This window comes from Bradyrhizobium sp. HKCCYLRH1030 (assembly GCF_051168395.1).
Taxonomy (GTDB): Bacteria; Pseudomonadota; Alphaproteobacteria; order Rhizobiales; family Xanthobacteraceae; genus Bradyrhizobium.
Map to the genome: position 1 here is coordinate 508714 of NZ_JBNPUY010000005.1, position 53338 is coordinate 562051.

The window sequence follows — 53338 nt, forward strand, 5'->3', positions numbered from 1 at the left end:
CTTCTGCGACAAGGTCGCCGGACTGCCCGGCGATCTGCTGGAGGTCGCGCGCTTCAAGGACGACAAGGCGGTCGCCATCGGCCTCGTCGCCACCGGCCTGATGTACAACAAGAAGGTGTTTGCGGAGAAAGGCTGGGCCGCGCCGACCTCGTGGAACGATCTCAAGGATCCGAAATACAAGCAGCTGCTCGTCATTCCGCCGATCAACAACACCTACGGCCTCAACGTGCTCCTGATGCTGGCGAAGATGAACGGCGGCAGCGAGAGCAATGTCGATGCCGGTTTCAAGATCTTCAAGAATGACATCAATCCCAACGTGCTGGCCTACGAGCCGTCGCCCGGCAAGATGACCGAGCTGTTCCAATCGGGGCAGGCGGTCATCGCGGTGTGGGGCAGCGGTCGCGTGCAGAGCTTTGCCAACACCGGCTTCCCGGTCGATTTCGTCTATCCGAAAGAAGGGGCCGTGAGCCTGCTGACGACGGCGTGTCCGATCGCCAAGCCGTCGGTCTCGCCGCTGGCCTCGAGCTTCATCAAGCTGCTGCTCGATCCGAAGATCCAGCTCACGATGCTGAAGGAATATGGCTACGGCCCGGTCGTGAAGTCCGTGGTGGTCCCCGAGGGCGTGGGCGCGATGGCGCCGATCGGCGAACGCACCGCCAAGGTCTATGCGCCCGATTGGACCGTGGTCAACGAAAAGCGCGAGGAATGGACCAAGCGCTGGAATCGCGAAGTCGAGCGCTGACTGGTTGTTTGTTGCGAGCCTCTCGTTGACGACGGTGTTCTCCCTTCCCCGCAAGGGGGAAGGGAAGTGCATCTTGCGCGGGGCGCCAGTATTCCTCGCCCATCTGGATCCAAAGCATGTCCTTCCTCGAGATCGATCGCGTCGGCAAATCCTTCGGCCCCAACGCGGCCGTCGAAGAGTTCAGCCTCGGCGTCGCCAAGGGCGAGTTCATCTCGTTCCTCGGCCCCTCGGGCTGCGGCAAGACCACCACGTTGCAGATGATCGCGGGCTTCCTCGATCCCTCACACGGCGCGATCCGCCTCGAGGGCAGGGATCTCGTCGCAGTGCCACCGGCGAAGCGCGGCCTCGGCATCGTGTTCCAGAGCTACGCGCTGTTTCCTCACATGACCGCCGCCGAGAACGTCGCGTTCGGCCTGGAGATGCGCAAAGTCGCGCGCAAGGAACGCGAGGAGCGCGTGCGATCGGCGCTCGCGCTGGTCGGCCTTGCCGGCTATGAGGACCGTCATCCCCGCCGCATGTCCGGCGGCCAGCAGCAGCGCGTTGCGCTCGCGCGCGCGCTGGTGATCCGGCCGAGCCTGCTGCTGCTCGATGAGCCCCTGTCCAACCTCGATGCGCGCCTGCGCGAGGACATGCAGATCGAGCTGCGCCAGATCCAGCGCGATCTCGGCACCACGACCATCCTCGTCACCCATGACCAGATCGAGGCGATGTCGCTGTCCGACCGCATCGTCGTGATGAGCAAAGGCAGGATCGAGCAGATCGGCACGCCGCAGCAGGTCTACGAGCAGCCGGCTTCCGCCTTCGTCGCGCAGTTTCTCGGCAAGACCAACGAGTTTGCTGCGACCGTGGACCACACCGGGGGGCAGGCCAGACTGGTCGCGGGATCGTGGAGTGCGCCGGCGCCGGCCGGCGTGGCCGGCTCCGTCGCCGTCAGCGTCCGGCCCGAGCGCATCAACTTCGGCGACGCCGGGCTTGCAGGGCGCATCACGAGCCGCATCTTCCAGGGCAATCACTGGCTGTTCCAATGCGACACCGAATGCGGGCCCGCCATCGTAATCCGGCAGAATGACGGCCAGCCGCAGCCGGAGCAGGGCGCAGCGGTGCATCTCGTCTGGCAGGTCTCGGACATGAGCCTGCGCGCTGCGAAGGCTGCAGCATGAGCGCGACCGTCGCGTCCAACTCGTCGGAGACGCGCGCCGGCCTTTCGCTGGCGCTGCCGGCCTTGATGCTGTTCCTGGGCGTCGTCGTGATCCCGTTGGCGATGACCGTGATGCTGTCGTTCCACGATTGGGGCCAGTACAAGGGCATCGAGCCGGTCTTCATCCTGAAGAACTGGCGCGAGATCGTGGACGATCCCTACTACGCGGAGATGTTCTGGCGCACCTTCCGCGTCGCGGTGCTGGCGACCTTGATCACGGCGGTGTTCGGCGTACCGGAGGCCTATATCCTCAACCGCATGCAGGGGCCGTGGAAGGGTCTCTTCCTGCTGGTGATCATCGGCCCGCTGCTGATCTCGGTCGTTGCGCGCACCCTCGGCTGGGCGCTCCTGTTCGGCGGTAACAACGGGCTCGCCAACAAGCTCCTGATGACATCAGGCCTGATCGAGTCACCAATCAGGTTCATGTTCACCGAGACCGGCATGGTGATCGCGCTGGCGCATGCGATGATGCCGTTCATGGTGCTCGCGGTGTGGACCGCGCTGCAGCGGCTCGATCCGCAGGTCGAGAATGCGGCGCTGTCGCTGGGGGCAAGCTCGCTGACGGTGGTCCGCCGCATCGTGCTGCCGCAGATCATGCCGGGCGTGCTGTCGGGCGCCATCATCGTATTCTCGCTGTCCGCCAGCGCGTTCGCGACGCCGGCGATCATCGGCGGCCGCAGGCTCAAGGTCGCGGCGACGCTCGCCTATGACGAATTCCTCAATACGTTGAACTGGCCGCTCGGCGCCGCGGTCGCCGTGCTGCTGCTGATCGCGCTCGTCCTGATCGTCGTCGGCTCCAACGCGCTGATCGAGCGCCGCTATCAGGAGGTGTTCCGATGAACCGGAACGGCCCTCTGGCGCTGATCTTCCATGCCGTGTTCGTCGTCTTCATGGTGGCGCCGATCGTCGTCGTGTGCTGGGTTGCGTTCACGCCCGAAGGTTTTCTGTCGATCCCGATCACCAGCTTCTCGCTGCGCTGGTTCAGGGCGCTCGCCGACTATCCGGAATTCGTCCACGCCTTCGGCGTGAGCCTGTGGCTCGGCGCGCTGTCGTCGTGCGTGGCACTCTTGTTCGCGGTGCCGGCGGCGCTCGCGATCAGCCGCTATCGCTTCCGCGGCCGTGACGCGCTGTCGGCGCTGTTCCTATCGCCCTTGATGATCCCGCACGTCGTGCTCGGCATCGCCTTCCTGCGCTTCTTCACGTCGGTCGGCGTCGGCGGCACCTTCGTGGCGCTGGTGATCGCCCATGTCGTCGTGGTGTTTCCGTTCGCGCTGCGGCTGACGCTTGCGGCCGTGACCGGCATGGACCGGTCGATCGAGATGGCCGCGGTCTCGCTCGGTGCCGACGGCTGGACCATGTTTCGCCGCGTCACCTTGCCCGCGATCCTGCCGGGCATCGTGAGCGGCTGGATGCTCGCCTTCATCCAGTCGTTCGACGATCTGACCATGACCGTGTTCCTGGCGACGCCCGGCACCGAGACCTTGCCGGTGCGCATGTTCCTCTACATCCAGGACAACATCGATCCGCTGGTGACGTCGGTGTCGGCCAGCGTCATCGCCATCACCATGACCGTTCTGATCGTGCTCGATCGCGTCTATGGCCTCGACCGCGTGCTCACCGCCAAAGGCGGCGACGCAGGACGATAGGAGATACTACGATGAGAGACTATGACGTCGCCGTCGTCGGCGGCGGCCTGCTCGGCTCTGCGATTGCCTGGGGGCTCGGCCGGCTCGGCCAGCGCGTCGCCGTGCTCGACGAGGGCGACATCGCCAAGCGTGCCTCGCGCGCCAACTTCGCGCTGGTGTGGGTGCAGAGCAAGGGCCTGGGCATGCCGGCCTACACCGGCTGGACGGTGCGCGGCTCCAAGGCGTGGCCGAAGCTCGCCGAGGAGCTGAAGGCGCAGACCGGTCTCGACGTGGTGCTGCAGCAGAACGGCGGCTTTCATCTCACCCTCGGCGAGGCCGAGTACGAGCAGCGCACCCAGCTCGTCGCGCGCATGCACAACCAGGTCGGCGCCGCCGACTATCAAATGGAGATGCTGCCGGCGTCCGAGGTGAAGAAGATGCTGCCGCTGATCGGCCCGGAGGTCTCGGGCGGCAGCTTCTGCCCCTATGACGGTCACGTGAATTCGCTGCGCACCTTCCGCGCCCTGCACGTCGGCATGAAGCAGTTCGGCGTCGACTATCTGCCGGAGCGTGCGGTCGGTGCGATCGCGCTGGACGGCAGTGAGTTCAGGCTGACGACGGCGCAAGGCGAGATCCGCGCGGCGAAGGTCGTGCTCGCGGCAGGAAATGCCAACCAGACCCTGGCGCCGATGGTCGGGCTGTCGGCGCCGATGGGGCCGACGCGCGGCCAGATCGTCGTGACCGAGCGCACGATGCCGTTCTTGCCGCATCCGTTGACCACGATCCGCCAGACAGACGAGGGCACGGTGATGATCGGCGACAGCAAGGAGGACGAGCTCGACGACCGCGTGCAGAACTTTTCCGTCAACGCGGTCATGGCCGATCGCGCCCAGCGCACCTTCCCGCATCTGGCGCGGCTCAACGTCGTCAGAAGCTGGACCGGCATCCGCGTGATGCCGAAGGACGGCTTTCCGATCTACGAGCAGTCGGAGAGCCACCCGGGCGCCTTCGTCGCCTGCTGCCATTCCGGCGTGACGCTCGCGGCGAACCACGCTTTCGACATCGCGCGCATGGTCAAGGACGGCGCGCTCGAGCCGGAGCTGGTCGGTGCATTCACAGCCAGCCGCTTCGACAGCGAAGCGGGAGCGGGCGGCAGTGGCTACTACTGAGGGATGACGGCGCAAGGCGCCATGGAGACGATGATGTTCAAACGAACTGAGGGTGATGCGAGGGGATCGGTGACGATCCATGTCGAGGGCCAGCCGGTTGCCGCGCGCGAGGGTGACTCCGTGTCGGCGGCGCTGCTCGCCTCCGGCCTCGACGTCCGGCGCGCCACCGCGGTCAGCGGCGCGAGGCGCCTGCCTTATTGCATGATGGGCGTGTGCTTCGACTGCCTCGTCACCATCGATGGAGTCGGTAACCGGCAAGGCTGTCTCGTGCCTGTCGCCGAGGGCATGCAGATCGAAGTCCAGAAGGGCAAGCGGGAGATCGGCAAATGAGCGCCGCGCCGAAGCATGATGAATATGACGCCGTGGTGATCGGCGCCGGTCCTGCGGGCCTCGCTGCTGCAGAGATGACGGCTGGCGCCGCTCTGTCGACGCTGCTGCTCGACGAGAACGCCGGCCCCGGCGGCCAGGTCTGGCGTGCGATCGATGCGACGCCTCTGAAGAGCGAAGCGCTGCTCGGCGCGGACTATTGGTCCGGCAAGCAGCTCGTGAAAGCCGCGCGCGACAGCGGTGCGGAGATCATTCATCGCGCCACGGTGTGGAGCCTCGACCGCAATCTCGAGATCGGCGTCTCGGTGGCCGGCGGCTCGGCCTTCATCAAGGCCAAGCGGGTCATCATCGCGACCGGAGCGCAGGAGCGTCCGTTCCCGATTCCCGGCTGGACCCTGCCCGGCGTGATGACCGCGGGCGCGGCGCAGACGATGTTGAAATCCTCCGGCCTCGTGCCTGACTGCCCGACGATTTTGGCCGGGCAGGGGCCGCTGCTGTGGCTGCTCGCGGCGCAGATCCTGCGCCTCGGCGGCCGCATCGATCGCATTCTCGACACCACCCAGCGCGCCAACTACATCGCGGCGCTGCCTCATGCCCTCGCGTTCCTGACCTCGCCCTATTTCGGCAAGGGGCTCGCGATGATGCGCGAGGTGCGCGCGAAGGTGCGCGTCACCAGCGGCGTGACCGAACTCGTGGCAGAGGGCGAGGGCAAGCTCTCGGCGGTCAGCTACGCCACAGCGGGCGGCAAGCGCGAGACGCTGGCGGCCGAGTTGCTGCTGCTGCATCAGGGCGTGGTCCCCAATGTGAATCTCGCGATGGCCGCCGGTGTCGAGCATCGCTGGAACGAGCTGCAGCTGTGCTGGACTCCGGTGCTGGATGCCCTTGGTAACAGCTCCATTCCCGGCATCGCCATTGCCGGCGATGGCGCCGGCATTGGCGGTGCGCAGGCGGCCGTGGTGCGCGGCCGGCGGGCGGCCGGGGATGCGATCAAGGCGCTTCGCCCGCACGCAAAGGTCACCGATAGGTCTGCGGAGCTGGCCCGCGCCGAGCGCGGCAGGACCTTCCTCGACGTTCTGTTCCAACCGGCAAAGCAGTTCCGTATCCCGCAAGGCGACACCATCGTATGCCGCTGCGAGGAGATCACCGCCAAGGACGTGCTCGACTCCGTCGCGATCGGCGCCACCGGGCCGAACCAGCTCAAGGCCTATCGCCGCACCGGCATGGGGCCGTGCCAGGGGCGGCTGTGTGGCCTCACCGTCACCGAGCTGATGGCCGAGGCGCGCGGCAAGACCCCGCAGGAGATCGGCTACTACCGGCTGCGCGCGCCGGTGAAGCCGATCATGCTGTCGGAGCTCGCAGGCCTGCCGAAGACCGAAGAGGCCACCAAGGCCGTGGTGCGCGGATGACGGTGAAGACGGATGCCATCATCGTGGGTGGTGGCATCCACGGCTGCTCCACCGCTCTGCATCTGTGCTTGGCAGGGCTCAAGCCGGTGCTGATCGAGAAGGACTATGCCGGCCGTCACGCCTCCGGTGTCAATGCCGGCGGCGTGCGCCAGCTCGCGCGCGACGTCGCGGAGATTCCGCTGTCGATCCGCTCGATGGGCATCTGGGAGAACATCAGCGACCTGGTCGATGATGATTGCGGCTTCGAAAGCTTCGGCCAGGTGCTGGTCGCCGAGAACGACGCGGAGCTCGACGCCTGTCGCGCCCGCGTCGCCGATCTCAACGCACGCGGCTTCAGCCATGAGGAGCTGATCGACGGTACGGAATTGCGTCGCCTCGTGCCGGCGGTGGCGGAGAGCTGTCCGGGCGGCGTGGTGTCGCGGCGCGACGGCGCGGCGCAGCCTGCGCGCACCACGACGGCGTTCCGCCGCAAGGCGGAGCAGCTCGGCGCGCTCATTCGCGAGGGCGTGGCCGCGACGAACATCCGCAAGGACGGCAAGCTCTGGCATGTCGACGTCGGCTCCGAGAGCTTTGCCGCGCCGGTGCTGGTCAATGCCGCCGGCGCCTGGGCCGGTCGCATTGCGGAACAGTGCGGCGAGCCGGTGCCGGTCGAGACCATCGCGCCGATGCTGATGATCACGTCGCCCGTCGCGCACTTCATCGATCCCGTCGTCATCCTGCGCGGCCGCAAACTGTCGTTCAAGCAGTTCCCGAACGGCACAGTGTTGATCGGCGGCGGACACCTCGCCATCCCCTATCAGGACCGCAACGAGACCGTGCTCGACTGGCGCAAGCTGTCGGAGAGTGCGCGCACCGTCGCGGAGCTGTTCGCGGTGATGCGCAGCGCGACCATCGTGCGCGCCTGGGCCGGCATCGAGGCGCGCATGCGCGACGACATTCCGGTGTTCGGGCCGAGCGCCGTTCACGACGGGCTGTACCACCAGTTCGGCTTCTCGGCGCACGGCTTCCAGCTCGGCCCCGGCGCCGGCGCGGTGATGGCTGAGCTCATCGCGCACGGCGGCACCCAGACGCGCATCGGCGATCTCAGCATCGCGCGCTTTCAGAACTCCATCCCTTCACCATCCACATGAGGACATGATGACGATCACCCGCAAGATCCGCTCCGCCATCCACCACCGCATCGTCGAGGCCAACGGCTTCGTCTTCATCGGCGGCACCATCGCCGACGATACCTCGGTGTCGATGGGCGACCAGACCCGCAACATCCTCGACAAGATCGACGGCTTCCTGAAGGAAGCTGGCACCGACAGGTCGCGCGTCGTCTCCGGCCAGATCTTCGTCACCGACCTGTCGAAGAAGAAGGAGATGGATGCGGCCTGGACTGCGTTCTTCGGCGACGACCTGCCGGTTCGCGCCACGGTCGGCGTCTCCGATCTCGGCGGCGGCGCGCTGATCGAGATCGTGGTCACGGCCGTCAAGGGTTGAGCATCGCGCCGCATCGAGCGGTCAATCGATCACGTGCGGGGCTCGCTCCGCGCGTGATTTGCTTTTCGGTCCAATTCGATCGAACATGAGCCTGTCCTTCCACCGCACGCGCCGAAAGCCGACATCATGAATGAAGAGCGTAGCCTGCCGCGTCCATCTGCTGGCCTGAAGGCAGTGTTCGCTCACATCGAGAATCAAAAGCAGGATTTCCTGGCCCGCGTGATGGACTATGTCCGGCATCCCTCGATCAGCGCTCATAATATCGGCATCACCGAGGTCGCCGCGCTGCTGGTCGCCATGCTGCAGGAGATGGGCCTCGACGCCGAGACGATCGCGACCGCCGGGCATCCGATGGTGCTCGGACGCTGGCAGAAGAAGCCGGGCGCACCTACCGTGCTGCTCTACGGGCACTACGACGTGCAGCCGCCGGATCCGTTGGAGCTGTGGCTGAGTCCGCCGTTCGAGCCGACCATCCGCGATGGCCGCATCTATGCCCGCGGCATCGGCGACAACAAGGGGCAGCATTTCGCGCAGCTCATGGCGATCGAATCCCATCTCCGAGTGCATGGCGAGCTGCCCTGCAATGTGATCTTTCTGCTCGAAGGCGAGGAGGAGATCGGCAGCCCGCGCATCGCCGATTTCGTCGCTGAGCATCGCGATGAACTGAAAGCCGATTTCGTCGTCACCGCGGACGGGCCGATGCACCCCTCGGGGCGGCCGACCATGACCTATGGCGTGCGCGGCATGTGCTCGTTCGAGCTGCGCGCGAAGCACGCCAGCCGCGACGTGCATTCTGGCAACCTCGGCGGCATCGTGCCGAATCCGATCTGGACGTTGGTCCACCTGCTCGGGACGATGAAGAATGCCGCGGGCGAGATCACCATCGAGGGGCTGCATGATGCGATCGTGCCGCCGAGCGAGCTGGACATTGCTGCCGTGAAGCGCCTGCCGCTGGACCTCGATGCCGCCAAGGCGAGCCTCGGTCTCAGCCATCTCGATGCGCCGCCCGATCGCGGCTACTACGAACGTCTGATGTTCCATCCGACGCTGACCATCAACGGCTTGCACGGCGGTTATGGCGGACCGGGCAGCAAGACCGTGCTGCCCTGCGAGGCCTTCGCCAAATGCGACATCCGCCTGGTCGAGGCGATGACGCCGGACGACGTGTTGGCGAAGGTGGAGGCGCATGTGAAGCGCCATGCGCCGGAGGTGGAGTTCATCCGGCGCGGCGGCATGCTGCCGTCGCGCGTGCCGCTCGATTCGCCCTTTGGCGCGATCGTGCGCGATGCCATCGCGCTCGCGCATGGCCTTACACCGCTCGAATTCCCGTGCACCGGCGGCAGTCTGCCGGACTACGTCTTCACCAAGCTCCTCGGCATTCCCGCCTTCGTCGTTCCCTATGCGAATGCCGACGAGGCCAATCACGCGCCCAACGAGAACATGACGATCGACTGCTTCTACAATGGCATCCGCACCGGTGCGGCACTGCTCGACCGCGTCGGCGCGCGCGTGCGCTGATGCCGGCGGAACGGCCATCACGATTCCGCGTGCAGTGCGGGAGACGTCATCGAGCAGCCACGAACGGATGGCAAGCACACGGTCGTCCGCCGCCTTGCGGGTGAATCGGCCGCACGCGGCGAGATCGCGCATGGATTAACGCAGTTGATATCGCCTAGTCTCGGAAGGGATTAGTAATCGCCGCTTCAGGGCTCGGAGCTGCCACATGCACGACCCCGTTGACCAGCCGAGTGATTCGGCAAGTTCCGCTTTCCCTTGCGCGCGCGATCAGCGCAGCGCTCCGGAACACCCCGCCGCGGTTCCTGTGATCCAGCTCGATCACGCGCCAGCAATCGAGCCTGCGCCCAATGTCGATGAGGCTGCACAAAGCCCTGGCGCTCTCGGTCGGAAACGGTCCGATGGCGCGCATCTTGTCATACCGACCATGTGGCGCTGAGAAGGTCCCGCTCTTGGCGGCGATCGAACATGCGATGTTCGGCGACGAGTTCCTGAAGAACACCTTCGCCAATAACATTCGAGACTTTTGAGATCGCCACCTACAAGTCGCGGCTCGCATTGTGCCGTGCCGCCGGTGTCGAGGAGGGTTGGCGCGCCCCGCGAGCAGTCGTTGCAGGAGGAGGACCGATGGCAGGGTGGGTCGACTCCAATGCCGAGAAGGTCACGGAATTTGTTGGGTATGAGGAGCGTCAGGCGGCGTAACCTGGCGGTATCTCGGTCGGGATATGGAACCCGTCAGCGCGATGACAACCTCCGGTATCATCCGGATACCCACGACTCTCCTGATCTAGTAAGTAAAAACTAGCCCTTCTTGGGGCGTTTCCTCCCTGGACTTGGGCCGCCTGCACTTCGTGTGTCGGCGGCCTCTTTCTTTCAGGGGGGGTGGTGCTCTGGCCCCGCAATCGGCCTCATGGGCGTTCGGTCCAGTCGCGCTCCTCCAAGCCGGTGATATCCCCGCGACAGTGTGAGGTCGAGATCGCCCCAGGCCGTCGCCGACCGGGCGCGTGCGACCGGAGCCTCAGCGCCGCGCGTGCTGCCAGCGCAGCAGCCGGCTCTCGGCCGCGGCCATCGCGAGCGCGGTCGTGTAGCCGATGATTCCGAGCAGTATCACGCCGGCAAACAGATCCGCCGAGCGGAACGAGCGCGCCGACAGCAGCACCCATTGGCCAAGGCCGTCGAGGCCGGCGAGCATCTCGCAGACGACGGCGAGGATCAGCGCGACCGTGAGGCTCAGCCGCATGCCGGCGAGGATGTCGGGTGCCGCCGATGGCAGCGCGATCTTGAAGATCACGGCGAGCCGCGACATGTGCAGCACCCGCGCCACTTCATAGAGTCGCGGCTCGACCGCGGCGAAGCCGTGGATCGTCCCGAGCAGCAGCGGCCACAGCGAGCCGAACGCGATCACGAACAGCGCCATGCCCTGGCTCAGTCCAAGAACGGCGATGGCGACAGGAATGATCGCTGAGACCGGCAGCGGCCGCAGCAGCTCCAGGGTCGGTGCGACGTAGATGCGCATCGCCTTCGAGGAGCCGATCATGGCGCCGAGCGCGATGCCGGCGGCGGAGGCGAGCAGCCAGCCATAGGCCATATGCGTGAGGGTGCCCGTGAGCTTGGTCAGGAGATCGCCGCTGGTGAAGCCGCGCAGCAGCGCCGCCCAGGCGCGGTCGGGGCTGGGAAGAAACACCGGTGATATCAGCCGCTGATCGGCGGCGAACTGCCACAGCACGATGATGCCGGCGGCGACGGCGAAGCTGGCGAGGCGCCAGGCGGCGACCGACCACTTCATGCGGGGTCTCCCATCGCGGCCGCGCGCTCGAACAAGCTTTGTTGTGCAGCCATCAGCGCGGTATTGAGCGCAAACCCGGTCACGCCGATCCATACCAGATAGGCCAGCATCAGATCGGGCCGCAACGCCTGCTGCGCGGTCATGATGGCGGCGCCGAGGCCGAGCGGGTTGATCGCGATCTCCACCGTGACCGCGACGATCAGCGCGATGCCGGCGGCGAGCCGGAACGCCAGGAAGATGCGGGGCAGGGCGGCGGGGATGACGATCTTCCTGATGCGATCGCGCGGCGTCAGCCGCAGCACGCGCGCCACCTCGATCAGCCGCGGCTCGATGCCGCCCACCGCGGCACGCGTCACGATCAGCACCGGCCAGACGCAGGCAAAGGCGACGATCGCGATCTCCATGCGATAGCCGAAGCCGAGCGCGATCAGCGCGATCGGCAGCAGCGCCACTGAAGGAATGGGCCTGATCGCCTCGATCGTGACCTCCATCAGCCGGTTGACGATAGGCGACAGGCCGAGCGCGATGCCCAGCACGAGGCCGATGGTGCCGCCGAGCGCGAGGCCGGCGAACACCGAGGCGAGCGTGTCGCGCGTCGCCGCCAGCAGCGAGCCGTCGGTCAGCGCGCCCAGCAAGGCGAGCGCGATCGCGCTCGGCGGCGCCAGCGAGTCGCTCTGCACGCCGGCGAGCCGCATCCAGGCTTCGAACACGAGCAGTGCCGCGAACGGCAGCAGGACGGGCTTGATGCGATCCGGCATCGTCATTCGCTCGCCTTGATGAAGTCGAACAACTCGCGCCGCAGCCGCAGGAACTCCGGATGCTCGCGCGTCGCCAACTGGTCGCGCGGCCGCGGCAGGTCGATCTTCAATTCCAAGCCGACGCGGCCGGGATGCGGCAGCAGGCCGACCACGCGGTCGCCGAGATAGATGGCCTCCTCGAGATCATGCGTGACGAACACGACGGTGGCGCCGGTCGCCGCCACCAGCGCCAGCGTCTCGTCCTGCAGTCCCTGGCGCGTCATCGCGTCCAGCGCGCCGAACGGCTCATCCATCAGCAGCGCCTTCGGATCCTGCGCGAGACAGCGCGCGATCTGCAGCCGCTGCTGCATGCCGCCCGACATCTCGGTCGGATATTTGGCCGCATGGCCGGCGAGCCCGACCTTGGCGAGCAACTCGGCGATGCGCGCCTCGCGCTGTGCGGAGGGCATTCCGATCGTCTCCAAGGCCAGCGAGATGTTGCCGGCGGCGGTGCGCCACGGCAGCAGCGCCTTGCCATAGTCCTGGAACACGACCGCGATCTCGCGCCGCGGCGCGCGCATCGCCTCGCCCTCGAAGCGCACGCTGCCGCCGGTCGGCTGGTACAGCCCGGCCGCCAGCCGCAGCGCCGTGGTCTTGCCGCAGCCGGAGGCGCCGACCACGCACAGGATCTCGCCAGCTCCGACCTCCAGGCTGATCGTGTCGATGATCGCCTTGCCGCCGAGCACCAGCGCGACATCGTCGAAGGCGATCTGCGCGCGCGCAGGCGAGGGAGATGATTGCACCAATGCAAGGGCAGGCTCTGCCATCTCAGGCTCCCTTCGGATGCGGATAGACGATATCGACGGTCGAGCACAGATGTGCCTCAAGCCGCGCTTGGGCCGCGGCGGCATTGCGCGCGAGCACGAGGTCGGCGAGCGTCTCGTGCTCCTTGATGAATCCGCTGCCATCCTCGAAGCTGCGCATCATGACGCGGCGGTAGCGATAGGCCTGGTCGTAGAGATCCGAATGAGCGGCGAGTAGGCGCCGTGATCCGCAGGCCGCCAGCAGCGCGGTGTGAAACGCCTTGTGCAAGCGATCGAACTCCGGCGCGCCTTCGCGGAACTCGCTCTGCATGCGCTGGATGTAGCGGCGCATCTGATGGAGCGCGGCGATGATGCCGGCCTCCCATTGGTCGTCGCCGCTCTGCATCGCCAGCCGCAGCGCCTCTTTTTCCACGACAGTGCGCATGCGCGTGATGTCGACGAGATCGTCGCGGCTGACCTCGGCGACGCGAAAACCGCGCTGGCCGATGCCGACGATCAGGCCGCGCGACACCAGCCGCGACAGCCCCTCGCGCAGCGGCGTCGGCCCGATCTCGTAGCGCTTGGCAAGCTCGACGATCCCCAGACGCGAGCCGGGGGCCAGAATGCCGGCGACGATGTCGCGCTCGATCAGCGCGGCGGCGCGCTCGCTGAGCGTGTCGCCGCTCGTCGGCTCGGTCTGCAGGATCGGGTTCGTTGCCGTCATCAGTTGAGGATCAATGTCTTGAGGTCGAGCTTGGTCTGCAGCATCTTCTGCGCCGACATCACGTCGATCCACCACGCCAGCTGCTCGGGCTTCAGCACCGGCTCGGCGTAGTTCGGCGCCGTCAGCTTGACCAGCTCCAGCGGTTGCTTGGTGAATTTGGCGATGGCGGCCGAGGCCTTCTCACGATCATTGTTCACGATTGGGGCGGCCTCCGCGATGGCGGCGCGGAATTTCTTCACCGTCTCCGGGTTCTTCTCGGCCCATTCGCGCGAGGCCGCATAGAAGATGATCGGCTCGGTGCGGGCGAGTTCGGCGGCGTAGCGCGCGCCGACCGTGCCGAGGCTGGCATTGGTCATGCGCGTCACGAACGGTTCGGCCGTCAGCACCGCATCGACGCCGCCCGACTTGATGGTGTCGGCCATGGTCGGAAACGTCACCTCGACGAAGTTGACGCTTCGTGGATCGACGCCCTTCTCGACCAGCCATTTCACGAACAGCACGTGCAGGAAGGCGCCGATGCCGGGGGCGCCGACCTTCTTGCCCTTGAAGTCCTGCGGCCCAGTGATGGTGATGCCGTTGCGCACGAAGGCGGCGACCGCATCGTTCGAGGTCTTGTTCATGATCGAGGCGCCGGAGACCGCGACGAGGTCGAGCCCACCGTCGGCGGCCTGGAGGAACACGGTCGAGGTCGGCCCGCCGATCTGGATCGAGTTGGAGAGGATGGCGGCGGGGATGTTCGAGTTGATCCCGATCAGCACCATCTCTGCGTCGAGCCCGTGCTTCTTGAAGAGACCCTCATCGACCGCGACCATCGCCGAGGCGCAGTCCGAGGTGGCGGTGCAGCCGATCTGGATCTTCTCCGCGCGTGTCGCAGATGTGAGCACAAGCGTGGCCAGCACCGATCCGAGCGCAGCACTGATGATCCGATGAGGCATCCTTGACTCCTCCCCGGGCGCCCGTCTCTCGGACGCCTCTTGTTTATCGATATTTTATATGTTTGTATATTTTTAGACAGAACACAAGGGGAGGCCAGCGTGAAACTTGCGACATTTCGGGCGGAAGGCGGGGAGCGGATCGGCGTCGTCCATGGCGGCGATTCCAAGCTTTTCGACCTCGCCGCGGCCGCCGATCGCGCTGGCAAGAGCAATCCGGCGTTCGGCTCGATGCTGTCGTTGATCGATGCCGGCGAAGCCGCGCTCGACGCAGCACGCGCGCTGGTCGAGCGCCATGGCAGCGACGAAAGCCTCTCGCGCGACGTCGGCGGCACCGAGCTGCTGGCCCCGGTGCCGGAGCCGCGGCAGATGCGCGACGGCATGTCGTTTCCGCTGCACATCCTGCAGGCGCCGCGCGGCCAGCGAAAGCTCGCGGCGCGGCAGCGCGGCGACGCGCAGGAGCTCGCGCGCATCGATGCCGAGCCGCTCGGCGAATTGCCCGAGGTCTATCGCAAGGTCCCGATCTTCTACATCACCAACCGCTTCAGCGTGCGTGGCCCCAACACGACGGTGAAATGGCCGCGCTACAGCAAGGTGATGGACTATGAGCTGGAGTTCGGCATCATCACCAGGGGCAAGGGCAAGGATATTCCGGCCGCGAAGGCGCGCGATCACATCTTCGGCTTCACGATCTTCAACGACTTCTCCGCGCGCGACACGCAGCGCATCGAGATGGACGGCCGGCTCGGCCCCTCCAAAGGCAAGAGCTTTGACGGCGGCAACGTGATGGGGCCGTGGATCGTGACTCCGGACGAGATCGGCGATCCCTATCGCCTGAAGATGGAGGCGCGGGTCAACGGCGAGGTCCGCTCGCGTGGCGTCAGCGAGGGCATGCTGTTTTCGTTCGAGGAGCTGATCGCCTATATCAGCAAGGACGAGACCCTGATGCCCGGCGAGTTCATCGGCTCGGGCACCGTCGGCAACGGCTGCGGTCTCGAGCTCGGCTGGTATCTCGAGCATGGCGACGTGATCGAGCTCGAGGTCGAGAAGATCGGCATCCTGAAGAACAAGGTCGAGCGGCAGGACGTCTGATCCTGCTGCCGACGACAACAACCAATAACGACAAAGCGAGAGGACCGCCCATGGCCCGCAGACTGATCGACATCTCCGTGCCCTTGCAGAACGACGTGCCCGCCGATCCGCCCGGCAATCATCCGACCATCACCTATATCGACCATCAGCAGGGCCTGCCGCGCATGCTGCAGTTCTTCGACGGGCTGAAAGCCGAGGATCTGCCGGACGGGCAGGGCTGGGCGGTCGAGCAGGTGAATCTTTCGACCCACAACGGCACGCATCTCGATGCGCCCTGGCATTTTCATCCGACGATGAATCGTGGCGAGCGCGCCTGGACCATCGACGAGGTGCCGCTGGAGTGGTGTCTGCAGCCGGGCGTGAAGCTCGACTTCCGTCGTTTCCCGGACGGCTATGTGGTGACCGCGAGGGATGTCGAGGATGAGCTCAAGCGCATCGGCCACACGCTGTCGCCGCTCGAGATCGTCGTGGTCAATACCTCGGCCGGCGCGCGCTTCGGCCAGGCCAACTACGTCAATTCCGGCTGCGGCATGGGCTATGAGGCGACGATGTATCTGCTCGAACGCGGCGTGCGCCTGACCGGCACCGACGGCTGGAGCTGGGACGCGCCGTTCGTGTTCACCGCGCAGAGATACGCCGAGACCCACGATGCCGCGCTGATCTGGGAAGGCCACAAGGCCGGACGCCACATCGGCTATTGCCACCTGGAGAAGCTGCACAATCTGGAGCAACTGCCGTCGACGGGGTTCATGGTGTCGTGTTTCCCGGTCAAGATCGAGCGCGCCTCGGCCGGATGGACGCGGGCGGTGGCGATCATCGAGGGGTGAGGCGGCTAATCTCCGATTGAAGTCACGACATGGGTTTTGGCGCGTTTGATCTCGCGTCATTCCGGGGCGGCGCGCGCCAGCGCGACGAGCCCGGAATCCATCGAGCCGCGCGACGTGCTGAAGGATGGATTCCGGGTTCGCGCTGCGCGCGCCCCGGAATGACCGAGGAGAGCACTCGGCAAAGCCAAAGAGGGAGCTCGTCGCGCGCCGTGGTGACAGTTGCGAGCCGACCTTGACTGCAAAATCAGGCCGCTCTCTCTCAGCTCGCTTTAGCAACTACACGCCAGCATGACCTCGTTCCGCCGCAGCACCGGCAGGGTCCAGGGCGGATTGTAGAACGCGAGCAGCGGCGATCCGGCGACGGTCAGCCCCTTGCGCTGCGCGTAGTCGCGCAGTGCGCGGGTCTTTTCGGCGACGATGCCGTCGGAGGTGGAGCCTGAGAAGGTGAGTGCGACCATGCGCTGAGCCGGGACGGCCGTCAGCTTGATCCGCGCGTCTTCCGGTGGAGGCAGCTTCTGCAGCGTCCAGCTCGACGGCATCACGAAGCTGACGCTCCAGCGATCGCTGGCGGTCTCGTCGCCCGCCGTCGGCAGCGCGGTCGCCTGCTGCTGCACCGGTGCCGTCATCGCAATCTTGGCTTTCGCACGGTTGGCGCCGAAAATGTAGCCGGCGATGATGCGAAAGCCTTCCTCGATCGCCGGCTTGCGCGCGCCCTGCACCTCGGCCTGCGCGATGATCATCGGTGCATAGGCGCGGATTTCGAAGTCGCCATCGCGCGAAACGACGTCGTATCTGGGATGTTCGACCCGGCTCATAAGCGGCCCTGCGGCAATGGCGGCGCCGGCGAGGACAAGCACGGTGGCGCCTGCGAGCCAGAGCAGCATGCGGCGTCTCCTCGGTGGTGTCGGCTCGGTCATGGCGGTTGCGCCGTCAGGTTTGAATAACGAGGAAACGCCAGCGAAGGTCCGGCAGATCACGTGCCGGGTGCCCGCCTGCGGTCGTCCTTCGCGACGCCTGACTGTAGCGTAGCCCGGGTGAGCGCAGCGATGTCCTGGATCGCACGAGGCGTAGGGGACCCCCAGGATGTCGCTGCGCTCATCCGGGCTACGCGCGTGCCGATGGCGGTGCGTGCCCGTCGGGCTACTCGGGCTCGGGCGCGACAAGATGCGCCGTCCCGCAACCCCTCTCATGATCCAGATCGTGCCTGCGCCGAAAACGAAAATTCCGCAGCGCGCTCAGCGCGATCACCTCTGTCCAGATCTCGGCGCAAAAATTTCCCACTTTCGTTTTATCGGAAAAGATGCTCTCATCCCTCCATCCCGCCTCATGCAGAGGGGCGTACGCGTCGTCACGATACGTTGAGGCGGGGAGCGGTGGCCGCGGGTCTGTCAGGCGCTTTTGCGCAAGACGACTGTCAGCTCGCGGACGTTCAAGCCGTGTGGTCCTGGCGCCCCGATGCTGGCGCCAAGCCTGTTGCCGACCTGACGGGTTGCGCAGGTGACGGGGGCAAACAAGCCGGTCCCCGGGGAGAGCTCGGAGCAGACGTTCACCCATCGCGCAGGGAAGGCCGGGTCTGTCCGGCTGAACCTGTGGTTCCTGCCGCCTGCATTTTTTTCCGCAGGCGGGCCACGGGCCTCAGTCGAGGTCCGGCCTTCCCTGCGCCCTCGCGTTTCCGGCGAGGGTCTCGAGCATCGCTTCGGGCGCGTGTTGCGCTGCGAGGGCGACGGCGCGTGCGCGCATGGTGGCGCTGGCATACTGGATATGCTTATCAGTTGAGCGGGGCGCCGATGCTGGCGCGCCACCACCAACAAATCAGCCGGCCGCAACGGCTGATCCCAGGAGGAAACTCATGGCAGACACCTCACGCCGCGATCTTCTCGTCGCCGGCAGCGCCGCCGCAGCGGCTGCGATCATGACGGACGCCTACCCTGCCGCGGCACAGGCCGGGCCGAAGCCGATCTTCGCCGTGCCGGCGACCACCATTCCGATCGCCGGCGAGCAGGGTGTGTTCCCCGTCCGCCGCATCTACTGCATCGGCCGCAACTACGCGGCGCACGCCATCGAGCGCGGCTCCGATCCGAACCGCGAGCCGCCGTTCTTCTTCCAGAAGCCGACCGACGCGATCCAGAACGTCGCGATCGGCGAGGTCGCCGATCATCCTTATCCGTCGCTGACCAAGAACTATCATCACGAGGTCGAACTGGTCGCGGCGCTGAAATCCGGCGGCACCAACATTCCCGCCGAGTCCGCGCTCGATCATGTCTATGGCTACGCGCTCGGCCTCGACATGACCCGCCGTGACCTGCAGAACGGCATGGCCGCCGAGAAGAAGCCATGGGAGATCGGCAAGAGTTTTGATCATGCCGCCGTGCTCGGCCCGATCCATCCGGTGGCGAAGGTCGGCCACTTCACCAAGGGCGCGATCTCGCTCGCGGTCAACGGCACGGTCCGGCAGAACTCCGACCTCACCAAGATGATCTGGAGCGTCGCCGAGCAGATCGCGAAACTGTCCGAGGCGTTCGAGCTGAAGGCCGGCGACATCATCTATTCCGGCACGCCGGAGAATGTCGGCCCGGTCGTCAAGGGCGACGTGCTCTTGTGCAAGCTCGAGGGCCTGCCGGACATGTCGATCAAGATCGTTTGAGAGAGGGGCTGGACCACACGTCGTGTGCAGCACGTTGACGCTGCCGATCGGAACGGACGTCGCCGCCGCAATGCCGGTACGCGCCTTCTCCCCGCGCGCGGGGAGAGACGAGCAGCGAGCGTCGCTACGCGCGCTATCCAACAAGCGCGGCAGCCGCAGCCATCCCTCCGGATGCTGCGACTGACGCCGTGGCGCTCGCGGCGCCGCGCCTCTCATCGCCTGTCGGACGGGAACTATCGTTGTTCCCGCGCAAACAGGCGCTGCCAGCCGTTCGCAAGTTTGTGGCCCGACAAAGAGCCGCCGGGCACCGCCGCCTATCGTTGCCCTGCATCAGCCGAGCGAACGAGGGCAGCCGTGGCCATCACCATCGAGATCGATCACGCCAAGACGCGGCGCATGGCGCAGGGCCAGGGCCCAAGCAGGGGCCAGGGTCAGGCCCGCGGCCCGGCACGGTCGTTGCGCAGCGCTGGCGGCCCGGTGGTTCCGCAGGGCGTCAAGGGGCCAATCCGGCGGCTGAAATGGCTGATTCTCGTTCTGACGCTCGCCGTCTACTACATCACGCCGTTCGTGCGCTGGAACCGCGGGCCGAATGCGCCAGGCCAGGCCGTGCTGCTCGATTTCGCCCACGGAAAGCTCTATCTTGGCCCCGCCGAGATCTGGCCGCAGGATCTCTATCTCATCACCGCGGCGATGCTGCTGGCGACGTTCATCCTCGTTCTGGTCAACGCGCTGGCCGGCCGCCTGTGGTGCGGCTTCGCCTGTCCGCAGACGGTGTGGACCGACCTTTTCCTGCTGGTCGAGCGCCTCGTCGAGGGCGACCGCCGGCAGCGGCTGAAGAACGTCGGCGCGCCGCTGACGGCGCGGCGGATCGCACAGATCGCCACCAAGCACGCGCTGTGGATGGCGATCGCGCTCGGCACCGGCGGCACCTTGATCTTCTACTTCACCGACGCGCCGGAGCTGGTGCGCGATGTCCTGCATGGCGAGATGTCGGCGACCGCGCTGACCTGGACCTTGGTGTTCGCCGGCACGACCTATGGCCTCGCCGGTTTCGCGCGCGAGCAGGTCTGCATCTTCATGTGCCCGTGGCCGCGTCTTCAAGGCGCGATCTGGGATCCGGAAGCCTTCACGGTGAACTATCGCGATTATCGCGGCGAGACCCGGATGTCGGCGAAGAAGGCCGCCGAGGCGCGGTCGCAGGGGTTGCCGGCCGGCGATTGCGTCGATTGCGGCGCCTGCGTCGCGGTCTGCCCGATCGGCATCGACATCCGCCAGGGGCCGAGCTTCGCCTGCATCAATTGCGGCCTCTGCGTCGATGCCTGCGACGGCGTGATGGCCAAGCTCGACCGTCCGCGCGGCCTGATCGACTACGAGAGCTGGCGCAACATCGAGCGTGGCCGTGTCGGCGAGCCGCGTGTCTCACGGCTGGTGCGGCCGAAGACGATCGGGCTCGCGCTCGCCTGCGTCGCTGTGGCCGGCGTGATCGCTGTGTCGTTCGTCACGAAGACCACCGCCGTGCTGTCGGTGCAGCATGATCGCGATCCGATGTCGGTGCGGCTGTCGGATGGCTCGGTGCGCAACGGCTACACGGTGAAGCTGCTCAACAAGTCGTCCGCCGTGCAGAGCTTCAGGCTCGGCATCAGCGGCATCGATGCGGCGCTCGCCATCGTCGGCCATGCGGCGGCGGATGCGATCGAGGTCGAGCCGGACGGCTCGGAGGCGCTGCGGGTGACGCTGACCATGCCCGAGTCTGTGGATGCCGATGTCACCTTCCAGGCGGTCGATGCCAACGGCCAGGTCGTGCTGACCGCGCACGACCACTTCGTGAACCGGTAGAGGAGGGCCTACAGATAGGATTTCGGCAGCAGCATGTGGATGCCCTTGTTGCCGTCGACCAGCTGGGTGACGCGCAGACTGCCGGCCAGCGAGCACAGCATGTAGGCCTGGTTGCGCGACAGGTTGGTGCGGGCGCAGACGTGCTTGACCATCTCGCGCACCGCCTGCTTGGCGGCGTCATCGAGATCCTCGTCGAGGCCGATCGACATCAGGTGGGTGGCGTTCTCGGCGAACGGCCAGGTGATGTCCATGTCCTTGCGCACGGTGAGGCGGAAGGTGCCGGTGACGCCGGTCTCGAGCGCGGTGATGCAAACCTCGCCGTCCGCCGTGATCGGCCGCTATGCCTCGGTGCGTTACGGGCGCTGACTGATCCTGCTTCTTCTGGCGTGGTCATCGGCCGGATCGCTCCGGCCGATGATCTGGTGATTGCTGCAAGCTCACGTCGCGAGCTGATTGCCGATCGGCAATGCGCGCAGGCGCTTGCCAGTGGCGGCAAAGATCGCGTTGGCGAGCGCCGGCGCGAATGGCGGCACGCCCGGCTCGCCGACGCCGCTCGGCGGCGTGTCGGGATCAACGGGCACGATGTGCACGTTGGTGACCAGCGGCGCCTCGTCGATTCGGACCACCGGATGGTCGTCGAAGTTGCGCTGCTGCACCCGGCCATTCTTGAAGCTGATCTCGCCATATTTGGCGAGGCTCAGCCCCATGATCGCGGCGCCTTCGAGCTGCGAGGCGATGCGCTCGGGGTTGACGAAGGTGCCGCAGTCGATCGCGGTGTCGACCTGATGCACCACGAGCTTGCCCTTGTCGTCGACCGACACCTCCACGATGGTGGCGATGTAGCTGACGAAGCTGCGATGCGCGGCGATGCCGAGGCCGTGGCCCTTGGGCACCGAGCGGCCCCAATTGCCCTTCTCGGCCACGAACTCGACGACGCGGCGCAGCCGGCCGGTGTCGATCGGATAGCTCTCGTAGGGCTCGCCGTAGTTCCAGAGATCCTTCACCGAGGCGAGCTTCAGGACGCGCGGAGTGCCGATCAGATCGAGCAGCGTGTCCTTCTGGTCGCGGCCGGTCGCGTGCGCGATCTCGCCGACCATCGACTGCACGGCGAAGGCGCGCGGGATGTTGGAGACCGAGCGGAACCAGCCGATGCGGGTCATCGCCTTGGCGGCGGGATTCTCACATTGGATGTTGGCGATCTCGAACGGCATGTCGACGAGGCCCATGCCGAGCTCGAACGGCGCGGCATGATCGGCGCCCGCCGCGAAGGTCGAAAGTATGGTCGGCGCGACGCTGCGGTGGCGCCAGGCCACCACCTTGCCGCTCTTGTCGAGCCCGGCTTCGATGCGCTCCACCGACACGGTGTGCAGGAAATCGTGATGGAGGTCGTCATCGCGTGTCCACTGCACCTTGACCGGTGCGCCCAGCGTCTTCGACAGCAGGGCAGCCTCGAGCGCGAAGTCGCATTTGGACTTCCGCCCGAACCCGCCGCCGAGCAGGGTGACGTTGACGGTGACGTTCTCCGGCGGGATCTGCAGCGTCTTGGCGACATCCTCGTGCGTGCCGCCGGGGCTCTGCACAGGCGCCCAGATCTCGGCCTTGTCGCCCTTGACGTCGGCGACCGCGACCGGCGGCTCCATGCTGGCATGGGCGAAATGCGGCAGGTAGTACTCGCCGGTGATCACCTTGTCGGCCGACTTCAGCGCGGCCTCGACGTCGCCTTCCTCGCGTACGACGAGGCCCGGCTGGCGCGCGGCGGCCTCGAGCTCGGCCCGATAGGCGACAGAGTCGTAGCTCGCATTGGCGCCGTCGTCCCACTCGACCTTGAGCACGTCGCGGCCCTTGATCGCGGCGCCGGTGTTGCGCGCGATCACCGCGACGCCGCCAAGCGGCTGGAACTTCGACGGCCAGGGCCAGCCCTTGACCTCGATCACCTGCTCGACGCCGGGCACCTTCAGTGCCTCGGCCGGATCGAACGACTTGACCTTGCCGCCGGTCACCGGCGGCCGGGCGATGACCGCGTATTTCATGCCGGGCAGGCGGACATCGGCGCCGTAGCGCGCCTTGCCGACGGTGATGTCGTGCAGATCGACGATGCTGACCTGACCCTTGCCGAGATAGCGGAAGTCCTTCGGCGATTTCAGCTGCACAGTGTCAACCGCAGGCACCGGCAGACTGGCGGCATCGGCCGCGAGCTCGCCGAAGCCGAGGCGGCGGCCGCTGGCGCTGTGCACGACCTCATGATTGACGGCTTTCACTTCGCTCGGCGGCACGCCGAGGCGCTGGGCCGCCGCGGCTTCGAGCATCGCCCGCGCCATGGCGCCGATCTGTCGCATCGGCAGCAGATAGTGCCGCGTGCTGCGCGAACCGTCGGTATCCTGGTTGCCGAACTTCACCTCGTCGCCGGGGGCCTGCACGACGCGCACGCGCGACCAGTCGGCTTCCATCTCCTCCGCCACGATCAGCGGCAGGCTGGTACGCACGCCTGTGCCCATCTCGGAGCGGTGGGCGAGGATCGACACGATGCCGTCGGGGGCGATCGAAACGAAAACCTTGGGATCGACCACGGTGCCGTGCGGCATCTTGCCGGCGCCGGTTTCATAGGCGGCCAACGCCGGGCGCGACAGCAAGGGAGCCGCGAGTACGAACCCGCCGGCGAGGCCCAACGTCTGCAGGATGGTACGGCGCGAGACGTTCTCGACCTTGAGATGCCGCTCGAAGCCGCGGCGAGACGCGGACTTTGCGATGTCGGGATTTGCGATGATGTTCATGATCACACCCCCGTCGAGGCCAGATGGACCGCATTCTCGATGCGCTGATAGCAGCCGCAGCGGCAGATGTTGCCGGCCATCGCATCCCTGATCTGGTCATGCGACGGTTTGGGATTCTCGTTCAAGAGTGCGGCCGCTTGCATGATCTGCCCGGCCTGGCAGAAGCCGCATTGCGGCACGTTGACCTGCCGCCATGCCTTCTGCACCGGATGATCTCCGGTCGGATGCAGACCTTCGATGGTGGTGACCTCTCGTCCCGCGACATCCGACACTGCGGTGATGCAGGCGCGCGCCGCTTCCTTGTCGACTATCACGGTGCAGGCGCCGCACAGCGCTGCGCCGCACCCGTATTTCGTTCCGGTCAAACCCAGCTCGTCGCGCAGATACCACAGCAGCGGCAGGCTCGGATCGCCATCCCAGCTCTGCTCCTGTCCGTTGATTTTCACCTTGATCATGTTCGCCCTCGCTCTGTCGGACCAATGGTCGCTGGTTCTGATCGTTGGTGGACGCGCGCGGGACCACATGTCCTTACGTGCACGCGCCGGATCAATTGAGAGTTGTCGGAAGACTACTGATGATAGCAGACCGGGACAGGCATCGGTCTACACAGGCGCGTGTGGTGTCAGAGCAGACGAGCGCTGCGCGTGCAGCCCGCTGCAATGCAAATACGGAACAATGGGCGATGCGCCGACGACAATGGCGGCCGCCTGACCAAAGCGGCGACAAAAAAAGAATGCCTCGCCGGCGTGGGGCAGGCGAGGCACCAAGTCTTCAGGAAGGAACGCTTCAGTTGTACGCTTGGTCCGTGGCGGCCGTCAGGCCGCCTTTGCTTTCGCCACGTGGGTGGCAATCGCATCCATCAGGGCCGGCGACAGGCAGTCATAGGGCTCGAGCCCCAGCTCCTTCAATCGCGCCCGAATCTCGCCCATCTGTTCCGGCTTCACGCCCGACTCGATCACCGAGGAGACGAAGGCCGCAAAGCCCGGCGCGGCCGAACCCTGCTCCTGGAACAGCTCGGGGTGAATGAAGTCGAGGCCGTAGAACGGGTGGCCCGTGTTCTCGATGCGGCCATACATATGCGTGCCGCAGCCGGTGCAGGCATAGCGCTGGATGACGGCGGAGGGATCGACGATCTTGAGCTTGTCGCCGTTCTCCAGCACCGTGACGTTCTGCCGCGGCACCACGGCAACGACCGAGAAGGTCGCGCCGGAGGGCTTCCAGCATTTGGTGCAGCCGCACGCGTGGTTATGCGCGACATCGCCCTTGATGCCGACCTTGACCGGCCGGTCGTGGCATTTGCAGACCAGCGTGCCGCCGGCGAAATGGCCGCTTCCCTGTTTGACGCCGTTATCGACGGACGGATGGATGTGGACAGTCATGGCGCAATCCTCCTCAGTTTTGCGTGCTTGGGGTCAGAACACGACGACGGAACGGATCGATTTGCCCTCATGCATCAGGTCGAAGCCCTTGTTGATGTCTTCGAGCTTGAGCGTGTGGGTGATCATCGGGTCGATTTCGATCTTCCCGTTCATGTACCAGTCGACGATCTTGGGAACGTCGGTGCGCCCGCGCGCGCCGCCGAACGCCGTGCCCTTCCAGACGCGTCCGGTGACGAGCTGGAATGGGCGGGTCGCGATCTCCTTGCCGGCCTCGGCGACACCGATGATGATCGATTCGCCCCAGCCGCGATGGCAGGCTTCCAGCGCCTGGCGCATCACCGTGGTATTGCCGGTGCAGTCGAAGGTGTAGTCGGCACCGCCGTCGGTCAGCGCGACCAGGTGCTGGACGATGTCGCCGGTCACCTTCTTCGGGTTGACGAAATGGGTCATGCCGAAGCGGCGGCCCCATTCCTCCTTGCTGTCATTGAGGTCAACGCCGATGATCTTGTCGGCCCCCGCCATCCTGGCGCCCTGAATGACATTGAGCCCGATGCCGCCGAGGCCGAACACCACGACGTTCGAGCCGGGCGTGACCTTGGCCGTGTTGACGACCGCGCCGACGCCGGTGGTGACACCGCAGCCGATATAGCAGCTCTTGTCGAAGGGCGCGTCCTCGCGGATCTTGGCGACCGCGATCTCCGGCAACACGGTGAAGTTGGAGAAGGTCGAGCAGCCCATGTAGTGGTAGATGGCCTGGCCCTTGTAGCTGAAGCGCGACGTGCCGTCGGGCATCAGGCCCTTGCCCTGCGTGGCGCGGATCGCGGTGCAGAGATTGGTCTTGCGGCTGAGGCAGCTCTTGCACTGGCGGCATTCCGGTGTGTAGAGCGGAATGACGTGGTCGCCGGGCTTGACCGAGGTCACGCCCGGGCCGACCTCGCGCACGATGCCGGCGCCCTCATGGCCGAGGATCGAGGGGAAGATGCCCTCGCTGTCGAAACCGTCGAGCGTGTAGGCATCGGTGTGGCAGATGCCGGTGGCCTTGATCTCGACCAGTACCTCGCCGGCCTTCGGCCCTTCGAGGTCGACCTCGACGATCTCCAGCGGCTTCTTGGCTTCGAAAGCGACCGCGGCGCGCGTCTTCATGTCTCAAACTCCTCTTTCATTCTCTTGAGCCCGCGACGCTGCCCAGGGAAACTGTTCAGCCGCGGTCCCCGTCGTCAGTCATTTCTTGCCCATGCAGGAGTTCTCCGCTTCCGTATAGGCTGGCGGTTTGTCCTCGTGCTTGGCCGGGCGAACGCGTCCTACCGCGTCATTGCCGCGGGCACGCAGGTAGATGTAGAGGTCGTCCATGTAGCAGGCCACGTTCGGATTGTCGCCGAAAGCCGGCATGACGTTCTCCTGGGACGTGCTGACATTCTTGCGGCCGCTGGCGATGACACCGATGAAATCGCCGTAGCTCATGGTCTTGACCGAGTCCTTCAGCGCAGGCGCATAAGTCGATCCCATGCCGTCGGGCCCGTGGCAGACGTGGCATTCGGAATGATAGCGGCGGTATCCGGAGTAGGTGTACCAGTCGACCGATCCGTCGGCGCCCACCTTGTAGGTCGGATTGCCATCCTTATCGAAGTACTTCCCGTCCTCGGACTTGACGGCCGCAGGATCTCCCGGACTTTCCGCCCAGGCATTTTCGGCGACAGTCATCCCGCCGGTTGCCAGGAACAGAGCCGTGGCGACCGCAAACCAGATTCTACGCAAGGGCGTTTTCCCATAATTTTTTGGAACAGGCGAACCGGCGCATGGACGAGATCCATGCGCCGGAGGCAGGTACCTGGCTTACTGCGGCAGCGAGAACACGGTGAGCGCGCCGCCGAGAGCGGTGTAGTTGCTCAGCGCGGCATAGCCGCCGACGGCACCGAGACCGGCAGTCGGATCGGTCAGACCCGCCGCGAGACCAATGCCGGCCCAGCCACCGACACCCGAGAGGACGGCGACGTACTGCTTGCCGTTCGCCTCGTAGGTCGTGACGTTGCCGATGATGCCGGACGGGGTCTTGAACTTGTAGAGCTCCTTGCCCGTCTTGGCATCGACCGCCTTGAGGTAGCCTTCGAGCGTTCCGTAGAACACCACGCCGCCGGCCGTCGCGAGCGCACCCGACCACACCGAGAACGGCTCCTTGTTCGACCAGGCGATCTTGCCGGTCTTGCCGTCCCAGGCGATGAAGTTGCCCATATGGGTCTCACCCGCCGGCGGATACATCGACAGGGTTGCGCCGACATAGGGCTGACCTGCGGTGTAGCTCACCTTGAAGGGCTCGTAGTCCATGCAGACATGGTTGGTGGGCACGTAGAACAGTTGCGTGTCCGGCGAGTAGGCCGCCGGCTGCTCGTCCTTGGTGCCCAGCGCCGCCGGGCAGATGCCCTTGGTGTTGACGTCCTCACCCTGCTTGTCGGTCGAGTACTGATCGACGACCTTGGGACGGCCGTAGGTCGCAGAGTTCTTGTCCATGTCGACGCCGGTGGTCCAGTTCACCTTCGGGTCGAACTTCTCGGCAACGAGCAACTCGCCCGTGGCACGGTCGAGCGTATAGCCGAGGCCGTTACGATCGAAGTGCGTGAGCAGCTTGCGCGGTTGGCCGTTGATGGACTGGTCGGACAGGATCATCTCGTTGACGCCGTCATAGTCCCACTCGTCGTGGGGCGTCATCTGATAGACCCACTTCGCGACGCCGGTGTCGGCATGGCGGGCGAAGATTGTCATCGACCACTTGTTGTCGCCGGGACGCTGCTTCGGATTCCAGGTCGAGGGATTGCCCGACCCGTAATAGACCATGTCGAGCTGCGGATCGTAGGAGATCCAGCCCCAGGTGCAGCCGCCGCCGGTCTTCCACTGATCGCCTTGCCAGGTCTTCAGGCTCGAGTCCTTGCCGACCGGCTTGCCGAGCGCCGTGGTGTTGGCGTCGAACAGGATCTGGTCATCCGGACCTTCGGAGTACGCCTTCCAGACCTGCTTGCCGCTCTTGATATCGTAAGCGGTCATGCTGCACTGGACGCCGAACTCGCCGCCGGACGTGCCGACCAACACCTTGTCCTTCACCACGAGCGGAGCCGAGGTTCCGGTCTGTCCCTTGCTCGGATCGCCATTGACGGCGGTCCAGACGTGCTGGCCGGTCTTGGCGTCGATCGCCACCAGCTTGTCGTCGGCCTGATGCAGGAAGATCTTGCCGTCCCCATAGGCGACGCCGCGGTTGACGGTGTCGCAGCACATCACCGGAATGACGTTCGGATCCTGCTTGGGCTCGTACTTCCAGACGATCTTGTTGTCCTGCGCGAGATCGAGCGCATACACCTTGTTCGGGAACGGCGTATGCACATACATCAAGTTGCCGATGATGAGCGGTCCGCCTTCGTGGCCGCGCAGCACGCCGGTGGAGAAGGTCCACGCGACCTGCAGCTTGCCGACGTTCTGAGCGTTGATCTGATTGAGCTTGGAGTAACGCGTATTGGCGTAGTCTCCCGCCGGCATCACCCAGTCCTTCGGGTTGGCCGACATCTTGACCAGCTCTTCACTGGCCCACGCGCCACCCGCGGCAAGCGCCGCGACTGACGTCAGACATGTTGCGAGTAGCACTCTTCGCATCGTCTTTCCTCCCGGGTTCAACTGAGGTTCCGCAGCACGCGGCCCAGTATTCGTTTTCGGCATCATTGAATATCCACTTCTCGACCGGGAAACTTGCCCAAAAGAGAAAAGAGCTTGCTCAAGAGTGAAGCGAATAGAAGTTTTTGAAGGAGATTTTGCTTTGCTGGTCCGCAACATGAGCGCCATTCTTGCTGCGGAGCATCAATTTGCAGCACCGCGGTTCCACCGAAGGTTGACGTTTCCCTTGACCTTACAGAGACGAAGGCGGAGGATCATCCGGGGGAAGTTATGGAACGAAGTGCGCCGCGAAAGCCGCGGCCTTAAAATGGGAGCAATCTTGCTACAGTCTCGTTCGCCGTCCGGCGGCGGACCCGTTGCGTTTCGATCATGAATCGGTGGATGAAACATGTCCGACACGATCCGCTCGCTTAATACTTCGGGATTCTCACCGAAGAGCCAGATCCAGCGTTGGTCAGATGCACTGACCGACCTGTGCGGACGTTTCGATGTCGATCCGCTGGAGGGCGCCTCATTCGAGGGGCGCATCAATTTCACGACGGTGTCGCGCCTGAAGCTCTGCCAGATCGAGGCCAGCCAGCACCGTATTGCGCATACCTATGCGCGTGCGCAAAAGGCCGCACATCCCTACATCAAGATCTTGTTCCAGACCTATGGAACGTCCTATTTCGAGCAGGATGGCCGCCAGATCGAGATCGGCCCGGGCGATTGTCTCGCCTATGACGTCTCGTTACCGCACACCATCATCAGCCCCGCGCTGACCCGCCATGACGTCGTGATCGTGCCGAAGGAGCTATTGCAGGAACGCGGCTTCCGGTCGGAAAAGATGCCTGCATACAAGCTGTCTGCGCGGAGCGGGACCGGTCGGATTGCGCATGACGTCACCCATGCCGCGTTCGATGAGGCGACCCGGCTTTCGCCCAACTCGGCTGTCAGCGTCGCCGAATCGCTCATCGATCTGTTGCTGTTGCCGCTGCGTGAAGCCGATCGAATGCTGGATCGGGCGGGACCCGAGGCGGTCTATATCCGCGCTCAAGCCTTCATCCGCGAGCATCTGCGCGATCCCGATCTGTGCATCGATCAGATTTCGGCGGCTCTGGGGTGCACCAAGCGCTACCTTCACATGGTGTTCAGCGACCGTGGCATGACGGTCAGCGACTACATCTGGCGGGCCCGGCTTCAGCATTGCCGGCAGGAACTGGAGACGCAGAGCGGCAAGACCATCACTGATGTCGCGTTCTCGTGGGGTTTTTCGAGTTCGTCGCACTTCAGCCGTGTCTTCCGCAAATATTTCGGCGTCGTGCCGTCGTCGGTTCATAAGACTGCGGCCCGCTGAGCGGTCGTGAGGTAGCCGCGCTAGCGTGCGCCGCTCCGGATGATCCTCTGGAATGCATCACCGAGAATCACCGGCTCGCGCGGTGGAAGGTAGGTCAGTCCGGCGGACCGACCGAGATTCGCCAGGGCCCCGGAAGCGTCGAGTTCCGTCAAGGCCTTGTCGACCGATGCGATGAGTTCGGCCGAACTGGTCAGCCCGACATAACCGCGGTTCACGCCGATCGGATAGCTGTAGCCCGACCCGCCGAGCCTGGTGTCGGGATGAGCCGCCCGATACGCATCGAAACGTCTGCCATCGAGCAGGGTCGCATCGAACTTGCCCTGTTCGAGCGCCCCGAGCAGATCATCCCGCGTGGGAATCAAATGCGTGATGTCGTCGATCAGCCGTCCCTTGTCGAACGTCATCAGGATTGCATCCGCCAACGTGCCGCTCTCGATTGCCAGCCGCAGCCCTGCCAGGTCGCCGATGTCGGTAATCGGGCGCTGTTTCGCGGAAGGTCCGAGAACGACGGTCAGTGTTGAGAACATGTATGGCTTGCTCGGCATCAGCGTGCCGAGCGGAACGCGGCGGCGGCGGTCGTCGCGGGTGGCGCCATCGAAGTCCGGCAGCTTGGCTGTCTTGACGCCGGGCGCGACCAATCCGTCCTGGGTGAACGCATAGCTGCCGAGCAGCGAGCAGCGTCCGTCCGAGAGCAGTGCGTTCGCCTCCAGCGCTGGACTGGAATCTTCGTCCAATTTGCTTTCGTACCACTGGATCTCGAGCTTTCTGCCAAGGCGGTCGGCGATTGCCTGACCGAGCAGGACGTCGAAACCGTTGCCGGGCTTGCCACGATGATGGACCGAGAGCGGCGGAAGATTTTCGTCAAGGCAGATGCGCAGCACGTCGTCAGCGGCTAAGGCGGCTGACGACACTGTCGAGATCATCAAGGCAGTCAGCCAACGGCAGAGATGGCGCATCACTGCGCTCTCCGGCTCGAGACATAGGCCCACAGCGCGGTGATCTCGTCATCGCTGAGAATGTCGCCCCAGGGCGGCATGCGACCGTTCTTGCCCTGCTTCACCGTGGTGACGAAACGAGGCTGGTCATCGGGAAACCGACGCAGGTCGGGCGTCACCGTGCCGGAGTTCACCATGTTGGGGCCGTGGCAGTGCGAGCACTTCTGAGCGAACGTCGTCTTGCCGATGTCCAGCTGGCTATGTGCGGCGCTGCCATCTTGTTGTTGGGCGAGGGCAGTCGTCGACAGGACGGCCGACATCGCCACGACGGCGGCGAAGGCCGCCGCCGCTTTCATGAACATGTTCTGTCTCACGGGCAATCCGCACTCAGTTCTTGACCGCGAAGACCCACAGCGAGCCGCCTGCCGGAACGTTGGCGAGGCGCTCGTCACCGGAGAACAGTGAGTAGACGCCGCCGTAGCCTGAGGTGACGGCGACATACTGCACGCCATCCTGCTGCCAGGTGACGGGCTGGCCTTCGATGCCGGAGCCGGTCTGGAACTGCCACAGCTTCTTGCCGCTGTCGGCGTCGAAAGCCTCGAACTCGCCGGTCAGCTTGCCCGAGAACACCACGCCGCCTGCCGTGGACAGCACGCCGGAGAAGCGCGGGATGTCGCTCGGCTGCTCCCACTTGGTCTTGCCGGTCATCGGATCGATGGCCTTGAGCTGACCGCGCGGCCCTTCCGGCCAATCCCACAGATCCGTCAGGTCCATGCCCAGGTACCACTCGCCGGCCTTGTAGGTCGCAGGCTCGGTCTTGTAGTGGCCGCCGAACACGAGCGTGTTGGCGTAGGCCAACCCGGTTTGCGGATTGAACGACATCGGCTCCCAGTTCTTGCCGCCGAGAATCGACGGATAGACCGTGACCTTCTTGCCCTCGCGGGCATCGCGCGTCACATCGGTCTCGACCGGCTTGCCCGTCTTCAGGTCGATGCTGGAGGCCCAGTTCACCTTCACATAGGGGTTGGCCGCGAGCAGCTTCCCATTGGTGCGATCGAGCACATAGAAGAAGCCATTGCGGTTGGCGTTCATCAGCACCTTGGTCTGCTTACCCTCGACGTTCATGTCGGCGAGCACCATCTCCGCGACCGCGTCGTAGTCGAACGGATTGTTCGGCGAGAACTGGAAGTGCCACTTCATCTTGCCGGTCTTCGGATCGAGCGCGAGCACCGAGCAGGTGTAGAGGTTGTCGCCCGGGCGCACCGCCGCGTTGAACGGTCCGGGATTACCGACGCCCCAGAACACGGTGTTCTGCTCGGGATCGTAGGAGCCGGTGATCCAGGTCGAGCCGCCGCCCAGCTTCCAGGTGTCGCCCTTCCAGGTGTCGCCGCCGGGTTCATCCGGGCTTGGGACCGTGTGTGTGCGCCACAAATGCTTGCCCGTCGCCGGATCCCAACCATCGATGAAGCCGCGGGTGCCGAACTCGGCGCCGGAGATGCCAGTCAGTACGACGCCGTCGGCGACCAGCGGCGCGACGGTCATCGAGTAGCCTTCCTTGATGTCAGCGGCCTTCTGACGCCACAGCTCCTTGCCGGTCTTGGCATCGAGCGCAATCACGTTGGCATCGAGCGTGGTCCGGAACACCTTGCCGTCGTACAGCGCGGCGCCGCGATTGATGATGCCGCAACAGACCACGCGCGGCGTCTCGGCGGGATAGTCGATCTTGCTTTTCCAGATCTGCTTGCCGGTCTTGGCGTCGACGGCCATCGTCGCATTGTGGGTCGTGACGTAGAGCACGCCCTGGTACACCAGCGGCTGCGACTCCTCACTGCGGTCATCGGCGAAACTGTAGTTCCAGACCGGCACCAGGTTCTTGGCGTTGTCCTTGTTGATCTGGGTGAGCGGGCTGAACCGCTGCAGATTGTAGCCCATGCCGTAGTTGAGAACGTTCGCCGTATCAGTTGCACCCTTGACCAACTGATCGGCGCTCTGCGCGCTTGCACCATGTGATGCAAAAATAGCGAGGCCTGCGGCCAGCGCGATCCGCTTCATTCATTTCCTCCGAGATTTTTATGCGCGCCTATCCTGACGCTGCGGGCACAACACTCCGCTCGAAATCGGGAACCGTCAATACGAAAAGGTGGCAACCGCCCTCTGCGCATCGGGAAGCCGTCCTCGTTCGATCGGGACAGAGCAGCCGATCCCCGTTGTCTCTGCTCGCGGATCTGGGTCGGCATGATCGCACCGCTCCGATGTTGCGTTGCGGCACAAACATTGCTTCGCCGCATCATGCCGGGATAACAGAGGAGTAGGCGGATGAGACGAACCATCCTTTGGCTCGGCATGCTTTGTTGCCTTTGGGTGAGTGCGAGTGCGCGTGATCTCGGTCAGTGGGGAGCGGTCGATCCTGCATTGCGTCAATGGTACGAGGCGCTGATGCAGCCTGACGTGCCGACGGCATCGTGCTGCGGTGAGGCCGACGCCTACTTTGCCGATGAGATCCATGTCCGCGACGGCAAGACCTATGTCATCATTACCGATGACCGTCCCGATGAGCCGCGTGGCCGCCCGCATATCGATGTCGGTACCGAGATCGAGGTCCCCGATCACAAGCTGAAGTGGGACAGGGGAAATCCGACGGGGCACGGCATCATCTTCCTGAGCCGCAATCGGTATGTGTTCTGCTACGTGCAGCCGGGCGGTGCGTGAGGGAAGATGCCGTCCCGCTCAGGGGCAACGTCCTACGAGGATTGAGGCGGAACGGCGTCCAGCCAGGCGGCTGGATTTTGTTTCATTCAATCGATCGACAACCGCTGGGGAAATGCTCCACGGTTGTGGAGCCTTGCGTTCCCCCCGATGCGGTCCTAGCTTCGATGTTGGCGCGAGCAATGCGTCAGTCAATGATAGTCGAACTTGGGAGCTTGAAATGGCCTGGAAGACACCGAAGATCGTCGAAGTGCCGGTTGGCATGGAAATCAACATGTACGCCTGTGCTGCGCGCAAGTAACGCGTAGCGATCTGCCAAGCCACGAGGAGCGCAATTCGCTTCTGACTGGCTTGGCGGATCCATTCGATGGACGGTCCGCGAGATCGTCCCGGCGACCGGCCTCTCGGCCGATCGGGTATGACGGGCACACCGCCGAACGTTGGTGACGATCAAACGTCCTGCGTGTCGAAGATATACAGGTCGACGCCGCCATCGGCGAAGTTGGGCAGATCGCCCGCCGCCGCCTTGCCTTCGGCAGAGCCCATTCCCGCCTGCAGCGCCTGCATCGAATCGAATATCAGGGTGGCAACGAGGTGGATGTTGGTGGCTCCCGCCGGCCCATTCACCGGGCCCCGGCTGATATCGTAGCTCTTCAGACCGGGAATCTTCTTCGCCAGCGGCACATGGACGTTCATATAGTGTTTGTCGAACGCCTCGGCGCTCTTGGGGGTCTTGTAGAGTACGAGAACCTTGGGCATCTGCTTCCTCCGCATTCGCTCTTTTGAGGTCGATCGACCGCTTCCATTGCAGCCGATCTGCCGGTTCGGATCAAGCGTCAGGGGCGGCTTCGCCCAGGGATAGTCGTTCCAGCCTTGGTTCCGCTGCATAATTTGTTGCGCGAGGAGAAACTGATGCAGCCGGATGTCGTAGTTTCAGATAAGCTGTTTCAGGCTTATCGAAGGACAACGAGCCATGAGCTCCATCGATCTCGTCATCACCGTCTGCGCAGTCCTGTCTCCGGCCACCTGCGAGGAGCAGCATCTCGTTTTCGCGGATGGCGGTGCCTCGCTGCAGCAATGCGCGATGAAGGCGCCGCCCTACATCGCCCAGTGGATCGGCGAGCACCCGAAATGGACTGCAGTGCGATGGCGCTGCGAATATCCCCACAGCAACGACAAGGCCTGAGGCCGGCTTGGCCGTCGGCACGCTGGCTGCTTACTTCGTGCACTCCTTGAGGTCCTTGTCGGCGACCGAAACTACGGCGTCGGCCTTGATCTCGAGGCCGCGAACAATGCACTGCCGCTCGCCGGCATAGCTCACCTTGGCGTCGTAGCGCCCAGGCTCGACTCCAGTGAGCTTCAGCCGTTCGTCGTGATCGAGCTCCTTGTCCTTGTCGTTCAGCATCTGATTCGGTCCCCAATTGTTCTGGCCGGCCGGCGAGAGCTGAAAGCCGGTCATCGTTGCGGTGGTCAGATTCCAGAGCCGGATGCCTTTGCTTTGTGCGGCGGCCGCGAGCGGGATGCCGAACAGAATGATCGCCGTCACGGCGGATGCGCGTCTCATGGCGTTTTCCCTGGGGTCCGATGTCCTTTGCCATGACTATGACACGGAAAAATCCAGTCGCGCCACATCGGCCTTGATTACCGCGACCACGTCGTTGTTGCGCTGCGCGCGCGGCAGGTCGATCGGGACTGAATGAAGCAGACGGGCAGGGCGTGAGGACAGCAGGAAGATCCGGTCGCCGAGCCGTGCCGCGTCGTCCATGCTGTGGGTGACCAGCAGCGTGATCATGGGGCGCGAGGCCACGAGCGTCGCGATCTCCTCGCGCAGCCGCGCGGCGAGCGCGTCGTCGAGCGAAGCCAGCGGCTCGTCGAGAATCAGGAAATCCGGCTCGACCGCAAAGGCGCGCGCCAGCGCGACACGGCGGGCGAGGCCGAGCGACAACTCGCCTGGAAAATGGCTGCGATGTCCCTCGAGCTCGAGCACGCCGAAGATGGCGGCCAGCCTGTCCTCCGCGACACCGGGCGCTGCCAGCCGGACGTTGGCCTCGACGGATCGCCACGGCAGCAGCCGCGGCTCCTGGAACACCATTGCCAGCCGGGCTCCCTCGGGCCGCGATACATGGCCCTGATAGTCGTTGTCCAGACCGGCGAGGATCCGCAGCATCGTGCTCTTGCCGCAGCCGGAGGGGCCGACGACGACGCCGACCTCGCCCCGCTCCAGCGAAAAGGCAATGCCAGCAATCACCTCCTGGCGCTTGCCATTGGCGGCGCTGGTGTAGCTCTTGGACCTGATATCGACCTCAAGCCGCACGGAGCCGCCACCTCGATGCACGCTGCTCGAACGGCTGGACGATAACGGCCTCGATCACCAGCACCACGGCAGCAAAGCTGAGCGAGTAGGCGAGCAGCAGCGGAATGTCGAACAGCTGGAAGGCGACGCCGATCTCGAAGCCGATGCCGTTGGGCCTCCCGAGCAACTCGGCGACCAGCACGATCTTCCACACCAATGACAGGCCGGAGCGCGCGGCCGCCGCAATATAGGGCGCAAGCTGCGGCAGCAGGACGTGGCGGAGGATGCGTCCGCGCGAAAAGGCAAACACCTTGGCCATCTCGTCGAGCGATGGATCGAGCGCGCGGGCGCCTTCGCGCAAGGTGACGACGGCGGTCGGCAGCTTGTTGATCGCGATCGCCGCGATCGCAGCGACCTCGGTGAGACCAGCCCAGATATAGGCGAGCACGATCACCACCAGCGCGGGCAGATTGAGCAGCAGGATCAGCCAGGGATCGCCGAGGCGGTTGGCGAGCTGGCTGCGCCCCATCAGAAAGCCGATCGCCGAGCCGAGTGCCATTGACAGAGTGAAAGCGAGGGCGACGCGGGCGAGCGTTGCGCCGAGATGCAGAAACAGCGCGCCGGACCGCGCTTCCGCCACCGCAACCGCGAGCACGGCCGATGGCAATGGCAGCTTGGCGCTGCCGGCGACAGCCGCGGCAATCCACCAGGTGGCGAGCAGAAGCGCAAAGGACAACAGCCGCAGCACTAATCCCTCGCATCCGCCCTGTAGTAGGTGCCGGGACTGAGCTCAGCCGCGGGGCCGACCAGATCGCGGCCGATCGAGGCGAGCACGCCGTAGAGAACGCGGGCGTCGGCCTCTTCCTCGGCCACCGGCCGGCGCGGAATACCTTCGCGATAGCGGTCGCGATAGACGCGCAAGGTGGCGTCGTCCTGTGCGCCGGTCAGCGGGGCGATCGTTTGCCAGTCGGCGTCGGAAGTCGCCAGGATCTCCTTGGCCTTGGCCGTGACGGTTAGGAAGCGTGCGACGAGATCGCGATGCTTGGCGGCCCAGTCCTCGTCGAAGACATAGCCGATCATCGCGGTGCGGCCCTTGGCGCCGAACGGCGGCAGCAGGTCCTCGACGCCGGCAAGCCGGCGGAAGCCCTTGGCTTCCAGCGCCGCGCAGAAATTCCAGTAGTTCAAGCCCGCATCCATCTCGCCGTCGGCCAGCTTGGCGGCCAGCAGCGGCGGCGCGCCGTAGGTGATCGTCGCCTGCGATTTCAGATCGACGCCGTCGCGCTTGAGCGTGGCCTGCAGCAGCAGCCAGCTCTTGTCGAGCGGGCCGCCGGCCACCGCGAGCTTGCGTCCCTTCAGATCGGCAAGGGTCTTGATCGGCGAGGTCGCCGGCACCATCACGGCGCCGAGCGCGCTCGAATAGGGATAGAAGGTGAGCTTGGCGCCGAGCGCACGCTCGCGCGACACCCATAGCCAGTCCGACACCATGATGTCGGCGTTGCCGGCCCGCAGCGCGATCTTGCCGGCCTCCGGGCTCGCGAGCTCGACCGCATCGATCGCGATATCCGCCTGCTTGTCGAGCTGGCGGGCGCGGATCACGGCCAGCTCCCAGGCGAAGGTGCCGGTCTTTTGCACCGCAACCTTGACGGTCTCGGCGGCGCAGCATGCCGTGACCGGCAGCAGGGCGCAGGCGACAATCGCCATCAACAAACGACCGATCTGCGTCATGAGCCCGTCTGCATTTCCTCGAGAGGTGTTCTTTTCAGCCTCATTCCCTTAGCATAGCTTCGGCTGCGATGCCGCGGAGGACTGTGATGCGTAGTGCTGTTCCGGTAGGACCGATTGTCGCCACTCTCATTGCCACGATTGCGCTGTGCGGGCCGGCTCGTGCCGAGGAGCTCAACGACTATCCGACCTCGGCGCGGGCCGAATATGTGTTCGGCTGCATGAAGGCGAATGGCGAGACCAGGGAGGCGATCGCGCAGTGCTCCTGCTCGATCGACGTGATCGCTTCGATCATTCCCTATGAGCGCTACGTCACGGCCGAGACCGTCCTCAGCATGTCCCAGGTGCACAGCAATCTCGGCACCCAGTTCCGCACGTCCGAGCAGGCCGCCAACGCGCTGAACGATCTCCGCCGGGCGCAGGCCGAAGCCGAAGTGAGATGCTTCTGAAGCGCTGCCGCTCTGCCGCATCAAGTTCCTGAACCGTCGGCCGGCCAATCGTGCTCGAACACGTGGCCCTGCGTATCCTTCGCCTCCGCGTGGAATTTCTTGGCGCCGTTCGACACGTAGGTGAAGCGGATGTTGGGATCCTCCGAGATCGAGATGCCGCCTTCGACCGACAGCACCAGACTGCCGTCCTGCGACAGTGTCAGCCGGTCGATGAAGAAGGCCGGAATGTAGAGCTGCGTCACCTGATCCATCTGGAGCCCGGAATTGTTGGGATGCCCGACCATGACCTGCGCTTCGCGGATGCCGCTCGTGGCGCCGTCGCTGCTTTGCGTGAACTGCCGGTAGCGCATCTGGCCGATGCGCGCCTTGGCCTCGTCCGGATTCTTCGCCGCCGGCGCCGAGCAGCCTCCGGACGCCTTGACGAAGGTCTTGACCACATAGAGCTGACCATCCGTCAGCTCGGCCACGGCATGCACATCCGTGTAGTTGTTGACGCGGACCCGCGTCGAGATCGCGGTCACATTGGCGTCCGCGCCAAGCGTGAACTTGGCCGCCATCGGCGCGGGATTCTGGTCGATCACCAGCGTGATGGTCTTGATACGGCGCTCGTCGGCGGGCGACAGCTTGCTGCGCAGGGTGACCGGAACGACCGAGGCATCCTCGGCGCGCGTCGGTATCTCGATCGACAGCACATTGGTGCCGTCCTGCATCGCCTTGTTGTTGAAGATGTCCTGGACCAGTCCCGGCCAGGGATCGTAACCATCAGCGGCCTTCGCAGGTGCGAACGCAAACGCGAGGCAGGCCCCGAGAAGCAGGGTGGACGGCAGGTGGAGCCGGATCATGGCGCAATCCTCCTCGGGCAGTCGGGTGAATTAACAATCATAGCGCGTTGCCGCCCTCATTCCCATTCCATTTCCGAGAATGCCGCCGTTGCGTTGCGGGCATTGTAGTCGTCGAACAACTCCCATTTGCCGCGCTCCGATCCCGCGGCCCCAGCGGCGTCCGCGATCGGCCTGCCTGCCTTGATCAGCCCGCGAACGTCGTGGGCCAATGTATCGAGGTAGCGACGCTCGTCACTGAGCGCCAGTGGCCACGGGCTGACAGGGCCATGGCCGGGAACGACGCGCTCGGCCGGGATGGTCGCGAGCGCGGCCATGTCGGCGATCCAGCCGCGCAGGCTGCCATCCATCACCGGGATGTGACGCAGGAATACGAGATCGCCGGCGAACAAGGTCCGGCTGCGGTCATCATAGACGGACAGGTCGCAGTCGCTATGAGCGGTACTCCAGGCCTTGAGCGTGAGGGTACGGCCGCCGAGGTCGAGCATCGTCTCGTCGTCCACGAGGATCGACGGGGGGACGAGACGGACCTCGTCGATCAGCTCGGCGCCCATCAGGCGCCGGAACGCCTCGATGTAGTGCGGTCCGCGCAATGCAAGCGCGCGCGGCAGATTCTTGGCGCCGACGAAGCGCGCGCCGTCGCCCTCGAATGCCGCGTTGCCGAATGCGTGATCCGGATGGGCGTGGGTGTTGATGACGTAGCGCACGGGCTTGGCGGTACGGGCGCGGACCGCTGCCAGCAGCGCGCGGCCTTCGCGGACGCTGCCGCCGGTGTCGATCACGGCGACCGCGTCGTTGCCGACGATGAAACCGACATTGGCGATGGCGCCCTCGTTCGCCGCGTTCATCAGCGCGGTCTGGCCGATGTGAACGAACACGCCGGGCGCGATCTCGCTGACCTCGAGTTCCGGCGGCATGGCAAGAGCGCCGCTGCCGAGCGCCAGCGCCCCCCAGGCAGTGATCGCGATGATCAGTTGTCTCACCATCGGCTTGCCTTGCTCGCGTGAGAGGTGTGCGTCAGGCGATGGACGTTGCGGTGCAGCAATGGGTCAACTCTTCGCGATGACGGCGGCTGTTGCACCGGAGCGGCCGGCGGCCTAGCATTTTCAAAAATACCGCGATGCGTTCGATAGGGATGGAAATACGGATGACGAAGCGTCACAACCTTGCCTGCTCGCTGGCCGTTGCCGCGGGGCTCACTCTGCTCGGACCGGCCACCGCTTTCGCGCAGAGCAATGATGGCCTGGACCTGTCGATCGAGCTGGTCGATCCCAAGGTGCTCAGGGTCTGCGCCGATCCGCGCAACCTGCCGTTCTCGAACGAGAAGGGCGACGGCTTCGAGAACAAGCTGGCCGAGCTCTTTGCCGCCAAGCTGCAGAAGAAGGTGGACTACACGTTCTTCCCGCAGGCCACCGGATTCGTGCGCATGACGCTCGGCTCGCACCGTTGCGACGTGATCATGGGCTTTCCCCAAGGGGACGACCTGGTGCAGAGCACCAGTCCCTATTACCGGACGGCCTATGCGATCGTGACCAAGCCGGGCTCCGATCTTGCCGATGTGACGACGCTGGAGGATGCCAAGCTCAAGGGCAAGCACATCGGCATCGTGGCGGGCACGCCGCCGGCAACCAATATGGCGCTGGCCGGGCTGATGCCGACCGCAAAGCCCTATCCGCTGATGATCGACACCCGCGTCGATTCCTCGGCAGAGGCGATGATCAACGATCTGAAGTCCGGCGAGATCGATGCCGGCGTGCTGTGGGGGCCGATGGCCGGCTACTATGCCAAGCAGGCGAGCCCGCAACTGCATGTCACGCCGCTGGTGAAGGAGACCAGCGGGCCGAAGCTGATCTATCGCATCGCCATGGGTGTCCGTGGCGCGGACCAGAACTGGCGCCGTCAGCTCAACAAGCTGATCCAGGAGAACCAAGGGGAGATCAACAAGATCCTGCTGGACTTCGGGGTGCCGCTGCTGGACGAGAGCAATCATCTGATCACCGCCGAGGCTGCGGCGAAGCCATGATCGGTCGGCTCAGCGCTGCGGCATTGGCAGGCGTGCTGCTGATCGCCGTGGCGGTGCGGGCCGATGATCTCGTGCCGGAGCCGGACAGCTATCGCACCGAGAACTATCGCGCGCCGGTGCCGACGACCCTGAGCGGAGCGCGCGTGCTGTCGACGCGGGAGACTGAGGCGATCTGGCGCGCGAAGTCCGCCGTCTTCGTCGATGTGTTGCCGCGGCCGCCCAAGCCGAAGAACCTGCCGGCCGGCACGGTGTGGCGCGAGCAGCCGCGCCTGGACATTCCCGGCAGCATCTGGCTGCCCGACACCGGCTACGGGGTGCTGGCGCCCCAGACCGAGGACTATCTGAAGCGCGGCCTTGCCCGCGCTTCCGAGGGCGATTTGAGTCGTCTGCTCGTGTTCTACTGCCTTGAGGACTGCTGGATGTCGTGGAATGCCGCCAAGCGCGCGCTGACCTATGGCTACCGCAACGTCGCGTGGTATCCGGACGGGACCGACGCCTGGAGCCGCGCCGACCTGCCGCTGCAGCAGACGCAGCCCGAGCCGCGGCCTGAGGAGTGAGCGGAGAGGGCGGCGGTAGCGCATCAAATCAGCTACTCCATGTCCTGCTGAATCTCGCGCGCCAGGGCGAACAGGCGCTGGTCGATCGCGGTCGGGACCTCGCAGACGAACTTCATCACGCGACGCCGGTCCTCGAAGATGCGCGTCTCCCAGTTCAACCGGTTGGTCATCTCCTCGACCTTGGCCTGATCCGGGTTGGGGCCGCTGTGCATCTCCTGCAGCGCGATGGTGTCGCCGCGCACCTTGTCGACGGCCTCGCGCTGCTTGCGCATGACGCGCTCCAGGCCGTTCATCACCGATGTCCGCTGCGTGTTCAGCGTGTCGAACAGCCCGGCGAACAGCAGCTTGCCCTTGCGTATCTTCTCCTCGGCCGTACCGGTGAGGAAATCGGCGACGTCCTTCTGGGCCTGCTCCAGCGGGATACGGCGCGCGGCAAGCTTGGCGACGAGCTCGGCCACCTTCGCATCGTCCTTCCAGCTCGCGCCGACATCGTCGATCGGCGGGCCGGACCACACGGCGGCGATCGAGATCTCCGGCACCTTGGCCTGCGGGCAGGGCCAATCCGGATAGCGCGGATCGGCGGCCTGCGCAGCACCTGCCGACGCAGCGATGGCGACGGCCGCCAGTGTCGTTCTGAACCTCATGCCTCGCCTCCGGGACCGCGCCTGACAAACCCCCGCGACGGATCGTAGGCCAGGATCGCGCCGATCATGAAGACGGCGGTGCAGCCGCCGACCACCGCGAGCGAAACCCAGTTCAGCTTGCCATATAGCGCGAAGCGGATGAGCTCGACCGCGTGGGTGAAGGGATTGGCTTCGCAGAGATAAGCCAGCCAGGGACTGCCTTCCTCGACCCGCCAGAGCGGGTAGAGCGCCGATGAGGCGAAGAACATCGGGAAGATCACGAAGTTCATGACGCCGGCGAAATTCTCGAGCTGCTTGATGCCGGAGGAAATCAGCATGCCCAGCGCGCCGAGCATCAGGCCGGACAGGATCAGCGCCGGCAGCACCGTCAGATAGCCCATCGGCGGCGGGGTGATGTCCCAGAACCAGGCGATGGCGAGAAACGCATAGACCTGCAGCACCGAGACGGCGGTGCCGGCGAGCAGCTTGCAGAACAGCAGATAGCCGCGCGGCAGCGGGCTCACCAGCAAGGTGCGCATGTTGCCCATCTCGCGGTCGTAGACCATCGACAGCGACGACTGCATACCGTTGAACAACTGGATCATCGCCATCAGGCCGGGCGCGATATAGACCTCGTAGGGGATATAGGTCTCGTAGGGCGGGATGATCGAGATGCCCAGCACCTGGCGGAAGCCGGCGGCGAAGATGAACAGCCAGACCAGCGGCCGTACCAGCGCCGAGACGAAGCGCTCGCGCTGATGCAGGAAGCGCAGGCCCTCGCGCCAGACGATGCCGGTGAGGCAGGTGATGTATTCGCCGGCCGAAAAGCCGCTGCGTGTGGGTGTGGGCGCGTGCACGGTGGTGACGGTCATGGCTCGGAGCTCCGCGCCGGACTGGCCTGGGTCGTCAGCCGCGCGAACGCGGCGTTGACGTCGGTCGCACCGGCCTCGGCGATGACCTGCGGGACGGGCCCGCGCGCCAGCACGCGGCCCTGATGCAGCACGACGAGATCGTCGGTCGCCGCGATCTCGTCGAACAGATGCGTCGCCCAGAGCACGCCGATGCCCTGCTCGGCGACGAGCTGACGGACGTGACCGACGATGTCGGCGCGGGCCTTGACGTCGAGGCCGACGGTGGCCTCGTCGAGCAGCAAGAGGCGCGGCCGGTGCAGCAGGGCGCGAGCAATCTCCAGCCGGCGCATCTGGCCGCCGGAGAGGTCGCGCACCTTGCTGCCGGCGCGGTCGGCGAGGCCGATGCGCGCCAGCAGCTCCTCGCTGCGCGCGCGGGCCTCGCGGCGCGAGATGCCGTGCAGCGCGGCGTGGTAGAGCAGGTTCTGCGTCAGCGACAGATCGAGGTCGAGCGTGCGCGGCTGGAACACAACGCCGAGCAGCCGCAGCGCCTCGCCCGGCGTGCGGCCGATGTCATGGCCGAAAATGCCGATCTGGCCCGTCTGCACCGCGAACAGTCGGGTGATGAGCGAGAACAGCGTGCTCTTGCCGGCGCCGTTGAGACCGAGCAGGGCGGTGAAGCTCGCAGGCTGGACGGCGAAGCTGACGTCGTTGAGCGCCTTGCGTGCGCCGTAGGAATGGCTGACGCCGGCGACCGACAGCGCCGGCACCTGGTCGGAGGCCGGCTGCGGGGTGGCGCCTGTGGCGTCGAGAGCGGGTGCGTTCTGCGTCGTCATGGCTGTGCAATCGTGATGCCCCAGGGCAGCTCGCCGACCTGGATGGTCTTGATCACCTTCTGCGCGGCGACGTCGATCACCGAGACATCGTTGGAGACGCCGTTGGTGACCAGAAGATATTTCTCATCCGGCGTGAACTCCATGTGCCAGACGCGCTGGCCGACCAGGAGATATTTCTTCACCTCGTGGGTGGTGCCGTCGACGATGGCGACGCGATTGGCGGGGCCGAGCGCGACGAAGCCGGTCTTGCCGTCCTTGGTCAGGGCGATTCCGACCGGCTGGATCGCCTCGCTGCGCAGGCCGGGCACGGCGAACTTGATCTTGCCGGTGACCTCGCGCTTGGCGGGGTCGATGATCGAGACGGTGCCGCCAATCTCGGCCGAGACCCACAGCTCCGAGCCGTCGCTCTTGAACTCGGCAAAGCGCGGCCGCGCATCGACCAGCACGTTGGCGACGATCTTGCGGGTCGCCGTGTCGATGAAATGCGCCATGTTGGTGGTTTCGGAAGTGCAGATCAGGATCTTGCCGTCCGGGCTGAGCATCATGCCCTCGGGCTCGACGCCGACCTGGACGTCGCCGATGCGGACGCGCTTCTCGAGGTCGAGCACCGTGACCGTGTTGTCGTTCTCGTTGGCGACATAGAGCGTCTTGCCGGCGGCGTCCTGCGCGAACAGCTCGGGATCGGGGCCGGAGGGCAGGGTATCCACCACCTCCATCTTCTTGGCGTCGATCACCTGGATGGTGTCGTCATCGCCGACCGCCACCATCACGAACTTGCCGTCGCGGGTGAACGCGATCCCGCGCGGCCGCTGGCCGACCTTGATGGTCTTGGTCACGGTCCAGGTGTCGGTGTCGATCACGGAGACCGTGTTGCCCTTCTCGTTGGAGACGAAGGCGACGTAGGCGGAGGCGGGGGCGACGGAGGCCAGCGACAGCGCGGCGGCGAGCAGGCCGGCTGCCAGGGCCGGGCGCTTTGGAAGCTGATCGCGCCATTTCCTCCTTCGCCCCTTTGCCCAATGGACTCGATTTGTCGCGGCGCAGACGGTGCGCTCCCTCTCCCCGTTCTTCGCGGGGAGAGGGTTGGGGTGAGGGGCTCTCTCCACGAGCACGGTGCTTGGAGAGTCCCCCTCACCCAGATTGCATCTGCGATGCAATCCGGCCTCTCCCCGCACGCGGGGAGAGACTGGCGCCGTCTGTGTCGGACTAAACACTTTCATCAACATCATCCAATCCGACATCATTGCAGCTTGCACTTGGTTTCAGGGCGGTCGACGCCGAGCGTGTCGAGTTCGGAGACCTGGTGCAGAAAGCCCTCCTGCGGCGAGACCGAGACGATCATGCGGCCGTCGGCCAGAAGGATCGGCTGGCGCAATTGCAGGTTCCAGTCGCGCAGGGAGAGGCGGGTGCCCTTGAAGGCGGCGATGGTGAAGTTCGGGCCCTTGAGGTAGTCGGTCATCGTCTTGGCGTCGCCGGAGTTGGTGCGCGAGGCGGCCTCGCCGACCAAGCGCACGGCCATCCAGGCCTGCATGTCCAAGGCGTCCATGCGGCGCGAGGCGAGCTTCATGAAGCGGTTCTGCAACTGCGTCGCCCCCCACTGGTCCTGCGCCGGATCCCAACTCGTCGGCCGCAGGCCGGCGGAGCCCGCGACGGGGCGCGGATCCCAGGTGCGGTAGGGCAGATAGTTGGCGAACACCTCGCTCTCGTCGGCGGTGACCAGCACGTCATAGGCCGGCGCCTTCTGCGTGAACACCGGCATCTGGCGCTGGATCAAGGTCACGCCGCTGTCGGTGCGGCGCGCGCCGCCGGTGTCCTCGAAGGTCCGCTCCTCGACGATCTTGACGCCGAAGCGGGTGGCGGCGCGGCGCAGCGCGTCGGCGAACAGTCTGTCGTTGTCGTGCGAGCCGGTGACGAGCAGCCAGCGCTTCCACTGCTTCCAGACCAGATATTGCGCCAGGCCGTCGGCGAGCATCGAGCGCGTCGGTGCGACATGGATGACGTTGGCGCGGCAGTCCTGCTCACGCAGGCGGTCGTCGGTGGCGCCGACATTGAGCAGGGTGACGCCGCGGCCCCGCAACGCATCTGCGACCTTCAGCACCGCATCCGCCGGCAGGTCCACGAGGACGAATCCCGTCTTGCCGGCGAGCTCATTGGCGGCCTGCGCGGCGTCCTCGTCATCCTTGACGCGGCGGTCGATCAAAGTGAAGCGCTGGTTGAGGAACTTGCCGGTGGTGTTGTTGTCCTCGATCGCGAGCCTCGCGCCGGCCACGCCATCATCGGCCGCAGGCTGGTCGAGCGGCGACAAGGTCTGCGGCACGCTCGCGCGGCCGAGATAGCCGATCGCGATGTCGACCGGATCCGCCGCGCTGGCGGCGGTTGCGGCGGCGATGAGGCCGATCGCGCCCATCAGAGATCGGGCCAGAACTCCCAGGACCACACGTCCTCCCATTGTTCCCTCGTCCTTGTCCGGCGAGGTTTCGTCTTGCAAGATGAACGAATTGGCCTAGCTTTCAACCCCACTTTTGGCCGCTGTCGCGTCATTTCGGATCACGACCTTGAAACCTGCCGTTCTCCCCGCGTTCCTGATCCTGATGTCTGCGACATCAGTGCATGCCGAGCCGACCAAGGTGGCGGTGTTCGACTTCGAGCTGATCGACACCAGCCTGCAGGGCGAGGTGCAGGGCCCGCGCCAGGACGAGCAGAACAGGCTGGCGCATGCGGCCGAGCAACTGCGCGCGGCGCTGCAGGACTCCGGACGTTTTCGCGTGCTCGACATCGCTCCTGTCAACGATGCGGCGCACCACAGCAATCTGCAGGCTTGCGGCGGCTGCGACGTCAAGCTCGCGGGCGACATCGGCGCCGATCTCGCCATCACCGGGACGGTGCAGAAGGTCTCCAATCTCATCCTCAACATGAACATCTATCTGCGCGACGTTCACACCGGCAAGCCGGTCGCGGCGATGACTGCGGATATGCGCGGCAACACCGACGAATCCTGGACGCGCACCATGGCTTGGCTCGTCCGCAACCGCCTGCTGGCGCCGAACTACGGCGCGCCGCAGGCGCAGTAGCTGACGAGATATGACGGTGCATTCTCGCGGCGAATGACGCCCGAGCTTTGCGTGCCGGTCGCCCCTTGGAAAACAAGAGGCGCAGGGAAGGCCGGGAGCCTGCCGCCCCCATGGCCCGCCTGCGACAAGAAATGCAGGCGGCAGGTACCACAGGTTCGGCTGGGACATCCCGGCCCTCCCTGCGCGGATGGTCTTAACGGTTGCTTCGCGTTCTCCCCGGTGCGCCGGGCTTTCTGGTCACCGTGCGCGACGACGCGCTGTGAGCGCGCCGCCGCGGAGGCATCGGCATCGGGATGCCAGGACCACGCGACTTGGCCGTACGCCGTGACGCGTTCGTCCGCACGCTCTCACGGGGCATGTGATGCCCTGAGCATGCTGCGCGCCGCCGGCGTCCACCGCATCCCACCTCCACGTTCGTGACGACCGCGATACGCCCTCTCGACGAGGCGGGATGGCGCTAGACAATCACGATTTCCGGAAAAACGAAAGTGAAATTTTTGTCGCCGCCGGGCTGGACACTGGGATCGCCTTGTGGCGCCGAGCGAAATCCCCGTCGTCGCGCACGTGGAATCCGGGCACCGGGCACGACAAGATCGCCTCGACGGGCGCGTCATCGCACCCGTCGGGCAAATCACGTCCGCGGCTGATATCAGCGTGCGAGCCGCGCCGCGTGCCAGCGCAGATGATCGGCCATATAGGTCGAGATGAAGTAGTAGCTGTGGTCGTAGCCCTCCTGCTTGCGCAGCAGCAGCGGGATGTGGGCCTTGTCGCAGGCCGCCTTGAGCAGCTCCGGGCGCAACTGCTGCGTCAGGAACTGATCGGCGGTGCCGACATCGACCAGCAGGTCGGAGACGCGCGCGCCGTCCTCGATCAGCGCCACCGCGTCGTGCTTGCGCCACGCCGCCTTGTCGGCGCCGAGATAGCCGCCCAAGGCCTTCTCGCCCCACGGCACCTGCGAGGGCGCGACGATCGGCGAGAACGCGCTGGCCGCGCGGTAGCGGTCCGGGTTGCGCAGCGCCACCGTGAGCGCGCCATGGCCGCCCATCGAGTGGCCCATCACCGACTGGCGGCGCGGATCGACCGGGAAGTTCGCCGCGACCACGCTCGGCAGCTCCTCGGTGATGTAGCTCCACATCCGGTAGTTCTTCGCGAACGGCGCCTCGGTCGCGTCGACATAGAAGCCGGCGCCGAGACCGAAATCATAGGCATTGTTGGGATCGCCCGGCACGCCGTCGCCGCGCGGCGAGGTGTCGGGCGCCACGAAGACCAGGCCGAGCTCGGCGCAGGCGGCACGAAACTCGCCCTTCTCGGTGACGTTGGCGTGGGTGCAGGTCAGGCCGGAGAGATACCAGACGACCGGCAGCTTCGCGCCGTCGGCATGCGGCGGCACGAACACCGAGAACGTCATCTCGGTCTTGGTCTCCTGGCTGGCGTGGCGGTAGACGCCCTGGACGCCGCCATGGGACTTGTTCTGGGAGACGGTCGTGAGGGTCATGGGATCACCTGTTCGGCAATGATGTCGGGCCGCTGGCGCGCGTGCCGCCAACGCGTGTCAGGCTGCGTCGTTCAATCGGGACGAGTCAAGCGACGCCGTTCTCGATCGCCAAACGCACCAACTCGCCGGATGTTCGCACGCCGAGCTTCTGGCGGATGATCGAGGAGGTGTTGGCGACGGTCTTGTAGGACGAGTGGATCAGCCAGGCAATCTCCGACAGGCTCTTGCCGGCGCTGAGCAGGCGAAGGATCTCGAGCTCCCGCGAGGTCAGTTTCGCCAGCGGGCTCTGCGCGACCGCGGCGCCCGCGAAGGCGATGCTGCGCGCGATCGCAGGCGGCAGATAGCTGCCGCCGCGGGCGACCTCGCGGATCGCCTCGGCGAGATCGTTCGGATCGCCGCTCTTCGAGACGTAGCCCTTGGCGCCGATGTCGATGGCGCGCGCGGCGAACACCGGATCGTCGTTCATGCTGAACATGATCAACCGGGCATTGGCATCGTGGGCGAGGATGCGCCGCGCGAGCTCGAAGCCGGAGACGGTCGGCAGGTTGATGTCGACGACGCAGACGTCCGGCCGGCGCGCGATGAAGCTGGCTTCGCCGCTCTCGGCATCGGCGGCTTCGAGCAGCTCGAGGTCCGGATCGGTCGAGAGCAGGGCCCGGCAGCCTGATGCCACAATGGGATGGTCATCGACGATCAGTACGCGCATGGCCTTGGGGTCCCGGACTTCCAACTCGCGTCATTGTTGCGATGCATCATGGATGCATGCTGCGCGATATTGCATGATGTTGCAATTAGATCGCCGGCGGATTTGTCTGTCAATGTGAGTGCGTATGAAACACGGTGGCCGTGAGGCGGAGAGAATGTGGCAGAATTGGTCGTTGCGGACCCGCATCAACGTGCTGCTGGCGCTGCTGCTGACGCTGGGCCTCGCCATCAACATCGGCCGTCTCGTGCTGGAGGCGGCGCCGCGCGTGCTGGCGGAGGACCAGAGCGTCATCCGCCTGACGCGGGCCTTCGTCGAGACCATCATGGACGAGGTCAACGACGCGCCGGATCCGAGCGCGCGCCTCGATCGGATCGTCGGCGATCTCCGACAGCTTCGTCACGTCAGCGTGAGGCGGCAGGGCATGCCGGCGCAGACGCCGCCCTCTCCGGGCGTCGGCCGCGCGGCGCCGGCATGGTTCATCGCACTGGTGCATCCCGACAAGACCTCGGTGAGCATGCCGGTCATCGTCGCGGGGCGGAGCGAAACGCTGGTGATCACGTCGCACCCCGACGACGAGATCGCGGAGATCTGGGACGGCATCGTCACCCAGCTCGTCGTCGGCTCGCTGGTCGGGCTGGCGTTGTTTGCGATCACCATGCTCGTGGTGGGTCGCGCGCTGGCGCCGCTTTCGGATCTGTCGGACGCGATGAGCCAGATCGAGGCCGGCGCCTACGATACCCGCGTCAAGCCGGGCGGCGCGCCCGAGCTCGCGGCGCTCTGCGCCAAGCTCAACCATCTCGCCGGCGCGCTCGGTGAGGCGGTGGAGGAGAAGCGTCGCCTGGCCGAGCGCACGGTGTCGCTGCAGGACCACGAGCGCAAGGAGATCGCGCGCGAGCTGCACGACGAGTTCGGGCCGCATCTGTTCGCGCTGCGCGCCCATGCCAGCGCGCTGATGCGCTTGCCGGACGCTGCGACGCTCGACGTCGCGGCGATGCGCCGGCACGGCCAGGCGATCCTCGACCAGGTCAACGCCGTGCAGCAGTTCAACCGCCGCATCCTCGAGCGGCTGCGGCCCGTCGGTCTCGCCGAGCTGGGCCTGCGCGAAGCGCTCGGCGCATTGGTGCGGCTGTGGCGGGAGTCGCGGCCCGAGGTCGCGATCGAGACCAAGTTCACCGAAACGGTCGCGCGCAGCAATGAGACGGCGGAGCTGACGATCTACCGGGTGGTGCAGGAAGCGCTGACCAACGTGTTCCGCCACGCCGAGGCCACCACGGTCGACGTCACCATCGAGCCGCTGCAGCAGACCACGGCCGGTCATCGCCGCAGCTACACGCGGGTGCGCGTCCGCGACGACGGCCGCGGGTTCAGCCCGGAGCACAAGCTCGGATTCGGCCTCACCGGCATGCGCGAGCGGCTGCTGGCGCTCGGCGGCACGCTGACGGTGGCTTCTACCGGCACGGGCGTCACGATCGAGGCCATGGTGCCGGCGGACGCAGCGTGAGCCGTGGGCTAGGAACCAACGAACGGACGGCGCATTCAACGAGCTACTTGCGATGGGCGTGAGCCGCAATCCGGAGCACGCGCCGGCAGCTCGCGGTGATCGGATGTCCAGAACCTTGCCTGTGCTGAGCGGCGCAGCCTTGCTGGCCGCGCTGTCGTTCCACAATGCCGTCGCGCGTGACGACGGCCGCTACGCCAACTCGCCGCTCAAGGGCTGGTTCGACAGCCTCAGAAGCGGTCGCGGCCCGTGCTGTTCGGACGCCGACGGCTTCGCGGTGTCCGATCCGGATTGGGACCTCGAAGGCACGCATTACCGGGTGCGGCTCGACGGTCAATGGATCGTCGTGCCGGACGATGCCGTCATCACGGAGCCCAACCGTGCCGGGCGCACCATGGTGTGGCCGATCAAGGGATCGCTCGGCACTTCCATCCGCTGCTTCATGCCGGGCAATCTGAGCTGAAGAGGCGGTGCGCCGCGTTCTCTCGCCGCGCCGCTGCGGCGGATCGCCCGTGCGCGCCGTGCCTTGGAACTTCGTCTCGTTCGGATGATTGCCACGCAAGGTCACGCCGCCGACGCAGCCTCATGCGAGGGAGAACCATGGACCGGACCAGCGACACTGAACTTCAGGAGAGGATTCGCAGGCGCGCTCACCAGCTCTGGGAGCAGGCCGGCCGGCCTGACGGCCGCGAGGATGAGTTCTGGTATCAGGCCGAGCGTGAGATCGGCGAGATGAGCGAGCTTCACGACGAGGCGACGGCGCCGCCGCCGACGATCCTGCCGGGGTGAGTGCGAGCAGAAAAAAGGACGAACTGATGAGCAAGGAAACGCCGAAGGACGATCCGCGCCAGGAAAGCGACTGGGGCTCGATGAAGCAGACCGACAAGCCCTGGGCCGAGAAGCCCGAGAAGGAGCAGCGCTCGGAAGCGGCGAAGGACCTCGAGAAGTGGGGCGAGAGCAAAACGCATTGAGGTGGGCGGAGGTGGCCGCTCTCGCGCGATCGATGAACTCCGGCAGTGTCGAGGAAGGCCTCGTTCAACCCGGCCGTCGTTGCGAGCCGCAGCGCTGCCTCTCTCTGCCCTTCAAGGGAAGGAGGGAGGGGCCGGCCGCAGCCGGGACCATGGTCCGTATCGCCTCAGCAAGGATGAGATGAACAACGCCGAGATGAAGGCGTCTCTCCGTTGACGGGGACCCGTGCCGTCACGCGGTGTGACCCGGATCGACATCATCCGGCGTCTTCTTGTCGCGCTGCGGCGTCATCTTCGCCGGATCCTTCGCGCCCGGCACGCCGCGCGGGCCGAGCTGATCGCGCTGGATGTCGTCCTCTGAGCGGTCGGGCTCGCGTCCGTTGATGGGGAGGTCTTTTGCCATCGCCTGATCCTCTCGCTGTTCGCATCAGGGCAATGCGCGCGGTGTGCTCACGTTCCGCGCGATCCGCGCGCCGCGGCGGCAGGAACGCCGCCCCGGCGGACGACGGTCGCCGTCACCGGCGGCAAGCCGTTCATCTGAGGACCAGTGCACGTCGTCTGCTGTCGCATTTGTCCGATATCCGACAAGTCCGTGCGTCGGCACGTCATACGCATGCCGGTGCTACGCGGCGGACATCATCGCGCACGGCGCGGGCTCGGCCTGCACCGGCCACACCGCCGCAGCGGCCGTATCACCCTGCCGCTCGTCGAGGATCCGCTTCACCGAGCGCGAGCAGAGGCCGCATTGGACCGTGCAGCCGAGACAATCATACACTTGCGCCGGCGAGCCGAAGACGATGTCGGCCGCCGTGACGATGTCGCGAATGGCCGTGTCGCTGATGACGTTGCAGGAACAGATGATCATGGCTGTTGCTCGCTCCTGCAAACGATAAGCAACCGGGATGCCAAGGTCGGCGCGCACGGCGCGGGCTAGTCAGAATCGTTCGAAGCGACCTGATGCGCGGGCACGCTCGTGCTCGTCCCGATGCGGTTCGCGGCGTGCAGCCGTATTGCGGCCAACGTCGCCTGGGCGAGCGCCTGTCCCTGCGCATCGATCCCGGTCCACTGCGCATGACGGCCGCGTGGATCGACCTCGGCGAGCGCGATGCCGGCCGGCACGTCGCTGCCGTCGCGGACGATGCCGCGCAGGATGCCGTCATAGGGCGCCGTGACCGGTGCGCCGGAGAGATGGCCGATCACGAAGCCCTTGTAGATGCGCGTGCCGATCTCGATCGGGGTATGCCATCGGCCCTCATGCGGCGAATGCACCAGGCGCTCGACACCGACGAGCGCGCCGACGTCATCCGTTGCCAGCGTCCAGCCCTCGCGCACGATCTGGCCGAGCCGGCCCGGCCGAGTCTCGATTACGATATCGCAATTGGCTGATGGCGAGAAGCCCGGACCGATGCCGATCGAGAGCCGCGTCATGCCGCGCAAATTCGGGGTCACCGCGCGCCTCTGCATCCGCGCGTCGATCAGGACGTCGATGGTACGGACCGGCAGGAGATCGAGCAACCCGAGTGGAGTGACAAGGACGTGCCGGGGATTGCCGAGCGCCTTGAACACCTCCATCGTGCTCTCGATGCGCTCGCCCGTCACGTTCTCGATGCGGACCGTGTCGCCGAACAGGGCGTCGTGAAACGCCATCTTACGGCGCATGACCGGCGGATTGGGATCATGCGACAGCACCACGCAGAAGCCCGCACGATGCAGATGCACGCCGATCGCCGACGCGACATCGTTGGTCCCGAGGACCACGGCGAAGCGCACTGCATTCGTCCCCA

Annotated in this window: 59 protein-coding genes and 1 pseudogene (2 of these 60 running past the window's edge); 27 read left to right on the forward strand and 33 right to left on the reverse strand. The window is 65.6% G+C overall.

Annotated elements, in window-relative coordinates; all coding sequences use genetic code 11:
- The 11 genes from ACQR1E_RS18100 to ACQR1E_RS18150 all read left to right on the forward strand — a co-directional run.
- Window positions 1-742 carry the 3' portion of an ABC transporter substrate-binding protein gene (locus tag ACQR1E_RS18100; protein WP_434897373.1) on the forward strand. The gene continues 290 nt to the left of window position 1, outside the view, so only the last 742 of its 1032 coding nucleotides appear in the window; the start codon falls outside the window, past its left edge; it ends in the stop codon at window positions 740-742.
- Between the two features lie 116 nt (window positions 743-858).
- A complete protein-coding gene (locus tag ACQR1E_RS18105) occupies window positions 859-1902 on the forward strand; it encodes an ABC transporter ATP-binding protein (RefSeq protein WP_316166023.1) in 1044 nt (347 codons plus the stop codon).
- Window positions 1899-2780 carry an ABC transporter permease gene (locus ACQR1E_RS18110; RefSeq protein ID WP_315752784.1) on the forward strand — a complete coding sequence of 294 codons (882 nt, stop codon included), beginning with the start codon at window positions 1899-1901 and terminating at the stop codon, window positions 2778-2780. Before ACQR1E_RS18105 ends, ACQR1E_RS18110 begins: the two co-directional genes overlap by 4 nt.
- Window positions 2777-3586 carry an ABC transporter permease gene (locus tag ACQR1E_RS18115; protein WP_315752786.1) on the forward strand — a complete coding sequence of 270 codons (810 nt, stop codon included), beginning with the start codon at window positions 2777-2779 and terminating at the stop codon, window positions 3584-3586. Before ACQR1E_RS18110 ends, ACQR1E_RS18115 begins: the two co-directional genes overlap by 4 nt.
- An 11-nt stretch (window positions 3587-3597) precedes the next feature.
- Window positions 3598-4734, forward strand: a complete 1137-nt coding sequence (locus ACQR1E_RS18120) for an NAD(P)/FAD-dependent oxidoreductase (protein WP_434897374.1) — start codon at window positions 3598-3600, stop codon at window positions 4732-4734.
- A gap of 33 nt (window positions 4735-4767) precedes the next feature.
- Window positions 4768-5064 (forward strand): (2Fe-2S)-binding protein, encoded by a 297-nt coding sequence (locus ACQR1E_RS18125; RefSeq protein WP_315810554.1) that lies wholly within the window; start codon window positions 4768-4770, stop codon window positions 5062-5064.
- Entirely contained in the window at window positions 5061-6467 is a 1407-nt protein-coding gene (locus ACQR1E_RS18130; RefSeq protein ID WP_316201774.1) for an NAD(P)/FAD-dependent oxidoreductase, read from the forward strand. The genes ACQR1E_RS18125 and ACQR1E_RS18130 overlap by 4 nt, the downstream gene beginning before the upstream one ends.
- Entirely contained in the window at window positions 6464-7597 is a 1134-nt protein-coding gene (locus ACQR1E_RS18135) for an NAD(P)/FAD-dependent oxidoreductase (protein WP_316201775.1), read from the forward strand. The genes ACQR1E_RS18130 and ACQR1E_RS18135 overlap by 4 nt, the downstream gene beginning before the upstream one ends.
- A gap of 7 nt (window positions 7598-7604) precedes the next feature.
- On the forward strand, window positions 7605-7952 hold the full coding sequence (locus ACQR1E_RS18140) for a RidA family protein (RefSeq protein WP_316192870.1): 348 nt from the start codon (window positions 7605-7607) through the stop codon (window positions 7950-7952).
- Window positions 7953-8078: 126 nt separating this feature from the next.
- Window positions 8079-9470, forward strand: coding sequence for a M20/M25/M40 family metallo-hydrolase (locus ACQR1E_RS18145; protein ID WP_434897375.1), 1392 nt, complete (start codon window positions 8079-8081; stop codon window positions 9468-9470).
- Window positions 9471-9817: 347 nt separating this feature from the next.
- Window positions 9818-9997 carry a hypothetical protein gene (locus ACQR1E_RS18150; RefSeq protein WP_315713247.1) on the forward strand — a complete coding sequence of 60 codons (180 nt, stop codon included), beginning with the start codon at window positions 9818-9820 and terminating at the stop codon, window positions 9995-9997.
- Window positions 9998-10485: 488 nt separating this feature from the next.
- Here ACQR1E_RS18150 and ACQR1E_RS18155 read toward each other — a convergent pair whose 3' ends face one another.
- From ACQR1E_RS18155 to ACQR1E_RS18175, 5 genes are read right to left on the reverse strand one after another with little or no spacing between them, the layout of a single operon-like run.
- Window positions 10486-11253 carry an ABC transporter permease gene (locus ACQR1E_RS18155; protein WP_434897376.1) on the reverse strand — a complete coding sequence of 256 codons (768 nt, stop codon included), beginning with the start codon at window positions 11251-11253 and terminating at the stop codon, window positions 10486-10488.
- Window positions 11250-12017, reverse strand: a complete 768-nt coding sequence (locus ACQR1E_RS18160; RefSeq protein ID WP_434897377.1) for an ABC transporter permease — start codon at window positions 12015-12017, stop codon at window positions 11250-11252. Before ACQR1E_RS18160 ends, ACQR1E_RS18155 begins: the two co-directional genes overlap by 4 nt.
- On the reverse strand, window positions 12014-12817 hold the full coding sequence (locus ACQR1E_RS18165; RefSeq protein ID WP_434897378.1) for an ABC transporter ATP-binding protein: 804 nt from the start codon (window positions 12815-12817) through the stop codon (window positions 12014-12016). The genes ACQR1E_RS18160 and ACQR1E_RS18165 overlap by 4 nt, the downstream gene beginning before the upstream one ends.
- Window position 12818: 1 nt before the next feature.
- Window positions 12819-13517, reverse strand: coding sequence for a GntR family transcriptional regulator (locus ACQR1E_RS18170; protein ID WP_315752798.1), 699 nt, complete (start codon window positions 13515-13517; stop codon window positions 12819-12821).
- On the reverse strand, window positions 13517-14452 hold the full coding sequence (locus tag ACQR1E_RS18175; RefSeq protein WP_434897379.1) for an ABC transporter substrate-binding protein: 936 nt from the start codon (window positions 14450-14452) through the stop codon (window positions 13517-13519). Before ACQR1E_RS18175 ends, ACQR1E_RS18170 begins: the two co-directional genes overlap by 1 nt.
- A gap of 99 nt (window positions 14453-14551) precedes the next feature.
- Between ACQR1E_RS18175 and ACQR1E_RS18180 the strand changes: the two genes are divergently transcribed.
- Both ACQR1E_RS18180 and ACQR1E_RS18185 read left to right on the forward strand, forming a co-directional pair.
- Window positions 14552-15541: a fumarylacetoacetate hydrolase family protein gene (locus ACQR1E_RS18180; RefSeq protein WP_316169760.1), complete on the forward strand. Its 990-nt coding sequence runs from the start codon at window positions 14552-14554 to the stop codon at window positions 15539-15541.
- Window positions 15542-15591: 50 nt separating this feature from the next.
- Entirely contained in the window at window positions 15592-16368 is a 777-nt protein-coding gene (locus tag ACQR1E_RS18185) for a cyclase family protein (RefSeq protein WP_315713232.1), read from the forward strand.
- 269 nt (window positions 16369-16637) lie between these two features.
- Here ACQR1E_RS18185 and ACQR1E_RS18190 read toward each other — a convergent pair whose 3' ends face one another.
- On the reverse strand, window positions 16638-17252 hold the full coding sequence (locus tag ACQR1E_RS18190) for an SOUL family heme-binding protein (protein WP_316187016.1): 615 nt from the start codon (window positions 17250-17252) through the stop codon (window positions 16638-16640).
- A gap of 965 nt (window positions 17253-18217) precedes the next feature.
- Between ACQR1E_RS18190 and ACQR1E_RS18195 the strand changes: the two genes are divergently transcribed.
- Together ACQR1E_RS18195 and ccoG are read left to right on the forward strand one after the other, a co-directional pair.
- Complete coding sequence (locus tag ACQR1E_RS18195; protein WP_315768907.1) at window positions 18218-19012, forward strand: fumarylacetoacetate hydrolase family protein; 795 nt, start codon at window positions 18218-18220, stop codon at window positions 19010-19012.
- Between the two features lie 354 nt (window positions 19013-19366).
- Window positions 19367-20848: a cytochrome c oxidase accessory protein CcoG gene (ccoG, locus tag ACQR1E_RS18200; protein ID WP_434897380.1), complete on the forward strand. Its 1482-nt coding sequence runs from the start codon at window positions 19367-19369 to the stop codon at window positions 20846-20848.
- Window positions 20849-20856: 8 nt separating this feature from the next.
- Here ccoG and ACQR1E_RS18205 read toward each other — a convergent pair.
- The 7 genes and pseudogenes from ACQR1E_RS18205 to xoxF5 all read right to left on the reverse strand — a co-directional run.
- Window positions 20857-21180: pseudogene (locus ACQR1E_RS18205) on the reverse strand (acetamidase/formamidase family protein); the annotation flags it as partial.
- Window positions 21181-21285: 105 nt separating this feature from the next.
- The gene (locus tag ACQR1E_RS18210) at window positions 21286-23619 is read right to left on the reverse strand and encodes a molybdopterin cofactor-binding domain-containing protein (RefSeq protein WP_434897381.1); all 2334 of its coding nucleotides are present in this window, start codon (window positions 23617-23619) and stop codon (window positions 21286-21288) included.
- A gap of 2 nt (window positions 23620-23621) precedes the next feature.
- Window positions 23622-24074 carry a (2Fe-2S)-binding protein gene (locus ACQR1E_RS18215; RefSeq protein ID WP_315741262.1) on the reverse strand — a complete coding sequence of 151 codons (453 nt, stop codon included), beginning with the start codon at window positions 24072-24074 and terminating at the stop codon, window positions 23622-23624.
- 360 nt (window positions 24075-24434) lie between these two features.
- On the reverse strand, window positions 24435-24998 hold the full coding sequence (gene gfa / locus ACQR1E_RS18220; protein WP_315713222.1) for an S-(hydroxymethyl)glutathione synthase: 564 nt from the start codon (window positions 24996-24998) through the stop codon (window positions 24435-24437).
- 33 nt (window positions 24999-25031) lie between these two features.
- The gene (locus tag ACQR1E_RS18225; protein ID WP_315752806.1) at window positions 25032-26141 is read right to left on the reverse strand and encodes an S-(hydroxymethyl)glutathione dehydrogenase/class III alcohol dehydrogenase; all 1110 of its coding nucleotides are present in this window, start codon (window positions 26139-26141) and stop codon (window positions 25032-25034) included.
- A gap of 78 nt (window positions 26142-26219) precedes the next feature.
- Complete coding sequence (locus ACQR1E_RS18230; RefSeq protein WP_315713645.1) at window positions 26220-26699, reverse strand: c-type cytochrome, methanol metabolism-related; 480 nt, start codon at window positions 26697-26699, stop codon at window positions 26220-26222.
- Between the two features lie 132 nt (window positions 26700-26831).
- Window positions 26832-28634: a lanthanide-dependent methanol dehydrogenase XoxF5 gene (gene xoxF5 / locus ACQR1E_RS18235; protein WP_316192880.1), complete on the reverse strand. Its 1803-nt coding sequence runs from the start codon at window positions 28632-28634 to the stop codon at window positions 26832-26834.
- 406 nt (window positions 28635-29040) lie between these two features.
- Here xoxF5 and ACQR1E_RS18240 point away from each other — a divergent pair, with 406 nt between their 5' ends.
- Entirely contained in the window at window positions 29041-29988 is a 948-nt protein-coding gene (locus ACQR1E_RS18240) for a helix-turn-helix domain-containing protein (protein WP_315713217.1), read from the forward strand.
- Window positions 29989-30008: 20 nt separating this feature from the next.
- On the opposite strand, the gene ACQR1E_RS18245 is transcribed toward ACQR1E_RS18240, so the two are convergent.
- The 3 genes from ACQR1E_RS18245 to ACQR1E_RS18255 are packed head-to-tail and all read right to left on the reverse strand — an operon-like array spanning window position 30009 to window position 32975.
- Window positions 30009-30944, reverse strand: a complete 936-nt coding sequence (locus ACQR1E_RS18245) for a substrate-binding periplasmic protein (protein ID WP_315825463.1) — start codon at window positions 30942-30944, stop codon at window positions 30009-30011.
- Window positions 30944-31285, reverse strand: a complete 342-nt coding sequence (locus ACQR1E_RS18250; RefSeq protein WP_434863281.1) for a c-type cytochrome — start codon at window positions 31283-31285, stop codon at window positions 30944-30946. Before ACQR1E_RS18250 ends, ACQR1E_RS18245 begins: the two co-directional genes overlap by 1 nt.
- A gap of 25 nt (window positions 31286-31310) precedes the next feature.
- On the reverse strand, window positions 31311-32975 hold the full coding sequence (locus ACQR1E_RS18255; RefSeq protein ID WP_315752807.1) for a methanol/ethanol family PQQ-dependent dehydrogenase: 1665 nt from the start codon (window positions 32973-32975) through the stop codon (window positions 31311-31313).
- A gap of 384 nt (window positions 32976-33359) precedes the next feature.
- On the opposite strand from ACQR1E_RS18255, the gene ACQR1E_RS18260 reads away from it, so the two are divergent.
- Both ACQR1E_RS18260 and pqqA read left to right on the forward strand, forming a co-directional pair.
- Entirely contained in the window at window positions 33360-33632 is a 273-nt protein-coding gene (locus tag ACQR1E_RS18260; RefSeq protein ID WP_315752808.1) for a hypothetical protein, read from the forward strand.
- 217 nt (window positions 33633-33849) lie between these two features.
- Complete coding sequence (gene pqqA, locus ACQR1E_RS18265) at window positions 33850-33930, forward strand: pyrroloquinoline quinone precursor peptide PqqA (RefSeq protein WP_009031067.1); 81 nt, start codon at window positions 33850-33852, stop codon at window positions 33928-33930.
- A gap of 149 nt (window positions 33931-34079) precedes the next feature.
- On the opposite strand, the gene ACQR1E_RS18270 is transcribed toward pqqA, so the two are convergent.
- Window positions 34080-34388 (reverse strand): EthD family reductase, encoded by a 309-nt coding sequence (locus tag ACQR1E_RS18270; protein WP_315713209.1) that lies wholly within the window; start codon window positions 34386-34388, stop codon window positions 34080-34082.
- Between the two features lie 214 nt (window positions 34389-34602).
- Between ACQR1E_RS18270 and ACQR1E_RS18275 the strand changes: the two genes are divergently transcribed.
- Window positions 34603-34815: a hypothetical protein gene (locus ACQR1E_RS18275; protein ID WP_315713207.1), complete on the forward strand. Its 213-nt coding sequence runs from the start codon at window positions 34603-34605 to the stop codon at window positions 34813-34815.
- Between the two features lie 30 nt (window positions 34816-34845).
- Here the strand turns inward: ACQR1E_RS18275 and ACQR1E_RS18280 are convergent, their stop codons facing one another.
- The 4 genes from ACQR1E_RS18280 to ACQR1E_RS18295 are packed head-to-tail and all read right to left on the reverse strand — an operon-like array spanning window position 34846 to window position 37647.
- Entirely contained in the window at window positions 34846-35193 is a 348-nt protein-coding gene (locus ACQR1E_RS18280) for a hypothetical protein (RefSeq protein WP_316195002.1), read from the reverse strand.
- 36 nt (window positions 35194-35229) lie between these two features.
- A complete protein-coding gene (locus ACQR1E_RS18285) occupies window positions 35230-35943 on the reverse strand; it encodes an ABC transporter ATP-binding protein (RefSeq protein WP_315713203.1) in 714 nt (237 codons plus the stop codon).
- The gene (locus tag ACQR1E_RS18290; protein WP_315741273.1) at window positions 35933-36670 is read right to left on the reverse strand and encodes an ABC transporter permease; all 738 of its coding nucleotides are present in this window, start codon (window positions 36668-36670) and stop codon (window positions 35933-35935) included. Before ACQR1E_RS18290 ends, ACQR1E_RS18285 begins: the two co-directional genes overlap by 11 nt.
- Window positions 36670-37647, reverse strand: coding sequence for an ABC transporter substrate-binding protein (locus ACQR1E_RS18295; protein WP_434897382.1), 978 nt, complete (start codon window positions 37645-37647; stop codon window positions 36670-36672). Before ACQR1E_RS18295 ends, ACQR1E_RS18290 begins: the two co-directional genes overlap by 1 nt.
- 86 nt (window positions 37648-37733) lie before the next feature.
- Between ACQR1E_RS18295 and ACQR1E_RS18300 the strand changes: the two genes are divergently transcribed.
- Window positions 37734-38093 carry a hypothetical protein gene (locus tag ACQR1E_RS18300; RefSeq protein ID WP_315713197.1) on the forward strand — a complete coding sequence of 120 codons (360 nt, stop codon included), beginning with the start codon at window positions 37734-37736 and terminating at the stop codon, window positions 38091-38093.
- A gap of 20 nt (window positions 38094-38113) precedes the next feature.
- Here the strand turns inward: ACQR1E_RS18300 and ACQR1E_RS18305 are convergent, their stop codons facing one another.
- Window positions 38114-38935, reverse strand: coding sequence for a quinoprotein dehydrogenase-associated SoxYZ-like carrier (locus ACQR1E_RS18305; protein WP_434897383.1), 822 nt, complete (start codon window positions 38933-38935; stop codon window positions 38114-38116).
- Between the two features lie 56 nt (window positions 38936-38991).
- Window positions 38992-39918: a quinoprotein relay system zinc metallohydrolase 2 gene (locus tag ACQR1E_RS18310; protein ID WP_316169756.1), complete on the reverse strand. Its 927-nt coding sequence runs from the start codon at window positions 39916-39918 to the stop codon at window positions 38992-38994.
- Between the two features lie 161 nt (window positions 39919-40079).
- Between ACQR1E_RS18310 and ACQR1E_RS18315 the strand changes: the two genes are divergently transcribed.
- Entirely contained in the window at window positions 40080-40955 is an 876-nt protein-coding gene (locus ACQR1E_RS18315; RefSeq protein WP_316169755.1) for a substrate-binding domain-containing protein, read from the forward strand.
- A complete protein-coding gene (locus tag ACQR1E_RS18320) occupies window positions 40952-41512 on the forward strand; it encodes a PQQ-dependent catabolism-associated CXXCW motif protein (protein ID WP_315713190.1) in 561 nt (186 codons plus the stop codon). Before ACQR1E_RS18315 ends, ACQR1E_RS18320 begins: the two co-directional genes overlap by 4 nt.
- Before the next feature lie 32 nt (window positions 41513-41544).
- Here ACQR1E_RS18320 and ACQR1E_RS18325 read toward each other — a convergent pair whose 3' ends face one another.
- The 5 genes from ACQR1E_RS18325 to ACQR1E_RS18345 form a co-directional block, all read right to left on the reverse strand.
- Window positions 41545-42156, reverse strand: a complete 612-nt coding sequence (locus ACQR1E_RS18325; protein ID WP_316169754.1) for a hypothetical protein — start codon at window positions 42154-42156, stop codon at window positions 41545-41547.
- A complete protein-coding gene (locus ACQR1E_RS18330) occupies window positions 42153-43007 on the reverse strand; it encodes an ABC transporter permease (RefSeq protein ID WP_315825186.1) in 855 nt (284 codons plus the stop codon). The genes ACQR1E_RS18325 and ACQR1E_RS18330 overlap by 4 nt, the downstream gene beginning before the upstream one ends.
- The gene (locus ACQR1E_RS18335; protein WP_315752817.1) at window positions 43004-43819 is read right to left on the reverse strand and encodes an ABC transporter ATP-binding protein; all 816 of its coding nucleotides are present in this window, start codon (window positions 43817-43819) and stop codon (window positions 43004-43006) included. Before ACQR1E_RS18335 ends, ACQR1E_RS18330 begins: the two co-directional genes overlap by 4 nt.
- Entirely contained in the window at window positions 43816-44781 is a 966-nt protein-coding gene (locus tag ACQR1E_RS18340) for a YVTN family beta-propeller repeat protein (RefSeq protein WP_316169866.1), read from the reverse strand. Before ACQR1E_RS18340 ends, ACQR1E_RS18335 begins: the two co-directional genes overlap by 4 nt.
- 275 nt (window positions 44782-45056) lie before the next feature.
- Window positions 45057-46265 (reverse strand): ABC transporter substrate-binding protein, encoded by a 1209-nt coding sequence (locus tag ACQR1E_RS18345; RefSeq protein WP_316166061.1) that lies wholly within the window; start codon window positions 46263-46265, stop codon window positions 45057-45059.
- Between the two features lie 142 nt (window positions 46266-46407).
- On the opposite strand from ACQR1E_RS18345, the gene ACQR1E_RS18350 reads away from it, so the two are divergent.
- On the forward strand, window positions 46408-46887 hold the full coding sequence (locus tag ACQR1E_RS18350) for a DUF3280 domain-containing protein (protein WP_315752900.1): 480 nt from the start codon (window positions 46408-46410) through the stop codon (window positions 46885-46887).
- A gap of 649 nt (window positions 46888-47536) precedes the next feature.
- On the opposite strand, the gene fghA is transcribed toward ACQR1E_RS18350, so the two are convergent.
- Window positions 47537-48382 (reverse strand): S-formylglutathione hydrolase, encoded by an 846-nt coding sequence (fghA, locus tag ACQR1E_RS18355; RefSeq protein ID WP_316166062.1) that lies wholly within the window; start codon window positions 48380-48382, stop codon window positions 47537-47539.
- An 85-nt stretch (window positions 48383-48467) separates the two neighbouring features.
- Complete coding sequence (locus ACQR1E_RS18360; RefSeq protein WP_315713180.1) at window positions 48468-49088, reverse strand: response regulator transcription factor; 621 nt, start codon at window positions 49086-49088, stop codon at window positions 48468-48470.
- A 154-nt stretch (window positions 49089-49242) separates the two neighbouring features.
- On the opposite strand from ACQR1E_RS18360, the gene ACQR1E_RS18365 reads away from it, so the two are divergent.
- From ACQR1E_RS18365 to ACQR1E_RS18380, 4 genes are all read left to right on the forward strand, one after another.
- Window positions 49243-50589: an ATP-binding protein gene (locus ACQR1E_RS18365; RefSeq protein WP_315768888.1), complete on the forward strand. Its 1347-nt coding sequence runs from the start codon at window positions 49243-49245 to the stop codon at window positions 50587-50589.
- Window positions 50590-50692: 103 nt separating this feature from the next.
- Entirely contained in the window at window positions 50693-51049 is a 357-nt protein-coding gene (locus ACQR1E_RS18370; protein ID WP_315713178.1) for a hypothetical protein, read from the forward strand.
- A gap of 137 nt (window positions 51050-51186) precedes the next feature.
- Complete coding sequence (locus ACQR1E_RS18375) at window positions 51187-51375, forward strand: DUF2934 domain-containing protein (RefSeq protein WP_315713177.1); 189 nt, start codon at window positions 51187-51189, stop codon at window positions 51373-51375.
- Window positions 51376-51401: 26 nt separating this feature from the next.
- A complete protein-coding gene (locus tag ACQR1E_RS18380) occupies window positions 51402-51557 on the forward strand; it encodes a hypothetical protein (protein ID WP_008961662.1) in 156 nt (51 codons plus the stop codon).
- A 229-nt stretch (window positions 51558-51786) separates the two neighbouring features.
- Here ACQR1E_RS18380 and ACQR1E_RS18385 read toward each other — a convergent pair whose 3' ends face one another.
- From ACQR1E_RS18385 to ACQR1E_RS18395, 3 genes are all read right to left on the reverse strand, one after another.
- Complete coding sequence (locus ACQR1E_RS18385) at window positions 51787-51957, reverse strand: hypothetical protein (protein WP_315713176.1); 171 nt, start codon at window positions 51955-51957, stop codon at window positions 51787-51789.
- 219 nt (window positions 51958-52176) lie between these two features.
- Window positions 52177-52419 (reverse strand): (2Fe-2S)-binding protein, encoded by a 243-nt coding sequence (locus tag ACQR1E_RS18390; protein ID WP_315752825.1) that lies wholly within the window; start codon window positions 52417-52419, stop codon window positions 52177-52179.
- Between the two features lie 65 nt (window positions 52420-52484).
- Window positions 52485-53338 carry the 3' portion of a xanthine dehydrogenase gene (locus tag ACQR1E_RS18395; protein WP_434843094.1) on the reverse strand. Its footprint extends 1 nt past the window's final position, so the window shows 854 of its 855 coding nt (coding positions 2-855); the start codon is cut by the window's right edge — 2 of its three bases fall inside, at window positions 53337-53338; it ends in the stop codon at window positions 52485-52487.

What these genes read in the sequence shown, in the direction of transcription:
- ACQR1E_RS18135 (WP_316201775.1), top strand. Translation starts at nt 6,464, where the DNA reads ATGACGGTGAAGACGGATGCCATCATCGTGGGTGGTGGCATCCACGGC.
- ACQR1E_RS18275 (WP_315713207.1), top strand. Translation starts at nt 34,603, where the DNA reads ATGAGCTCCATCGATCTCGTCATCACCGTCTGCGCAGTCCTGTCTCCG.
- ACQR1E_RS18335 (WP_315752817.1), bottom strand. Translation starts at nt 43,819, where the DNA reads ATGACGACGCAGAACGCACCCGCTCTCGACGCCACAGGCGCCACCCCG.
- ACQR1E_RS18385 (WP_315713176.1), bottom strand. Translation starts at nt 51,957, where the DNA reads ATGGCAAAAGACCTCCCCATCAACGGACGCGAGCCCGACCGCTCAGAG.
- ACQR1E_RS18305 (WP_434897383.1), bottom strand. Translation starts at nt 38,935, where the DNA reads ATGATCCGGCTCCACCTGCCGTCCACCCTGCTTCTCGGGGCCTGCCTC.
- ACQR1E_RS18375 (WP_315713177.1), top strand. Translation starts at nt 51,187, where the DNA reads ATGGACCGGACCAGCGACACTGAACTTCAGGAGAGGATTCGCAGGCGC.
- ACQR1E_RS18390 (WP_315752825.1), bottom strand. Translation starts at nt 52,419, where the DNA reads ATGATCATCTGTTCCTGCAACGTCATCAGCGACACGGCCATTCGCGAC.
- ACQR1E_RS18130 (WP_316201774.1), top strand. Translation starts at nt 5,061, where the DNA reads ATGAGCGCCGCGCCGAAGCATGATGAATATGACGCCGTGGTGATCGGC.
- ACQR1E_RS18140 (WP_316192870.1), top strand. Translation starts at nt 7,605, where the DNA reads ATGACGATCACCCGCAAGATCCGCTCCGCCATCCACCACCGCATCGTC.
- ACQR1E_RS18345 (WP_316166061.1), bottom strand. Translation starts at nt 46,265, where the DNA reads ATGGGAGGACGTGTGGTCCTGGGAGTTCTGGCCCGATCTCTGATGGGC.
- ACQR1E_RS18245 (WP_315825463.1), bottom strand. Translation starts at nt 30,944, where the DNA reads ATGCGCCATCTCTGCCGTTGGCTGACTGCCTTGATGATCTCGACAGTG.
- ACQR1E_RS18115 (WP_315752786.1), top strand. Translation starts at nt 2,777, where the DNA reads ATGAACCGGAACGGCCCTCTGGCGCTGATCTTCCATGCCGTGTTCGTC.
- ACQR1E_RS18185 (WP_315713232.1), top strand. Translation starts at nt 15,592, where the DNA reads ATGGCCCGCAGACTGATCGACATCTCCGTGCCCTTGCAGAACGACGTG.
- ACQR1E_RS18215 (WP_315741262.1), bottom strand. Translation starts at nt 24,074, where the DNA reads ATGATCAAGGTGAAAATCAACGGACAGGAGCAGAGCTGGGATGGCGAT.
- ACQR1E_RS18125 (WP_315810554.1), top strand. Translation starts at nt 4,768, where the DNA reads ATGTTCAAACGAACTGAGGGTGATGCGAGGGGATCGGTGACGATCCAT.
- ACQR1E_RS18295 (WP_434897382.1), bottom strand. Translation starts at nt 37,647, where the DNA reads ATGACGCAGATCGGTCGTTTGTTGATGGCGATTGTCGCCTGCGCCCTG.
- ACQR1E_RS18170 (WP_315752798.1), bottom strand. Translation starts at nt 13,517, where the DNA reads ATGACGGCAACGAACCCGATCCTGCAGACCGAGCCGACGAGCGGCGAC.
- fghA (WP_316166062.1), bottom strand. Translation starts at nt 48,382, where the DNA reads ATGACCCTCACGACCGTCTCCCAGAACAAGTCCCATGGCGGCGTCCAG.
- ACQR1E_RS18365 (WP_315768888.1), top strand. Translation starts at nt 49,243, where the DNA reads ATGTGGCAGAATTGGTCGTTGCGGACCCGCATCAACGTGCTGCTGGCG.
- ACQR1E_RS18225 (WP_315752806.1), bottom strand. Translation starts at nt 26,141, where the DNA reads ATGAAGACGCGCGCCGCGGTCGCTTTCGAAGCCAAGAAGCCGCTGGAG.
- ACQR1E_RS18255 (WP_315752807.1), bottom strand. Translation starts at nt 32,975, where the DNA reads ATGAAGCGGATCGCGCTGGCCGCAGGCCTCGCTATTTTTGCATCACAT.
- ACQR1E_RS18145 (WP_434897375.1), top strand. Translation starts at nt 8,079, where the DNA reads ATGAATGAAGAGCGTAGCCTGCCGCGTCCATCTGCTGGCCTGAAGGCA.
- ACQR1E_RS18360 (WP_315713180.1), bottom strand. Translation starts at nt 49,088, where the DNA reads ATGCGCGTACTGATCGTCGATGACCATCCCATTGTGGCATCAGGCTGC.
- ACQR1E_RS18350 (WP_315752900.1), top strand. Translation starts at nt 46,408, where the DNA reads ATGTCTGCGACATCAGTGCATGCCGAGCCGACCAAGGTGGCGGTGTTC.
- ACQR1E_RS18370 (WP_315713178.1), top strand. Translation starts at nt 50,693, where the DNA reads ATGTCCAGAACCTTGCCTGTGCTGAGCGGCGCAGCCTTGCTGGCCGCG.
- ACQR1E_RS18250 (WP_434863281.1), bottom strand. Translation starts at nt 31,285, where the DNA reads ATGTTCATGAAAGCGGCGGCGGCCTTCGCCGCCGTCGTGGCGATGTCG.
- ACQR1E_RS18160 (WP_434897377.1), bottom strand. Translation starts at nt 12,017, where the DNA reads ATGACGATGCCGGATCGCATCAAGCCCGTCCTGCTGCCGTTCGCGGCA.
- ACQR1E_RS18325 (WP_316169754.1), bottom strand. Translation starts at nt 42,156, where the DNA reads ATGAGGTTCAGAACGACACTGGCGGCCGTCGCCATCGCTGCGTCGGCA.
- ACQR1E_RS18175 (WP_434897379.1), bottom strand. Translation starts at nt 14,452, where the DNA reads ATGCCTCATCGGATCATCAGTGCTGCGCTCGGATCGGTGCTGGCCACG.
- ACQR1E_RS18260 (WP_315752808.1), top strand. Translation starts at nt 33,360, where the DNA reads ATGCAGCCTGACGTGCCGACGGCATCGTGCTGCGGTGAGGCCGACGCC.
- ACQR1E_RS18210 (WP_434897381.1), bottom strand. Translation starts at nt 23,619, where the DNA reads ATGAACATCATCGCAAATCCCGACATCGCAAAGTCCGCGTCTCGCCGC.
- ACQR1E_RS18240 (WP_315713217.1), top strand. Translation starts at nt 29,041, where the DNA reads ATGTCCGACACGATCCGCTCGCTTAATACTTCGGGATTCTCACCGAAG.
- ACQR1E_RS18120 (WP_434897374.1), top strand. Translation starts at nt 3,598, where the DNA reads ATGAGAGACTATGACGTCGCCGTCGTCGGCGGCGGCCTGCTCGGCTCT.
- ACQR1E_RS18150 (WP_315713247.1), top strand. Translation starts at nt 9,818, where the DNA reads ATGTCGATGAGGCTGCACAAAGCCCTGGCGCTCTCGGTCGGAAACGGT.
- ACQR1E_RS18270 (WP_315713209.1), bottom strand. Translation starts at nt 34,388, where the DNA reads ATGCCCAAGGTTCTCGTACTCTACAAGACCCCCAAGAGCGCCGAGGCG.
- gfa (WP_315713222.1), bottom strand. Translation starts at nt 24,998, where the DNA reads ATGACTGTCCACATCCATCCGTCCGTCGATAACGGCGTCAAACAGGGA.
- ACQR1E_RS18155 (WP_434897376.1), bottom strand. Translation starts at nt 11,253, where the DNA reads ATGAAGTGGTCGGTCGCCGCCTGGCGCCTCGCCAGCTTCGCCGTCGCC.
- ACQR1E_RS18310 (WP_316169756.1), bottom strand. Translation starts at nt 39,918, where the DNA reads ATGGTGAGACAACTGATCATCGCGATCACTGCCTGGGGGGCGCTGGCG.
- ACQR1E_RS18300 (WP_315713197.1), top strand. Translation starts at nt 37,734, where the DNA reads ATGCGTAGTGCTGTTCCGGTAGGACCGATTGTCGCCACTCTCATTGCC.
- ACQR1E_RS18105 (WP_316166023.1), top strand. Translation starts at nt 859, where the DNA reads ATGTCCTTCCTCGAGATCGATCGCGTCGGCAAATCCTTCGGCCCCAAC.
- ACQR1E_RS18165 (WP_434897378.1), bottom strand. Translation starts at nt 12,817, where the DNA reads ATGGCAGAGCCTGCCCTTGCATTGGTGCAATCATCTCCCTCGCCTGCG.
- ACQR1E_RS18280 (WP_316195002.1), bottom strand. Translation starts at nt 35,193, where the DNA reads ATGAGACGCGCATCCGCCGTGACGGCGATCATTCTGTTCGGCATCCCG.
- pqqA (WP_009031067.1), top strand. Translation starts at nt 33,850, where the DNA reads ATGGCCTGGAAGACACCGAAGATCGTCGAAGTGCCGGTTGGCATGGAA.
- ACQR1E_RS18320 (WP_315713190.1), top strand. Translation starts at nt 40,952, where the DNA reads ATGATCGGTCGGCTCAGCGCTGCGGCATTGGCAGGCGTGCTGCTGATC.
- ACQR1E_RS18330 (WP_315825186.1), bottom strand. Translation starts at nt 43,007, where the DNA reads ATGACCGTCACCACCGTGCACGCGCCCACACCCACACGCAGCGGCTTT.
- ACQR1E_RS18315 (WP_316169755.1), top strand. Translation starts at nt 40,080, where the DNA reads ATGACGAAGCGTCACAACCTTGCCTGCTCGCTGGCCGTTGCCGCGGGG.
- xoxF5 (WP_316192880.1), bottom strand. Translation starts at nt 28,634, where the DNA reads ATGCGAAGAGTGCTACTCGCAACATGTCTGACGTCAGTCGCGGCGCTT.
- ACQR1E_RS18195 (WP_315768907.1), top strand. Translation starts at nt 18,218, where the DNA reads ATGGCAGACACCTCACGCCGCGATCTTCTCGTCGCCGGCAGCGCCGCC.
- ACQR1E_RS18110 (WP_315752784.1), top strand. Translation starts at nt 1,899, where the DNA reads ATGAGCGCGACCGTCGCGTCCAACTCGTCGGAGACGCGCGCCGGCCTT.
- ACQR1E_RS18380 (WP_008961662.1), top strand. Translation starts at nt 51,402, where the DNA reads ATGAGCAAGGAAACGCCGAAGGACGATCCGCGCCAGGAAAGCGACTGG.
- ACQR1E_RS18190 (WP_316187016.1), bottom strand. Translation starts at nt 17,252, where the DNA reads ATGCTGCTCTGGCTCGCAGGCGCCACCGTGCTTGTCCTCGCCGGCGCC.
- ACQR1E_RS18230 (WP_315713645.1), bottom strand. Translation starts at nt 26,699, where the DNA reads ATGACTGTCGCCGAAAATGCCTGGGCGGAAAGTCCGGGAGATCCTGCG.